At 64.5% G+C, this 57,671-nt stretch carries 39 protein-coding genes, 1 tRNA gene, 1 pseudogene and 1 riboswitch (1 of these 42 running past the window's edge); of the genes and pseudogenes, 10 read left to right on the top strand and 31 right to left on the bottom strand.

Going from position 1 to position 57,671, the window contains the following annotated elements; translation table 11 throughout:
* From DUGA2_RS26335 to DUGA2_RS34860, 12 genes and pseudogenes are all read right to left on the bottom strand, one after another.
* Positions 1–425, bottom strand: the 5' portion of a protein-coding gene (locus tag DUGA2_RS26335; RefSeq protein WP_070272366.1) for a chemotaxis protein CheW. 112 nt of this gene lie to the left of the window's left edge; only the first 425 of its 537 coding nucleotides appear in the window; the start codon lies at positions 423–425; its stop codon lies off the left edge, out of view.
* A gap of 11 nt (positions 426–436) precedes the next feature.
* Entirely contained in the window at positions 437–2,098 is a 1,662-nt protein-coding gene (locus tag DUGA2_RS26330; protein ID WP_070272365.1) for a methyl-accepting chemotaxis protein, read from the bottom strand.
* A 17-nt stretch (positions 2,099–2,115) separates the two neighbouring features.
* Positions 2,116–3,816: a methyl-accepting chemotaxis protein gene (locus DUGA2_RS26325; protein ID WP_070272364.1), complete on the bottom strand. Its 1,701-nt coding sequence runs from the start codon at positions 3,814–3,816 to the stop codon at positions 2,116–2,118.
* A 43-nt stretch (positions 3,817–3,859) separates the two neighbouring features.
* A complete protein-coding gene (locus DUGA2_RS26320; RefSeq protein ID WP_083296483.1) occupies positions 3,860–5,146 on the bottom strand; it encodes an EAL domain-containing protein in 1,287 nt (428 codons plus the stop codon).
* Between the two features lie 8 nt (positions 5,147–5,154).
* Positions 5,155–6,193: pseudogene (locus tag DUGA2_RS26315) on the bottom strand (chemotaxis response regulator protein-glutamate methylesterase).
* Position 6,194: 1 nt separating this feature from the next.
* Positions 6,195–6,725, bottom strand: a complete 531-nt coding sequence (locus DUGA2_RS26310) for a chemotaxis protein CheD (RefSeq protein ID WP_083296482.1) — start codon at positions 6,723–6,725, stop codon at positions 6,195–6,197.
* Complete coding sequence (locus DUGA2_RS26305) at positions 6,722–7,528, bottom strand: protein-glutamate O-methyltransferase CheR (protein ID WP_070272363.1); 807 nt, start codon at positions 7,526–7,528, stop codon at positions 6,722–6,724. The genes DUGA2_RS26310 and DUGA2_RS26305 overlap by 4 nt, the downstream gene beginning before the upstream one ends.
* Before the next feature lie 13 nt (positions 7,529–7,541).
* Entirely contained in the window at positions 7,542–8,099 is a 558-nt protein-coding gene (locus tag DUGA2_RS26300; protein WP_070272362.1) for a chemotaxis protein CheW, read from the bottom strand.
* A 16-nt stretch (positions 8,100–8,115) separates the two neighbouring features.
* Entirely contained in the window at positions 8,116–10,293 is a 2,178-nt protein-coding gene (locus DUGA2_RS26295) for a chemotaxis protein CheA (protein ID WP_070272361.1), read from the bottom strand.
* 37 nt (positions 10,294–10,330) lie between these two features.
* Positions 10,331–10,639, bottom strand: a complete 309-nt coding sequence (locus tag DUGA2_RS26290) for a lipid asymmetry maintenance protein MlaB (protein ID WP_070272360.1) — start codon at positions 10,637–10,639, stop codon at positions 10,331–10,333.
* A 16-nt stretch (positions 10,640–10,655) separates the two neighbouring features.
* Positions 10,656–11,024, bottom strand: coding sequence for a response regulator (locus DUGA2_RS26285; protein WP_008444158.1), 369 nt, complete (start codon positions 11,022–11,024; stop codon positions 10,656–10,658).
* Between the two features lie 21 nt (positions 11,025–11,045).
* Positions 11,046–12,212 carry a methyl-accepting chemotaxis protein gene (locus tag DUGA2_RS34860; RefSeq protein WP_070272359.1) on the bottom strand — a complete coding sequence of 389 codons (1,167 nt, stop codon included), beginning with the start codon at positions 12,210–12,212 and terminating at the stop codon, positions 11,046–11,048.
* 274 nt (positions 12,213–12,486) lie between these two features.
* Between DUGA2_RS34860 and DUGA2_RS26275 the strand changes: the two genes are divergently transcribed.
* Together DUGA2_RS26275 and aqpZ are read left to right on the top strand one after the other, a co-directional pair.
* Entirely contained in the window at positions 12,487–14,067 is a 1,581-nt protein-coding gene (locus tag DUGA2_RS26275) for a response regulator (RefSeq protein WP_070272358.1), read from the top strand.
* Positions 14,068–14,176: 109 nt separating this feature from the next.
* Positions 14,177–14,869, top strand: coding sequence for an aquaporin Z (gene aqpZ / locus DUGA2_RS26270; RefSeq protein WP_043479666.1), 693 nt, complete (start codon positions 14,177–14,179; stop codon positions 14,867–14,869).
* Between the two features lie 20 nt (positions 14,870–14,889).
* Here aqpZ and DUGA2_RS26265 read toward each other — a convergent pair whose 3' ends face one another.
* A complete protein-coding gene (locus tag DUGA2_RS26265) occupies positions 14,890–16,497 on the bottom strand; it encodes a methyl-accepting chemotaxis protein (RefSeq protein ID WP_070272357.1) in 1,608 nt (535 codons plus the stop codon).
* 337 nt (positions 16,498–16,834) lie between these two features.
* On the opposite strand from DUGA2_RS26265, the gene DUGA2_RS26260 reads away from it, so the two are divergent.
* Positions 16,835–17,380: a Crp/Fnr family transcriptional regulator gene (locus tag DUGA2_RS26260; protein WP_070272356.1), complete on the top strand. Its 546-nt coding sequence runs from the start codon at positions 16,835–16,837 to the stop codon at positions 17,378–17,380.
* A 100-nt stretch (positions 17,381–17,480) separates the two neighbouring features.
* On the opposite strand, the gene panD is transcribed toward DUGA2_RS26260, so the two are convergent.
* Positions 17,481–17,837: an aspartate 1-decarboxylase gene (panD, locus tag DUGA2_RS26255; RefSeq protein WP_026334859.1), complete on the bottom strand. Its 357-nt coding sequence runs from the start codon at positions 17,835–17,837 to the stop codon at positions 17,481–17,483.
* Positions 17,838–18,036: 199 nt separating this feature from the next.
* Here panD and DUGA2_RS26250 point away from each other — a divergent pair, with 199 nt between their 5' ends.
* Positions 18,037–19,755 (top strand): diguanylate cyclase, encoded by a 1,719-nt coding sequence (locus DUGA2_RS26250; RefSeq protein ID WP_070272355.1) that lies wholly within the window; start codon positions 18,037–18,039, stop codon positions 19,753–19,755.
* Between the two features lies 1 nt (position 19,756).
* Here DUGA2_RS26250 and DUGA2_RS26245 read toward each other — a convergent pair whose 3' ends face one another.
* Positions 19,757–21,355 (bottom strand): serine hydrolase, encoded by a 1,599-nt coding sequence (locus tag DUGA2_RS26245; RefSeq protein ID WP_070272354.1) that lies wholly within the window; start codon positions 21,353–21,355, stop codon positions 19,757–19,759.
* Entirely contained in the window at positions 21,355–23,199 is a 1,845-nt protein-coding gene (locus DUGA2_RS26240) for a M1 family metallopeptidase (protein WP_070272353.1), read from the bottom strand. Before DUGA2_RS26240 ends, DUGA2_RS26245 begins: the two co-directional genes overlap by 1 nt.
* A gap of 90 nt (positions 23,200–23,289) precedes the next feature.
* Positions 23,290–23,474: riboswitch (yybP-ykoY riboswitch) on the top strand.
* An 11-nt stretch (positions 23,475–23,485) separates the two neighbouring features.
* On the opposite strand from DUGA2_RS26240, the gene DUGA2_RS26235 reads away from it, so the two are divergent.
* Both DUGA2_RS26235 and DUGA2_RS26230 read left to right on the top strand, forming a co-directional pair.
* Positions 23,486–24,061 carry a TMEM165/GDT1 family protein gene (locus DUGA2_RS26235; protein WP_070272352.1) on the top strand — a complete coding sequence of 192 codons (576 nt, stop codon included), beginning with the start codon at positions 23,486–23,488 and terminating at the stop codon, positions 24,059–24,061.
* Positions 24,062–24,169: 108 nt separating this feature from the next.
* A complete protein-coding gene (locus DUGA2_RS26230) occupies positions 24,170–24,415 on the top strand; it encodes a hypothetical protein (RefSeq protein WP_229214777.1) in 246 nt (81 codons plus the stop codon).
* Between the two features lie 6 nt (positions 24,416–24,421).
* Here the strand turns inward: DUGA2_RS26230 and DUGA2_RS26225 are convergent, their stop codons facing one another.
* The 3 genes from DUGA2_RS26225 to DUGA2_RS26215 form a co-directional block, all read right to left on the bottom strand.
* Positions 24,422–26,575 (bottom strand): CehA/McbA family metallohydrolase, encoded by a 2,154-nt coding sequence (locus DUGA2_RS26225; protein ID WP_210402599.1) that lies wholly within the window; start codon positions 26,573–26,575, stop codon positions 24,422–24,424.
* Positions 26,576–26,725: 150 nt separating this feature from the next.
* Complete coding sequence (locus DUGA2_RS26220; protein WP_070272350.1) at positions 26,726–35,398, bottom strand: glycoside hydrolase family 94 protein; 8,673 nt, start codon at positions 35,396–35,398, stop codon at positions 26,726–26,728.
* Between the two features lie 185 nt (positions 35,399–35,583).
* Entirely contained in the window at positions 35,584–37,629 is a 2,046-nt protein-coding gene (locus DUGA2_RS26215; protein ID WP_070272349.1) for an aminotransferase class V-fold PLP-dependent enzyme, read from the bottom strand.
* A gap of 120 nt (positions 37,630–37,749) precedes the next feature.
* On the opposite strand from DUGA2_RS26215, the gene DUGA2_RS26210 reads away from it, so the two are divergent.
* The 3 genes from DUGA2_RS26210 (at position 37,750) to DUGA2_RS26200 (ending at position 41,547) form a co-directional block, all read left to right on the top strand.
* Positions 37,750–38,226: an Lrp/AsnC family transcriptional regulator gene (locus DUGA2_RS26210; protein WP_070272348.1), complete on the top strand. Its 477-nt coding sequence runs from the start codon at positions 37,750–37,752 to the stop codon at positions 38,224–38,226.
* Between the two features lie 62 nt (positions 38,227–38,288).
* Entirely contained in the window at positions 38,289–39,461 is a 1,173-nt protein-coding gene (locus DUGA2_RS26205; protein WP_070272347.1) for an HPP family protein, read from the top strand.
* 268 nt (positions 39,462–39,729) lie between these two features.
* Positions 39,730–41,547 (top strand): DUF885 family protein, encoded by a 1,818-nt coding sequence (locus DUGA2_RS26200; RefSeq protein WP_070272346.1) that lies wholly within the window; start codon positions 39,730–39,732, stop codon positions 41,545–41,547.
* Positions 41,548–41,587: 40 nt separating this feature from the next.
* Here the strand turns inward: DUGA2_RS26200 and DUGA2_RS26195 are convergent, their stop codons facing one another.
* Positions 41,588–42,046 carry a thioesterase family protein gene (locus tag DUGA2_RS26195; RefSeq protein ID WP_070272345.1) on the bottom strand — a complete coding sequence of 153 codons (459 nt, stop codon included), beginning with the start codon at positions 42,044–42,046 and terminating at the stop codon, positions 41,588–41,590.
* A gap of 197 nt (positions 42,047–42,243) precedes the next feature.
* Between DUGA2_RS26195 and DUGA2_RS26190 the strand changes: the two genes are divergently transcribed.
* Entirely contained in the window at positions 42,244–43,650 is a 1,407-nt protein-coding gene (locus DUGA2_RS26190; protein WP_070272344.1) for a sensor histidine kinase, read from the top strand.
* On the opposite strand, the gene DUGA2_RS26185 is transcribed toward DUGA2_RS26190, so the two are convergent.
* From DUGA2_RS26185 to DUGA2_RS26135, 11 genes are all read right to left on the bottom strand, one after another.
* Positions 43,647–44,255 (bottom strand): transcriptional regulator, encoded by a 609-nt coding sequence (locus DUGA2_RS26185; RefSeq protein ID WP_070272343.1) that lies wholly within the window; start codon positions 44,253–44,255, stop codon positions 43,647–43,649. The genes DUGA2_RS26190 and DUGA2_RS26185 overlap by 4 nt on opposite strands.
* 428 nt (positions 44,256–44,683) lie before the next feature.
* On the bottom strand, positions 44,684–48,916 hold the full coding sequence (gene rpoC, locus DUGA2_RS26180) for a DNA-directed RNA polymerase subunit beta' (RefSeq protein ID WP_008444130.1): 4,233 nt from the start codon (positions 48,914–48,916) through the stop codon (positions 44,684–44,686).
* A gap of 88 nt (positions 48,917–49,004) precedes the next feature.
* A complete protein-coding gene (gene rpoB / locus DUGA2_RS26175) occupies positions 49,005–53,111 on the bottom strand; it encodes a DNA-directed RNA polymerase subunit beta (protein ID WP_070272342.1) in 4,107 nt (1,368 codons plus the stop codon).
* A 270-nt stretch (positions 53,112–53,381) separates the two neighbouring features.
* Positions 53,382–53,753 carry a 50S ribosomal protein L7/L12 gene (gene rplL / locus DUGA2_RS26170; RefSeq protein ID WP_008444126.1) on the bottom strand — a complete coding sequence of 124 codons (372 nt, stop codon included), beginning with the start codon at positions 53,751–53,753 and terminating at the stop codon, positions 53,382–53,384.
* A 72-nt stretch (positions 53,754–53,825) separates the two neighbouring features.
* A complete protein-coding gene (gene rplJ / locus DUGA2_RS26165; protein ID WP_026334850.1) occupies positions 53,826–54,365 on the bottom strand; it encodes a 50S ribosomal protein L10 in 540 nt (179 codons plus the stop codon).
* Between the two features lie 258 nt (positions 54,366–54,623).
* Entirely contained in the window at positions 54,624–55,319 is a 696-nt protein-coding gene (rplA, locus tag DUGA2_RS26160) for a 50S ribosomal protein L1 (protein ID WP_070272341.1), read from the bottom strand.
* Positions 55,320–55,321: 2 nt separating this feature from the next.
* Entirely contained in the window at positions 55,322–55,753 is a 432-nt protein-coding gene (rplK, locus tag DUGA2_RS26155) for a 50S ribosomal protein L11 (protein ID WP_008444110.1), read from the bottom strand.
* A gap of 121 nt (positions 55,754–55,874) precedes the next feature.
* Entirely contained in the window at positions 55,875–56,489 is a 615-nt protein-coding gene (gene nusG, locus DUGA2_RS26150; protein WP_008444109.1) for a transcription termination/antitermination protein NusG, read from the bottom strand.
* The gene (gene secE / locus DUGA2_RS26145) at positions 56,489–56,872 is read right to left on the bottom strand and encodes a preprotein translocase subunit SecE (RefSeq protein ID WP_008444107.1); all 384 of its coding nucleotides are present in this window, start codon (positions 56,870–56,872) and stop codon (positions 56,489–56,491) included. The genes nusG and secE overlap by 1 nt, the downstream gene beginning before the upstream one ends.
* 36 nt (positions 56,873–56,908) lie before the next feature.
* A tRNA-Trp gene (locus DUGA2_RS26140) sits at positions 56,909–56,984 on the bottom strand.
* 66 nt (positions 56,985–57,050) lie between these two features.
* The coding region (locus DUGA2_RS26135) for an EF-Tu/IF-2/RF-3 family GTPase (RefSeq protein WP_286162325.1) at positions 57,051–57,671 on the bottom strand (621 nt) is incomplete at its 5' end.

Genomic DNA, 57,671 nt, shown 5'->3' with positions numbered 1-57,671 from the left:
CCCTGCAGCATTTCGGCGCGCACCTGGGCGCCGAAGCTGGGCGCCGGTTCGATATCGGCCGGCGGAATATCCAGCACCGCATTGACCGCGTCGACCAGGATGCCGATCACGAACGGGCCGTCGTCGCTGTCGACTTCGACCACGATGATGCAGGTGCGCTTGCCGATCGGCGAAGGCTCGCGCTCCAGCCTGCGCGCCAGGTCCAGCACCGGCACCGCCGTGCCGCGCAGGTTGATCACGCCGCTGATACAGGGCGGCATCTGCGGCACCGGCGTCACCCCGGCGTACTCCAGGATTTCACGCACCGCCAGGATGCCGATGGCGAACATGTCCTGTCCCAGCATAAAACTGAGAAATTGCGACGGGGCCGCGGCCGCGAGCTGCTTCTGTTCGGCCTTCGGGTCGGATCGGATCATGGTATTCATCGCCGCCTCTCTCAGAATTTGACGAAATGCGATTCGTCGGGTTCGCTCATTTCCGCCATGTGGCGATGGCCGCCCAGGCCGCCGCCCGGCCGCGCCGCCGGCAAGCCACGCTTGCCCGGCTTGCGCGCCACTGCCACCGCCGCTGTGCGGATGGGGCGCGACATGCCGGCCAGCTTGAAGAAGGCCATGGTCTGCTGCAGCTGTTCGGCCTGGGTGCTCATCTCTTCGGCGGTGGCGGCCAGTTGCTCCGAGCTGGAGGCGTTCTGCTGCGTGGCCTGGCTCAGCTGCGTGACGGCCGCGTTGATCTGGCCGACGCCGGCCGACTGCTCTTCCGACGCCGCCGTGATTTCCTGCACCAGGTTGGAGGTGCGGCGGATGTTCGGCACCATCGCGTCGAGCAGGCGGCCGGCCTTGTCCGCCAGGTCGACGCTGCCCGATGCCACCTGTTCGATTTCCTGCGCAGCCACCTGGCTGCGCTCGGCCAGCTTGCGCACCTCGGCCGCCACCACCGCGAAGCCCTTGCCGTGCTCGCCGGCGCGCGCCGCCTCGATCGCCGCGTTCAGCGCCAGCAGGTTGGTCTGGTAGGCGATGTCGTCGATGATGCTGATCTTCCTGGCGATCTGCTGCATCGCCGCCACCGTCGACTTGACCACCTCGCCGCCCTCGGCCGCCTCCAGCGCCGCCTTGCTGGCGATGCCGTCGGTGACTTTGGCGTTTTCCGTATTCTGCGAAATCGACGCCGTCATCTGCTCCACCGAGGCGCTGGTCTGCTCGGTGCCGGCGGCCTGCTCGCTGGCGGCCTGCGACAGCGCCTGCGCCGTCGCGCTCACCTCCTCGGAGGCGCTGGCCAGCGCTTCGGCGCCATTGTTCACCTCGTGCACCACCTGCGACAGTTTTTCGATCATGCCCTTCATCGCCGCCAGCAGGCTGGTGTTGTCGCTGGCGCGCAAGCGCACCTCGACGCCCAGATCGCCATCGGACACGGCGCGCACCACGTCGACCGCGTAGGCCGGCTCGCCGCCCAGCTGGCGCATCAGGCCACGCACGATCAGGAAGGCCAGCAGCGAGGCCATCACGGCGGCCACGGCGCCGGTGGCGATCAATTGCGTGCGCGCGCTGTCGTATTGCTCGTCGGTTTCCTTGTCGGCCACCGCCATCGCCTCGGCCTGGTAATCGTTCATCGCGTCGAGTGCGCCGAAATAAGCGCTCTGCGCCGGCCGCAGCTTTTCGATCAGGATGGGGCGGGCCTGGTCGGCATGGCCGGCGCGCACCAGGGCGATGAACTCGGCGCGCACCGCCAGGTACTGGCTCTCGGCGGCCAGCGTCTTGCTCAGCAAGTCCTTGCCCTTCTGATTGCGGACGATTTCCTTGAGCTTCTTGACGATGTCGGCGATGCGGCCATCGGCCGTGGCGATGCGGTCCAGTTCCTGGTTGACGGTCTTGGGGTCGCTGAAGATGATGGCGTTGCGCAGCGAGCGCGCGATCAGGTTGACGTCGCCTATCCATTTATAGGTCAGCACGACTTTCGGATAACGGTCCTGGATGACGACATTGTTCAGGTCATTGATCGCCCCCAGCTTGGAGATGCCCAGCATGATGCCGCCGATCAGCAGCACGACGATAAACCCGAACGACAAGCCCAGATAAGTGCTGATCTTCAGTTGGCGCAGCATAGTGCCTCCCTTGTCGTTCAGAATTTAACGAAGTGCGATTCATCGGGCTCGCTCATTTCCGTCATGCGGCGGTTGCCGCCAACGCCGGTCGGCGCCATGCGGCCGCCGGCGCGCGCGCTCGGCTTGCCCGGCTTGCGCGGCGCGGCCGCCGTGCGGATGGGGCGCGACACGCCGGCCAGCTTGAAGAAGGACATGGTTTGCTGCAGCTGCTCGGCCTGCCCGCTCATCTCCTCGGCGGTGGCGGCCAGCTCCTCGGAACTGGAGGCGTTCTGCTGCGTGGTCTGGCTCAGCTGCGTGACGGCGGAATTGATCTGGCCGACGCCGGCCGACTGCTCTTCCGACGCCGCCGTGATCTCCTGCACCAGGTTGGAGGTGCGGCGGATGTTCGGCACCATCTCGTCCAGCAGGCGGCCGGCCTTCTCCGCCAGTTCGACGCTGCTCGACGCCACCTGCTCGATTTCCTGCGCCGCCACCTGGCTGCGCTCGGCCAGCTTGCGCACCTCGGCCGCCACCACCGCGAAGCCCTTGCCATGCTCGCCGGCGCGCGCCGCCTCGATCGCCGCGTTCAAGGCCAGCAGGTTGGTCTGGTAGGCGATGTCGTCGATGATGCTGATCTTCTTGGCGATCTGCTGCATCGCCGCCACCGTCGACCTGACCGCGTCGCCGCCCTCGGCCGCCTCCAGCGCCGCCTTGCTGGCGATGCCGTCGGTGACTTTGGCGTTCTCCGTGTTCTGCGAAATCGACGCCGTCATCTGCTCCACCGAGGCGCTGGTCTGCTCGGTGCCTGCGGCCTGCTCGCTGGCGGCCTGCGACAGCGACTGCGCCGTCGCGCTCACTTCCTCGGAGGCGCTGGCCAGCGCCTCGGCGCCGTTGTTCACTTCCTGCACCACGTGCGACAGCTTTTCTATCATGCTCTTCATCGCCGCCAGCAGGCTGCTGGTGTCGCCGTTCTTCAGCGCGACGTCGGCGCTGAGGTCGCCGTCCGCCACCTGGCGCACGATCTTCGACGCATACGACGGGTCGCCGCCCAGCTGCTTCATGATGCCGTTCAGGATCACCAGGCCGAGCGACACCAGCAGCGCCAGCGCCACGCCGGCCGTGGTGTACATCAGGTTGAGCGCGCGCGCGGACGCCTCCTCGGCGTTCTTGACGGCGGTTTCGCTGTAGCCGGCGTTGAGATCGACCAGCTTGTTCAGGCTTTCCTCGGCGTCGTGGAAGAAGGGACGGGCTTCCTTGATGGCCGTGTGCAGGGCGACGAACAGCTCCTTGCGCTTGCCGGCGTCGGCGCGCACGATCTGGCCGGCCAGATCGGTGAGGATGGCGTCGCGCGCCTTCCACGCATCCCACTGCTTGACGAAGGTCTTCCACAGCGCCGCCTCCTCGGGCTCCTGCGGCAGCGCGTCGTAGATCTTCCACGCCTTGTCGATCTCGCCCCAGATCTGTGCCTTGCGCTTGATCTCATGGGCGACGCTGTCCACCTCGTCCGGATAGGCGGCCACCGTATCGATGGAGCGGTTGGCCGAGCGCATCGCGGTCTGGCCTTCGCTGACCGCCTGCAGCGCCTGGATCGACGGCAGCCGGTTCCTGCCGATCTCCATCAGCATCGCGCCTTCCTGCTTGAGGCCGAGGAAGCCGATCGTCACCACCACCACCAGCGCAAGCACCGCCACTCCCAGCAAGATGAGTATCTTGGTCCTGACCATTAACGTCGACAACATGATGATTCCCCCCAGAGATGCTACTGATCGGATATTGTTTTAACTACGCTTGCTCCGCCAGCGCGCGCAGCCTGCGCCGGTCCTGCCTGATCCATCCCACCAACTCTTCGGCCGGCATCGGCCTGGCCAGCAGATAGCCCTGCGCCAGGTCGCAGCCCAGCTCGCGCAACAGCTGCCAGTCCTCCAGCGTCTCCACGCCCTCGGCCACGGTCGCCACGCCCAGGCTTTGCCCCAGGTCCAATGCGCTCTTCAGCACCACATGCCGGTTCGGCCACTGCGACGCGCCGTTGACGAAGGCGCGGTCTATCTTCAATTCGGTGAACGGGCAGCGGGCGAACTGCTGCATCGACGAATAGCCGATGCCGAAATCGTCCATCGCCAGGCCGAAGCCCATCAGCCGCAGTCGCCCCATATTGGTCAGCGCCTGCGACAGCTGGCGCATCACGCTGGTCTCGGTCACTTCCCACACCAGCGACGACGGCGCCACGCCCGATGCCATCACCAGCGCGGTCAGGCGGTCGATGAAGCCGCGTTCGGCCAGGTTGTCGGCCGACAGGTTGACCGACACCGTCAGCGGCGGCAGGCCGGACTGGGTCCATTCCTGCAGGCGCTCCAGCACCTGGCGCACCATGCTCAGCGTGAACTCCGCCATCAGCGGCGTGCCCTCCATCGCATCGATGAAGTGCGCCGGCGACAGCAGGCCGCGCGTCGGATGGCGCCAGCGCGCCAGCGCCTCCAGGCCCTTCAGCTGGCCGCTGCGGATCGCCACCTTGGGCTGGAAATGGGGGATGAACTCCTGCTGCGCCACCGCCCGCGCCAGCTCGTCCGGGTTCGGCAGGTCCGGCGGCGCGCAGGCCGGCTTGATGACCGCCTTGCGGCCGGCGCGCGCCAGCAGCTGCGCCAGCGCATCGAGCTGCACCGGCTTGAGCAGGGTGCCCAGCAGGTCCAGGCAGGCATCGTCGAAATCCATGCTCTCGATGATCTCCAGCAGCCGCGGATCGCGCGCGCTGACCACGATCAGGTTCTGCGCCAGCCGCCGCTCGCGCAGCTGGCAGGTCAGCTCGATGCCGTCCATGCCCGGCATCTCCAGGTCGGTCAGCACCAGGAAGATCGCATCGCCGCCCAGGCGCTCCAGCAGCTGCAGGGCTTCGTTGCCGTCGGCCGCCTCCAGCACCTCGCCGAAGGCCAGCTCGCGCAGCAGGCCGGCCAGGTAGCCGCGCTGCACCGCGCTGTCCTCCACCACCAGCACGCGCTGCCCGGCCCATGCGCGGGCCGGCGCCGGCACGGCGGCGGCAGTGGCGGCGGCGTCGGTGAGCGTGTCGGTGGCCATGGCGGCGCCTAGTAGGACAGCTGTTGCAGGATTTCGCGGTAGATCGCGTTCAGCGGCAGCGACTTCTCCACCCCGCCGCGCTTGACCGCTTCCTTGGGCATGCCGTACACCACGCAGCTGGCCTCGTCCTGCGCCACGGTGCGGGCCCCGGCCTTGTGCATCTCCAGCATGCCGGCGGCGCCGTCGTCGCCCATGCCGGTCATGATGACGCCCAGCGCATTGGCGCCGGCCGCCCGCGCGGCGGAGCGGAACAGCACGTCGACCGACGGCCGGTGGCGGTTGACCAGCGGGCCGTCCACCACCTCGACGAAGTACTGGGCGCCGGTCCGGCGCAGCAGCATGTGCTTGCCGCCGGGCGCGATCAGCACCACGCCCTGCAGCACGCGGTCGTTATTGGCCGCCTCCTTGACGCGTACCTCGCACACGCTGTCCAGGCGGGCGGCAAAGGCGGCGGTGAATTTTTCCGGCATGTGCTGCACCACCACGATGCCGGGCGATACCCGGGGCAGCGCGGTCAGCACTTCTTCCAGCGCCTGGGTGCCGCCGGTGGACGTGCCGATCGCCACCACGCGCTCGGTGGTGGCGGTCATCGGCCGGACGTCGGTCGGCGGCAGCACCGCGTCCGCATTCAGCTTGGCCGTCACCGGCGGCGCCGGCCGCCGCCCGCACGGCCGACACCAGCTCGTCGGCGGAATCGTGCAGGAACTGCTTGAGGTCCAGGCGCGGCTTGGTGATGATGGCCACCGCGCCGGCGGACAGCGCCTCCACCGAGGTCTGCGCGCCCTTCTCGGTCAGCGTCGAGCAGATCACCACCGGTGTCGGCCGCTCGCTCATGATCTTGCGCAGGAAGGTGATGCCGTCCATCTTGGGCATCTCGACATCGAGCACGATCACGTCGGGCCACTGCACCTTCATGCGCTCGATCGCCAGCAGCGGGTTGGCCACCGCGTGGCCGACGACGATGCCGGGCGCCGCGTTGAGCAGGCTGCTCAGCACCTGGCGCACCACGGCCGAGTCATCGACGATCATGACGTTGATTGCGCTCATGCTATTCCTTGTTGTGTGCTGCCAGACCTCTGGCCGCCGTCTCGGGCGGCACCTGGCGGCTCAGCACTTCGCCGCTGCGGATGGTGAAGATCAGTTGACGGTGGCCTTCGCCGAACAGGCTCTCGGACACCACGTGTATGCCGTGCTGTTGCAGCGTGCTGCGCGCGTAGTCGCCGTTCTGCATGCCGATGTCGCGCACCTTGGCGTTGCGCGGGAACATGGCGCCGCCGCCGAAGATCTTGCCCTGGCACTGGATCAGCGGCACGCCGTGCTGCGCCAGGCCGTCCAGCAGCAGCTTCATGGCGTCGGCGCCGTAGATGCCGGGCTTGTCGTGGGCCTTGCGGCGGCCGTGCCCCGGCAGCAGGAAGTGCGACATGGCGCCGATGCGCATGGCCGGATGCCACAGCGTCACCGACACGCAAGACCCCAGCAGCGTGCGCACCCGATACCGCTCGTCGCCGACGAAGTAATCGCCGGGCATCAGGAAGATATCGATGAGTTTTGCGTCTGGCATGGTCAGGGTGACGATCATGGCTTGCGGTAGATCGAGGGCGCCACCGCGGTCACGGTGTCGTTGATGTCGTTCAGCGTTTCCGAATGGCCGATCAGGAAGTAGCCGCCCGGCCGCAGCTGCGCCAGCAGCCGCGCCACCACCTGGCGCTTGGTCTCCAGGTTGAAGTAGATCATCACATTGCGCAGGAAGATCACGTCGAAGCTGCCCAGCTTGGGCAGGGGTTCGTTCAAATTCAGGTGGCGGAACTGCACGCGCTGGCGCAGCGAGCGCTCGATCAGCATGGTGCCGGCCTCGCTGCCCTGGCCCTTGAGGCAGTAGCGCTTCAGGTAGGCCTGCGGCATCTGGTTGGCGCGCTCCATCGGATAGTGGCCGCAGCGGGCGCGCTCCAGCACGCGGGTGCTGATGTCGCTGCCCAGCACCTCCCACGCGGCGTCGCCCAGCACGTCGGCCATCACCATGGCGATGCTGTAGGTCTCCTCGCCGCTGGAACTGGCGGCGCTCCACACGCGCATGGTCTGGCGGCGCTCGCGCGCCTCAATGGCCAGGTCGCGCAGCAGCGCGAAGTGCTTGGGCTCGCGGAAGAAATAGGTTTCGTTGGTGGTCAGCAGGTCGACCGCCACCTGCAGCTCGGCCGGCTGGGCGCGGCTTTCCAGCAGCCGCAGGTAGTCGCCATAGCTCTCCAGCTGGTAGTGCGCCAGGCGCTTGGCCAGGCGCCCGCTGACCAGCGCCTGCTTGCCGTTGGCCATGAAGATCCCCGCCGCCTCGTAGATGAAGCGCTGGAACTGCGTGAACTCGCGCTCGGTGATGGTGACGACTGGCATGGCGGCCGCCGCTTCAGTTGTGGTGGGTGGCGACGGTGCCGCGCGCCATCTCGACGATCTCCTCGCTCGACAGCACGTGCTCGATGTCGAGCAGGATCACGAACTTGCCGTTGACCTTGCCGATGCCGGCGATGAAGTCGGGCCGGATGCGGGTGCCGAACGACGGCGCCGCCTCGATGTCGCCGGCGGCGATCTCCACCACCGCGTTGACCGAATCGACCAGCATGCCCAGCACCTGCTTGCCGTCGCCTTCGCCGTTGTCGACCTCGACGATGACGATGCAGCTGCGCTTGCCGATCACGCTGGGCGCGCGGTCGAAGCGGGCCGACAGGTCCATCACCGGCACCACCGCGCCGCGCAGGTTGATCACGCCGCGCACGCAGGCCGGCATCATCGGCACCGTGGCCAGGCTGCCGTACTCGATGATCTCCTTGATGTGCAGGATGCCGACCGCGTACTGGTCCTCGCCCAGCATGAAGGTCAGGAACTGGCTGGGCAGGGCGGCGCCGCTTTGCAGCGCGACGATGGCGCTGCTCCCGTACGTCACCACATTGGCTGCGGCAGTATTCATGTTGTCCTCTCCGAGGTTAGGCGGCCAGCGCCACGACGCCCTTGCCGCTGACGGCCTGCATCAGCGCGGCCACGTCCAGGATCAGCGCCACCTCGCCGCTGCCCAGGATGGTCGAGCCGCTGATGCATTTGACTTCGCTGAACATGGGGCTGAGCGGCTTGATGACGGTCTGGAACTCGCCCAGCAGGGTGTCGACCGCCAGCCCGGCGCGGTGGTTGCCCAGCTTGAGCACGACGATGCTCTCGCGCCGCGTGGCCGCGCCGTCGATGCGGAACAGCTCGCGCAGCCGCACGAAGGGCAGCACCTGGCCGCGCAGGTTGCAGTAGTCCTGGCCCGGCTCGGTGGCGTATTCGATGCACTCTTCGATCATGTCCAGCGGGATGACGAACACCGAGCTGCCCACCTGCACCAGGAAGCCGTCGATGATGGCCAAGGTCAGCGGCAGGCGCACGGTGACGGTGGTGCCGGCGCCCTCCTTGCTGGAGACGTCGACGCTGCCGCGCAGCGCCGTGATGTTGCGCTTGACCACGTCCATGCCGACGCCGCGCCCGGACAGGTTGGTGATCTTCTCGGCGGTCGAGAAGCCGGCCTCGAAGATCAGGTTGTAGATTTCGCTGTCGGTCAGCTTGCGGTCGGCGTCGACCAGGCCGCGTTCGACCGCCTTGGCCAGGATTTTTTCCTTGCGCAGGCCGCCGCCGTCGTCGCTGACTTCGATGACGATGCTGCCCGATTCATGGAAGGCGTTGAGCTTGATCATGCCCTTGGCCGGCTTGCCGTTGGCGACGCGCACATCGCCCGGCTCGATGCCGTGGTCCATGGCGTTGCGCACCAGGTGCATCAGCGGATCGCCGATCTTCTCGACCACGGTCTTGTCGAGCTCCGAATCCTCGCCGTCGACGATCAGGCCGATGTCCTTGCCCAGCTCGCGCGCGACATCGTGCACCACGCGCTGGAAGCGGTTGAAGGTGGCGCCTATCTTCACCATGCGCAGTTCCAGCGCGGCGTCGCGCACTTCCTCCACCAGGCCGGACAGCGTCGAGGTGCATTCCTGCAGTTCGGTGTTCTGGATGTGCTGGCCTATCATGTTGGCGCGCGCGCCGGCGATGATCAGTTCGCCGACCAGGTCGATCAGGCGGTCGAGCTTGTCGGAATCGACACGGATGGACCGGCTTTCCTGCGCCTTCTGCTCGCTGACCTGCTTCTGCTTGGCCAGCGCGGCCTCCACCACCACCGGCGGCACGCTGCCGGCGCCGACCAGGATGCTGCCCAGCTGCTGCGGCACGACCTCGTCCTGCGGGTTGTCGGGATGGGACTGCTGGTGCAGCGCGCCCTCCAGCTCGTGCGAGGTGACGCTGCCGCAGCGCACCAGGATCTCGCCCAGCCGCGCGGCCTGCTCCGGCAGCGCGCGGATCAGGTCGACGTAGTGCGACACCTTGCTGTGCGGCGGGATGATGCGGATCTCGCAATCGTCCTGCACGAACTCGAACACGCCGGCGATGGCGTCGCGGTCGGCCGTGCTGTCGAAGGCGATCTCGAAGCCCAGGTAGCACAGCTCGGCGTCCATTTCCTCGGCCGGCGGCATGGCGTCCGGTACGGTGGCGATGCCGACGATCTTGCCCAGCTTGGCCAAATAGCGCAGGAAGGCGATCGGGTCCATGCCGTTCTGCAGCACGCCGCGGCCGAAGCGCAGCGAGATGTGCCAGTAGTCGCTGTCGCCGCGCTCCTGGTCGATGCGTTCGACGCCCGGCTCGGCGTGCACCGCCAGCGGCGCAGCGGCCGCCTGGACTTCCCCGGCGTGGCCGCCCTCCATGTGGCGGCGCAGCTGTTGCAGCAGCATCTCGCCTTCCGGCGCGGTGTCGGGGTCGGCGTCGAGGCGGCCGGCGGCCAGCGCGTCCGTCATGCCGGACAGGTAGTCGCAACAGGATAGCAGCAGCACGATCATCTCGTCGTTGAGCACCACGCGGCCGTCGCGCACCTCGTCGAGCAGGCTCTCGACCACGTGGGTGAAGGCGACGATGTGGTCCAGGCTGAACAGTCCGGCCGAGCCCTTGATGGTGTGGGCCGCCCGGAAGATGGCGTTGATCGCCTCGCTCTGGTCGCCCGCGATGTCGACGTTGAGCAGCGCGTTTTCCATCTCTTCCAGCAGCTCGCGGCTTTCGGTGATGAAGGTCTGTAGTGCTTCGTCCAGGTTCATGGCATGCCCTCGGAACAGAAAGAAACAGATGAGTGATTCAGGCGTGTATCAGCAGGGCGTCGCCGAAGAAGGCGCCCATGTCCAGCATGTCGAAGATCTCCACCACGGCGGGGCTGTGCTGCAGCAGCCGCAGTTCGCGCTGGTCGGCGTTGGCGGTCAGCTTGGCCAGCATCAGCACCTGCAGGCCGGCCGTATCGAGCTCGGTGATGCCGGACAGGTCGATCTCCAGCACCTGGGTCTTGCGCAGCGCTTCGAGCACCGTGGTCTTCAGGTCGGCGGCGCGATAAATGGTCATCTCGCCGTCGAGGGCGATGCGGGCGACCGCTGCTCCAGTTTGATCGGACATGACGTCCTCCGTGGGGTTATGGCATGACGAGTTTGGCGACGGCGCCCAGCAGCACTTCCGGCTTGAAGGGCTTGACCACCCAGGCCTTGGCGCCGGCCGCCTTGCCCTCTTCCTTCTTGCTTTCCTGCGACTCGGTGGTCAGCATGATGACGGGCGTGAACTTGTACAGCGGCAGCTGCTTGAACTGCTTGACGAAGGTGATGCCGTCCATATTGGGCATGTTGACGTCGCACACCACCAGGTGGATTTTCTGGCCGGTGCATTTGGACAGCGCATCGACGCCGTCGCGGCCTTCGATCACCTCGTAGCCCGCGCCCTTGAGCGCGATGCCGACCACTTGACGCAGGGAGGCCGAATCGTCGACCACCATGATGGTTTTTGCCATGTTCTCTACCTCGTTAGCACGTCAGAAAAAAGTGATCTCGTCGGCCGCCGCGGCCACCGGCGCCGCGTGGCTGTCGCCGCCGTGCACCGCGTGCTCCTCGGCCATGGCGTAGGTTTTTTGCAGTTCGTGCAACAGCGGCTGCGGGTCCAGCGCTTCCAGCACGCGGTCGGCGTTGTAGCGGTCGCGGTTGTCGCGCAGCAGCGCCGGCAGCAGCTCCATGTTCTCGCGCACGTGCGCCATCACCTGGCTGACGCGGTCCTGGAACTGCAGCTGCACCAGCGCCTCGCCCACCTCGCCCTGGATGCCGATGCTGTCCTGCTTGAGCTTTTCGGACGATTGCACCAGCGCGTCGGTCATCGTGCGGAAGTCGCCCAGCACCGACTCGATCATGCCTTCGGCCGACTGCATCGACTTGTCTTCCTGTTCGCTCGATTGTTCGGCGGCCTGGCTGGCGGCCAGGATGGCGGTACTGATCAGGCCGACGCGGTTGGAGATGTTGCGGCCGGTCTCGGCCGAGCGGCTCGACAGGTTGCGCACTTCCTGCGCCACCACGGCGAAGCCGCGGCCGGCCGGGCCGGCGCGCGCCGCCTCGATGGCGGCGTTCAGCGCCAGCAGATTGGTCTGGGCGGCGATGCTGGCCACGCCTTCGGCCATGTCGCGCAGTTCGCGGGTGAAGCGCTCCAGGTCCTTGATCTGCGCCAGCATCGCGTGCTTGGACGACATCGCCGACTTCATCGACGTCACCACCGAACCGAGCTGGGTTTCGCTGCGCGAGAAGATTTCGGTCATCGCGTTGCCGCCGCCCTTGCCGCTGTCGTGGCTGGACACGTGGACCGCGTCGTCGAGCTTGTCGACGATGCTGGAGAAGCGCCCGGCCAGGTCGGCCACGGCTTCCTCCATCTGGTTGCGGGAATTTTCTATGTGGCGGCACCAGATCGGCAGCACGGCGTCGCCGAAGCGTTCGCGCGCGGCCAAGTAGTCGTCGATCATGGCTTGCTCGCCGCCGCCCAGCGCGGCGGCGCCGGCGCCGCGCGCGCACCACGCGGCAGCCGCCAGCAGCAGGGCCGACCACAGGACTGTGTACCAGCCCCAGGCGCTCCAACCCGCGACCATCGTGCCCAACGCTCCCCCGCCGGCCAGGCCGAAGGGGACCAGAATTTTGCTGTCGAAGCCGCTATTGTTCTTCACTGGACGCCACCCCACTGTAGTCTCCCGGCACTCTCGATAGGGATGCCGTGGAGTCCAACTGTATCTCAGAAACTTGGCCCGCGCCACAATGTAGGTGGCGTATCGATTGTATCTGTGTTTTCCGCGACAACACTTTAAATAGCTTCCGACGGGAAATAATTTACGTTTAAGATGGTGGCTGGTGCGCCCGCTGCTCGCGCACCTGTTGCACCCGCGCAACCGCGCCCCGGGGCGTGCCGCCGGCAGCGCCCGACTATCACGCTGGAACCTGCCTATGCCCGCCTTGAATATCGACCTGTCGCTACCGCTGCTGGTGGTGGACGACAACCAGCAGATGCGCTCCGTGGTCAAGGGCATACTGGCCGACCTCGGCTTCGTCAACGTGTTCCTGGCCGGCAGCGGCGAGGAAGCCTGCCGCATCCTCAACGAGCGGCCGATCGCCGCCGTCATTTCCGATCTCGACATGCCGGGCATGAGCGGCTTGCAGCTGCTGCAATGGGTGCGCGCCAACCTGGCCGACGCCGAGCTGCCTTTCATGCTGCTGCCCAGCGAGGCCAACCGCGACGGCTTGCGCGCGGCGACGCAGGCCGGCGTGACCGACTGCCTGATCAAGCCCTTCACGCTGGCGACCTTCCACAGCAAGCTGCAGGCGATGTTCCAGTCGCGCGGCGACGCCGCCGTCAAGCGCGCCGCCGTGCGCCGCGCCGCCATGCCGGCCGCCTCGGCCGCCTCGGCCGTATCGGCGCCACCGGCCCCGGCGGCGGCGCCGCTGATCGGCCTGGAGCGTCCGCTGGAAGAGCGCCTGCGCGAAGCGACGGTGCTGGTGGTGGACGACATCGCCACCAACATCAAGGTGATCGCCGGCATGCTGGCCGAGGACGGCTACGGCGTGAAGGTGGCGATCTCCGGCAGGAAGGCGCTGGAGATCATCCCCGTGCACCGGCCCGACATCATCCTGCTCGACGTGATGATGCCGGAGATGGACGGCTTCGAAGTATGCCGCCGGCTCAAGGCCGATCCCGCCACGGCCGACATCCCGGTGATCTTCCTGTCCGCCAAGGACCAAGCCGAGGACATCGTCGGCGGGCTGGAACTGGGCGCGGTGGATTATGTGACCAAGCCGGTCGATCCGGCCATCCTCAAGGCCCGCCTGCGCACCCACCTGCGGCTGGCCGGCATGATGGCCGAGCTGCGGCGGCAGAACGCCGCCGTGGCGGACAACGCCCATCTGCGCGAGGAAGTCGAGCGCCTGAGCCGCTACGACCTGGCGGCGCCGCTGGCCGAGGTGCTGGACGCCAGCGCGCGGCTGCTGGCCGATCCCGCGCTGGCGCCGCCGCAGCGCGAGCGCATGGCCGCGCTGGACGAGGCGGCGCGGCGCGCGCTGCGTCTGACCAGCCTGTCGCTGGAACTGTGCCGCATCGAACAGGGCGCCAGCCGGCCGCACGCCGAGCAGGTGGCGCTCCATCCGCTGCTGGCGCGCGCCACCATGGCCGTCGCCGCCAGCCATCCGGTGATGCTGCCGGCGCAGCCGGCCACGCTGCTGGCCAACGGCACGCTGTGCCACATGCTGTTCGAACACCTGGCGCTGAACGCGGCCGCGCACACGCCCGCCGGCACCTCCATCGTGCTGGGGGCGACGCTGGACGGCGGCCACTGGGCGCTGACGCTGGAATACGCCGGCGTGCTGCCGGCCGCGCAGCGCGCCTGCCTGCAGGGCCAGGCCGGACGGCCCGACGACGAGCAGGCGCTGCCCATGTACGCGGCCCGCCTGCTGGCGCAGGTCCAGGGCGGCACGCTGGCCGCGCTGGACGACAGCGCGCGCAGCCGATTGCTGCTGCGCTTGCCGGCCGGCTGAAAACTCTGCACTCGACATTTGCGCCCATCCCGGGTAGATTGCCAACGTTGCATAGAAACCATGCAAAATTGACTATCAAGAAACATCAGTAAACTCAGGGGAAAACAATATGAAACAATATGGTGCGGAATTTTTTGGAACGTTTTGGCTGGTACTGGGCGGCTGCGGCAGCGCGGTGCTGGCGGCGGCCTTCCCGGGCGTCGGCATCGGCCTGCTGGGCGTGTCGCTGGCCTTCGGCCTGACGGTGCTGACCATGGCCTACGCCATCGGCCACATCTCGGGCTGCCACCTGAACCCGGCGGTATCGATCGGCCTGTGGGCCGGCGGCCGCTTCCCGGCCAATAAGCTGCTGCCCTACATCGTCGCCCAGGTGCTGGGCGCCATCGTCGCCGGCGGCGTGCTGTACACCATCGCCAGCGGCAAGGCCGGCTTCGACGTCATGGGCGGCTTCGCCTCCAACGGCTACGGCGCCCATTCGCCGGGCGGCTACTCGCTGCTGGCCGCGCTGGTGACGGAAGTGGTCATGACCATGATGTTCCTGCTGATCATCCTGGGCGCCACCGACGAGCGCGCACCGAAAGGCTTCGCGCCGCTGCCGATCGGCCTGGGCCTGACGCTGATCCACCTGATCAGCATCCCTGTCACCAACACCTCGGTCAACCCGGCGCGCAGCACCGGCGTGGCGCTGTACGTGGGCGACTGGGCCACCAGCCAGCTGTGGCTGTTCTGGGTCGCGCCCATCGTCGGCGCACTGCTGGGCGCGGCGATCTACCGCTTCATCGGCTCGCCGGAAAAAGCGTAAACCGTTTAGTCCGTTCGGTCCTAGGCCAGCATGGGGCGCGCGCGCCCCTGCATGGCCGGCCGCCGTGGCGCGGCGTCGCCCAGCTTGAAGATGCTGACGGCGTCGGCCAGCTTGGCGGCCTGTTCCTGCATCGCATCGGCCGCCGCGGCGGCCTGCTCCACCAGCGCGGCGTTCTGCTGCGTCACATGATCCATCTGCGTGATTGAATTGTTGATCTGCTCGATGCCGTTGGTCTGCTCGCTGCTGGCGGTGCTGATCTCGGCCATGATGTCGGTCACGCGGCGGATGCTGGCCACCACCTCCTCCATCGTGCTGCCGGCCTGGCCCACCAGGCGCGTACCGGCCGCCACCTTGCCCACCGAATCGTCGATCAGCGCCTTGATCTCCTTGGCGGCGCTGGCCGAGCGCTGCGCCAGGTTGCGCACCTCCGACGCCACCACCGCGAAGCCGCGGCCCTGCTCGCCCGCGCGCGCCGCTTCGACGGCGGCGTTGAGCGCCAGGATATTGGTCTGGAAGGCGATGCCGTCGATGACGCCGATGATGTCGACGATCTTCTTCGACGACTCGTCGATCGAGGCCATGGTCTGCACCACGTCCGACACCACGGCGCCGCCGCGCTGCGCCACGTCCGAGGCCGACGCCGCCAACTGGTTGGCCTGGCGCGCGTTCTCGGCGTTCTGCTTGACGGTGGAAGTCAGCTCCTCCATCGACGAGGCGGTTTCCTCCAGCGAGCTGGCCTGCTCCTCGGTGCGCGAGGACAGGTCGAGGTTGCCGGCGGCGATCTGCGAGGACGCGGTGGCGATCGCGTCCGTGCCGTTGCGCACGTCGCTGACGATGCGCACCAGGCCGCCCGACATGCGGTGCAGCGCCTGCAGCAGCTTGCCCGGCTCGTCCTGGCTGTAGCCGGCGGCGGCGCGGTTGCCGTGGTCGACCAGGTCGCCGCCGGCCACGCATTCGGCCAGCGCCACCGCCTCGTTGATGGGGCGGGTGATGCCGGCCGTCAGCCACCACGCGAACGCCACGCTGAAGGCCACCACCAGCGCCGCCATCGCCACCAGCAGGTTGCGGCTGTCCTTGGCCACCTGGTCGATGCGGGCGGCGGCGGCGTCGATTTCCTTGCGCTGGTGGTCCAGCATTTTCTGCAGCATCGCCTCGTAGGTCTTGGCGGCCGGGATGTAGGCCTCGTCGAGCAGCCTGGTGGCGCCGTCGGCGTCGCCGGCGGCCTTGGCCTTCATGACGCCGTCGCGCGAGGCCACGTAGGCCTTGCGGGTGTTGACCAGGTCGGCCATCAGGGCCTTGTCGTCGTCGGTGGCCAGCTCCTCGATCTTCTTGATCAGGCCCTGGGCGTAGGCGGTGGAACTCTTGGCCTCCTCGGCGAAGAAGGTGGCCAGCACCGGATCGGCGCTCTTGGCCACGGCGGTGGTGCGGCGGATGCCGGCGAACACCACGCGGTACCAGTCGGCGATCAGGCGCTCCTTGGCCAGCGGCAGCTCCATCATGGCGCGGGTGGACTCGGCCACGCCCTGCAGGCGGTAGACGCCCAGCCCGGTGTTCAGTATCAGGATCGCGAGGATGACGGCAAAGCCCAGCGACAGGCGGCGTCCTATGCTGAGGTCGGTGATTTTCATGGCGGTCTCCCGTGGCTGGTTAGTCGTCTATGGTAACGCCGATTTCAGCCGCCATTCAACTGGTTTAAGTTTGAAATATATTTTCGATTTACATTCCAAATCACAACAAAAATTGCGTTAAGGACTGAGAAAACGTTTACACTTCCGGGACTTATGTACGGCCATTTACATGTTGGAATAAAAAACACAACGAAAAAATGGACCGGCATACTGAGATTTATCGACGGCCATTTACATGCCGGAACGAAAAACACCACGAAAAATGAACCAGGCATTCTTAGACCACAGAGCAAAGTACCGGGATATTGTTGCCCGGAGATACAAAGTCACGGCTGACATGTATGACGAGGTGACGCGCATGCTGGCGCCGCTGGCGGTGCCGGTCAGCATGCGCAAGGGCGAGTACCTGCAGCGCATCGGCGTCGTCGCCAACAGCGTGGTGTGGCTGCACAGCGGCGTGGCGCGCACCGGTTTCATCACCGAGACCGGCAACGAGGTGACGCTGCATTTCCTGACCGACGGCGAGCCGGCGGCGGCGCACGACGACCTGCTGCGCGCGCGCGAGGACGAGCCGGCGCTCAATTTCGTGGTGGCGGAGACGGCGGTGCATGGCTACCGGCTGGACTGGCTGGAGATCAGCAAGCTCACGATGAGCAACAGCCTGTTGCGGGATTACTATCTGAGGGTATCGGAGCGCGGCATCATCGACCAGAGCCGCAGGCTATACCTGAGCGCCTCGCCGGCGCAGGGGCGGCTGAGCGCCTTCCGGCGCGAGTATCCGGGGCTGGAGCAGCGCATCTCGCAGAAGGTGGTGGCATCGTTCCTGGGCATCACGCCGCAATACATGTCGCAGCTGCTGCGCAACGACGGCATGTCCAAATAAAATCGGGGTCAAGTCTGACATTCGGACACGAGCTCTGCCGTAATGCAGCATTACGGCAGAGCTCGTGTCCGAATGTCAGACTTGACCCCGATGTTAAGGCTTACTTCATGCCCTTGATCTTGTTCTTGTCATCGACAAAAACGACTTTCGGCTTGTAGTCGCGGGCCTGCTCTTCGGTCATCGGCGCGTAGGTGCAGATGATCAGCAGGTCGCCCAGCTGGGCGCGGCGCGCGGCGGCGCCGTTCAGCGAAATCTCGCCCGTGCCGCGCAGGCCGGGAATGGCGTAGGTGGCAAAGCGCTCGCCATTGTTCACGTTGTACAACTCGATCTTCTCGTTGACCCAGATATCGGCCGCATCCAGCAGATCCTGGTCGATACCGCAGGAACCTTCGTAATTCAGATCAGCCTGCGTGACCGTCACACGGTGCAGCTTGGAGCGCAGCATAACTCGTTGCATAGACATCTTCTTCATCCCTCAATTATTAATCATTCAAGCTTTGCATCAAAACAAACACCCCTGCCGTGACGCGCGGGCGCCATCGTACCATTAGCCGCCTGCCGGCGTCTCATTTCCCCCCGCCGCCGCCCCAACAACCACAGCCGCCCGGCTTTATGGCATATTGCTAGCTAGCAAATTGGAATGCAGACTGGCAGCAATGAGACTAACCCGACTATTCACCCTGGCCAGCGCCGTGCTGGCATTGCTGGTGTGCGGCATGCTGGGCCGCCTGCTGTGGGGCGAATGGGAGCACTACCGCGCCGCCGGCACCGGCCACCACACGCTGCAACTGATGCAGCGCGCCATGATCGCCGCTGAAAAACTCTCCTACGAACGAGGCCCGGTCAACGCCGTGCTGGGCGACCGCGCGCCGGCCGATCCGGCCCGCCGCGCCCGGCTGCTGCGGGCCCGCGCCGACACCGACCTGGCGCTGGCGCAGCTGCGCCAGGAGCTGGCCGCCGACTCCGGCCCGTCCGCCGGCGCGCTGGTGCCGCTGTACGACGCGCTGGGCGCGGCCCGGCTGGCGGTGGACCAGCTGGCCGCGCTGCCGCCGGCCGAGCGCACGCCGGAGCGGCTGACCGCCACCGTCGAACGCATGTTCCAGCTGGTGCCGCTGGCGCTGGACGCTGTGACCAGCTACACCCGCGCCTCGGAACAGGTATATCCGCGCATCGCCCGCATCCTGATGAAGGCCCGCCTGACCGTCGAGCTGCGCGAGTTCGCCGGCCGGCTCGGCTCGGCGCTGACGGTGCCGCTGGCCGCGCCCCGGCCGCTGACCGAGGCCGACCACCAGCGCCTGCAGTTCCTGCGCGGCCGCATCGAGCAGCTGCGCCAGCTGATCAAGATCCCCACCAGCGACATCGACAGCGAGCCGCGCGTGCTGGCGGCGGTGGCGCGCATGGACGAGGTGTATTTTGCCGCCGGCCAGCAACTGGTCGCCGAGGTCGAGCAGACCAGCCGCGCCGGCCGCCCCTACGGCATGGACACCGGCCAGTTCGCGCAACGCTACGTGCCCAGCATGGCGCCCATCCTGGCGCTGCGCGACGTGCTGCTGCAGGAGGCGCAGGCGCAAGCCCTGCACGACTACGAGGTGGCGCGGCGCGAGCTGGTGCTGGCCCTGCTGGTGGGCGCCGCCATCCTGCTGGCGCTGACGCTGCTGCTGGCGATCGTGCGGCGGCGGGTGGTGGTGCCGCTGCTGCGCGCCACGCGCGCCGTGGTCCGGCTGGGCAACGGCGATTTCTCGATGCCGCCCAGCGGCGCCCGGCGCGACGACGAAATCGGCGACATGCTGCGCGCGCTGGCGACGCTGCGCGCCAACAGCATGGACCGGCAGCGGCTGGAGCAGGAGCGCGTGCGCCTGATCGAGGAACTGCGGCTGCGCGCCGACACCGACTACCTGACCGGCATCCTGAACCGGCGGGCCTTCACGGCGGCCGGCAACCTGCGCCTGCGCGGCGCGCGCGAGCGGGGCGAATCGCTGGCGGTGATTTTGTTCGACGTCGACCACTTCAAGTCGGTCAACGACTCCTACGGCCACGACGCCGGCGACCAGGTGTTGATACGCATCGCCGAGGTGGTGCGCGACAGCCTGCGCGGCGGCGAGATCGTGGCGCGCTACGGCGGCGAGGAATTCGTGGTGATGCCCACCTACTGCGGGCTGGAGGCGGCGCACGCGCTGGCCGAGCGGCTGCGGGCGGCGATCTCGCGCGAGCCGCTGACGCTGGCCGACGGCCACATCCTGCGCGTGACGGCCAGCTTCGGCGTGGCGGTGGCGCACGGCCCGCACGCCGCGCTCGACGACCTGTTCCACGCCGCCGACCTGGCGCTGTACCGCGCCAAGCGCAACGGCCGCAACCGGGTCGAGCAGCAGGCCTAGCCTACTTCGCCTTGTCGGCCTTGGGCGGCTGGACCGGCGTGAAGTTCAGGTCGCGGAAGTCGTAGCTGAAGTCCGTCTCCATCGACACCGGCGCCATCTTCATGCGCTCGATGCTGGCGTCCGGATTCAGCGCGAAGCTCACGTAGGCGTCGGCGTTGAAGTTGCGCTCCTTCCAGCGGACGATGAAGGTGTCGTGCTGGAAGTGTTCCAGCTCGCCCGTCAGGTCCGGCGTGCGGGTGAAGCTCATGATGTGCTTCTTGCCCTCGGCGCGTATCGTCACCTTGCCGTACCACGGGTCTTCGTACTCGCCGTCGTAGGCAGCCAGCGGCAGCGACGGCGTCGACTTCGCGGTGCGCGCGCCGGACTCCTTGCCCTGGCGTTCCAGCTCCTCCCGGTGCGAGGCCGCTTCCTGGTCGGCGTACAGCTGTATCCAGTCGCTGGCCGGCACGTTCAGATACTGGTCGAGGATGCGCCAGTACAGCGACGCCATCGCCGGGCTGTTCTCGGCGTTGGTCAGGATGGCGATGCCCAGCTTCTCTTCCGGCACCATCAGCACGGTCGAATAAAACCCCTGCAGCGCGCCGCCGTGCATGGCGATCTTGCGGCCCTTGTAGTCGCGCAGGCTGAAGCCCAGGCCATAGGCCGAGAAGTTAGGCTTGGTCGCGGCCAGCGCCGGCTTGGGTTCGCGGATGCGCATCGGCGTCTGCTCGGACCACATCTCGGCCAGCTGCCTGGCGCTGATCAGCTGCGTGCCGTTTTCCAGCTTGCCGCCGCCCAGCAGCATGTTCATCCAGCGCGCGATATCCTCGGCGCTGGTGTTGATGCCCACCGCGCCCACCGCGTTCTCCACCGGCATGGGCTTGACCACGGCGGCCTTGTCGTTGATCTTGCTGTGCGGCGCGGAGTAGTCGCCGCTGGCGAGCATCGCGGCCACGCTGGTGGTGGTGCCGTTCATGCCCAGCGGCGCCAGGATGCGCTCCTGCACGGCCGCGCCCCACGGCTTGCCGGCCTTGGCGGCGATGATCTTGCCGGCCACGATGTAGAGCAGGTTGTCGTAGGCGTAGCTGTTGCGGAAGCTGGTGGCCGGCTTCACGTAGCGCAGCCGCGCGATGATTTCATCGGTGCTGAAACTGGTGGTCGGCCACCACAGCAGGTCGCCCGCGCCCAGACCGAGGCCGCTGCGGTGCGTCAGCAGGTCGCGCACCGTCATCGCGCCGGTGACGTAGGCGTCGAACATCTGGAAGTCCGGCAGGTGCTTGGTGACGGGATCGTCCCAGGCGATCTTGCCTTCGTCGACCAGCATCGCCAGCGCGGCGGCGGTGAAGGCCTTGGAGTTGGAGGCCACTTCGAACAGCGTCTTGCCGTCCACCGGCGCCGGGTCGCCCAGCTTGCGCACGCCGTAGCCGTTGGCGGAGATGACCTTGCCATCCTTGACGATGGCGATCGCCATGCCGGGCACGTCGAAGGTCTTCAGCGCCAGCTTGACGTCGGCGTCGAGGTTGTAGGCCGGCGCGGCGGCCAGCGCCGGCACGGATACCGCCAGCACCAGCAGCGCCGTAGCGGAAGCGCGGCAAACATTGCGGGAGAATTTCATCATCATTATTTTTTGAATTGTTTATCGACCGAGCCTTGCGTGACCGGATGATAGTGTTCGCGCGCCTTGGCGTAAACCGATTTTGCCCATTCCTTTTCGGCCGGGTTTTTCAGCAGCGCGGTGTACAGCGGCACCACGAACTTCTGGCGGCCCACGCTCATCAGGAAGGTGTTGAGCGGCTCGCGCACGCTGTAGCCGGCCTTGATGGCAGCCAGGTAGAAGCGGTAGGCGATTTCATTGTTGCCGCTCTTGCCGAGCGCGAAAGCCTGGTCCAGCTCCTGCATCTGCGCGGCGCCGGCCTTGCCGTCGATATCGTTCAGGAAGTGCATCCACTCCAGCGCGATCCAGTTCTTGCCGTTCAAGTCCTTGGTCGGCAGCTCGCCCTTGAGCCACGCGTTGCGCTGCGCGTCCAGCGCGGCCAGGCGCGGCGAGGCGGCATGTTTGGCGCTGGCCGGAATGCCGGCGCCGTACAGCCACTCGTCCAGCTCCGCCTGCGACATCACTTCCGGCCGCGCATCGAGCAGGTTCTTCTTCAGGTAGGCCACGAATTCGTCGGTGGTGGCCGACTTGAACGCGTGCTGGTCGAACCAGCCGCGCAGGAAGGGATCGAAGGTTTCTCGGCCGGCGCGCTGCTCCAGTGTGCGCAGCAGCCATGCGCCTTTCGGATAGACCAGGCCACTGTCGGTATAGCCGGCGGCGCTGGTGTCGGCGTCGCGCGTCACCAAGGCCTGCTTGGCCGCGGGGATGGACGGCAGCGAAGCCAGCGCCTCTTCCTGCTCGACCTGCAGGTTCATCTCCGCCACTTCCTCGCCGTACAGCTTCTCGACGATGCGGGTGGTGACGTAGGTGGTGAAGCCTTCGTTGAGCCAGAAGTGCTTCCACGAGGCGTTCGTCACCAGGTTGCCGGACCACGAGTGCGCCAGTTCATGCGCGATCAGGTCGACCAGGCTGCGGTCGCCGGCGATCATGGTCGGCGTGAGGAAGGTCAGGCGCGGGTTCTCCATGCCGCCGATCGGGAACGACGGCGGCAGCACGATCATGTCGTAACGCTCCCACCGGTATGGGCCGTACAGGCCTTCGGCGGCGCTGATCATTTTCTCGGTGTCGGCCAGCTCGTAGGCGGCGGCCTCGATGCGCGCCGGCTCGGCGTAGACGGCGGAGCGCGGGCCGAGGTTGCGCACGTCGATCTCGCCGATGGCGATCGCCAGCAGGTAGGACGGAATCGGCTGCGCCATCTTGAATTTCCAGCCGCCGGCGCCGGTCGATTGCTGGTCGTTCTCGGCGCTCATCACCACGCGCATGCCGGCCGGCGCTTCGATGCGGGCGCTGTAGGTGAAGCGCACGGCCGGCGTGTCCTGCACCGGCGCCCACGAGCGGGCGTTGATTTCCTCGGACTGGCTGAACATGAACGGACGCTTGCCGGACATGGTCTGCTGCGGCGACATCCATTGCAGCGCGGCGGCCGACGGCGCGGTGCGGTAGTACACGCGCACCTTCTGCGGCTGGAACGGCAGCGCGATGCGCAGCGCCCGGCCCTTCTCGGCGTCGAGCTTGTCGAGCATGAAGGAGGCGGCGCTCCAGCGGCCGTTCGGGTTCAGCACCTGCACCTTGGCGATATTGAGTTCGTTCGTGTCCAGCACCAGCGTGCGGGCCGACTTGTCGATCCAGTTCAGCGTCAGCTCGGCGTAGCCGGCCAGGGTCTTGTGGCCGAAGTCGGCCTTCAGGTCCAGATACAGGTCGCTGGTGCGCACCTGGTCGTAGCGGGCGTAGCTCAATGGGTCGGCATGGGCGGCGCCCAGCGCGGCCAGGGCGGACAGGACGAAGGCGGACAGGGTTTTCTTGATAGGCATGGCGGTCTTTTCAATGTTGACTGAAGCGCGAAGCAGAATAGCATAGCCATGTATCGAAGATGTGTACATGCGTGCGGCTATGCTATCATTCGCGTCGTAAGTGGGGAGTAGTCGGCTTGCGCCTTCCCGGTGCAAGAACCTGTGTCAACATAATCGGTCCGCAGACCGTGGTGCAGGTGGTTGAAAAACTTGACGAGACCATGATCGAGGTGCGGCCATGATGGGCCGGAGTCGCGCCTGGATCATTGGTTAATCGTTTCCGGCCCGCGTACTACATACACAACCCATGGAAGCATTCTTCGTCTCTACCGGCATCGTCGCCCTCGCTGAAATCGGCGACAAAACCCAGCTGCTCGCGTTCTGCCTGGCCGCCAAGTTCCGCCGCCCGCTGCCGATCGTCGCCGCGATTTTCGTCGCCACCATCGCCAACCACGCGTTTGCCGCCGCCGTCGGCACCTGGATCACCAGCCTGCTCGGGCCGGACATCCTGCGCTGGGTGCTGGGCGTGTCCTTCCTGGCGATGTCCGCGTGGACGCTGGTGCCGGACAAGATCGACGACGGCGACATGCCGCTGGCGAAGTATGGCGTGTTCCTGACCACGCTGATCGCCTTCTTCGCCGCCGAAATGGGCGACAAGACGCAGGTGGCCACGGTGGCGCTGGCGGCCCGCTACGACAGCCTGGTGGCCGTGGTCTGCGGCACCACCTTCGGCATGATGCTGGCCAACGTGCCGGCGGTCTACCTGGGCGACAGGATCGCCAACCGCGTCTCGCTCAAGCTGGTGCACGGCATCGCCGCGCTGGTGTTCGCCGTGCTGGGCGTGGCCACGCTGCTGGGTGCAGGTTCCAGCCTCGGCGTGTAAGGTCAACCACTTTATGTTCCGCTCCGTGTGTTAGCGCACGGATGCGGAAGAATTAACAATCTATTATACTTGTCACTTGAATATTGGCAGGGGCAAGGAATGCGATTGATGAGCAAGATAGCGGCGCTGTTGTTGAGCGCCTCCGCAGTGAGCGCACAGGTATATGCGGCCGACACGGCGCCCGCGACCGCACATGCGGCCAGCAGCGTGCACGCGGCCAAGCCGGCGGCCGGCAAAGCCAACATGGTGTCGGTGCCGGAACCGGTGAACTACAAGCTGATACTGATCGGTATCGGCGTGCTGCTGCTGTTCGCGCGCAAAGGCGGCAAGCGCGAACAGCCGTGGACCAAGTAAGCCGCCTTACTGCGCGATCAGGCTGACATCATCCACCAGGAAGGCGGTCGACACCATCGTGCCTTCCACACCCTCGAAGTATATCCTCACCGTCTGCCCTTTATAGGCCGACAGGTCGAAGCTCTTCTGCACATACGTGCTCCCCTTGTTCAGATTCGAATAGGTCGCCAGCGTCGCCAGCACGGCGTTGGCGCCGCTGCGCACCTGCACCTTGAGCGTGTCGTAGGCGTTGGTGGCGGTGGTCTCGCTGGACACCACTTTCAGCCAGAACGACAGCTTGGCGCTGGTGGCGGCGGCCGGTATCGCCACGCTCTGGTACAGCGTGTCGGTATGGGTGCTGCCGTAGCCATTCAGCTTGGCCTTGCCGCCGCCGCCGTGCGCGGCCTGCGCCGTGTCCGACGTGATCGCGGCGGCGCTGGCGGTCCATGAGGCGGCGCCGGATTCGAAGCCGCCGTTGACGATCAGCTCCGTCGGGCCGGGAGGCGTGCCGCCGCCGCTGCCCTGTGTGACCCACACCGGCGCCGACCACAGGATGTTGCCGTCGTTCTGGGTGATCTTGGCGTAGTAGAAGTGCTCGCCCACGGCCGGCGTGATGGTGGTGCTGGCGGTGGCCGACAGCTGCGTCACCGCGCCGTTGCGGCCCGGGACGCCCTCGTACATCTTCACCGACGATACCGTCTTGCCGCTGCTGCTGGCGAAGTTGGCGACCAGGTTGAGCGGACCGCTGTTGGCGAAGCGCTCGCCCATCACGTGGCCGTTGGCGGTCAGGATCAGCTGCGAGGTCTTGTCCATGGTGGCGAACACGCGGCGCGCCTTGATGGCGGCGATCATGCTGGCGGCGGTCAGCGGCGTGCCGTTCGGCAGCAGCACGCCGGTGCGGTTGGTGTAGGACGCGCCCCAGTTGGCGCAGTGGTTATCCTGGTCGGTGGAGAAGGCGATGTGGTAGCCCGCCTCCAGCGCCTTGTTGCAGGCGCCTTCGTAGGTGCTGCGGCCGGTCTCGGTCTCGCTGGTGTTGGTGGAGAAGGCCGAGGTGTTGAGCACCTCGCACAGCGCCATCGCCTGGTCGCCGTCGGCGGTGTAGCCCAGCGCCGTGCCGTTGACCAGGAACTGGCCGGACGATTCCGGATGGTTGAACTGGCCGACATAGCCGCGCTGGCGCATCAGCGTGTACAGGCCCGCGTAGTCGCCCTTGGCGGTCAGCGTGTCGGCGATCAGCTGGCCGCCGCCATTGCTCTCCCAGCCCAGCAGCTCGGTGGTGTTGAAGATGTTCATATGGCCGCCGTTGTTGATGACGCCCCACTCCAGACCATACATGCCGAGGAAGCCCGCGTGCGCGCTGTTGAAGTTGGCGGCCGCAGCGAGGCCGGACTGGAACAGCGCCTTGGCGGCGGCCGGATCGGCGGAAGCGTTGGTGCCGTCGGAACCGTCGTACATATGATTGTGCTCGGACGCCATCAGGAAATCGAGGCCCTTGTTCATCGCGTACTGGTAGGCGTCGGCCGGCCCCAGCGCCGCGCTTTGCGGCGCCTGCGCGCCGGTGCAGCTGCCCAGCGCCCCGCCGCCATCGCTATGGTTGGTCTGGCTGTGCAGGTTGCCGAGGTAGACGGTGTATGGCAGCGAGCCCGTGGCGGCCACGGCGCCCTGCACCACGCGGCCGTTGGCGCCCGCAGGCTTGGCGGACGTCGCGGAGGTTGGCAAGGGCTTGAAGGCCGGCATGGCCTGGGCCGCAGCGCGGCCCACCGAGATTTCCCAGCTTTGTTCGACCGTGTCGTCGCCGGTGATGGCCTGCATGCGCGCCACGTAGACGCCGTCGGTCAGGATCAAGCCGTCGGCGCGGCCATCCCAGGCGATGCTGACATCGACCGGCTTGCCGGCGATGCGCTGCACGCCCTGCCACTGCTGCACCACCACGCCGTCCGGGCTGACCAGCTCCAGCCGCCACTTCACATCCTGTTCGCGTTCGAGCAGGGGAAAATCGAAACCAAGCTTGAAGGTACGCGCTTCCGGGCGATCCTGGTCGGCGCCGTCGGCGGCGAAGGGCGCATGCAGCGTGGCTTCGAATTCGTGGTGGTCGGCTTTGGATGCGTGGGCGGCGCCGATGACACCGGCGGACAGCAGCATGATGAAGGCAAGGCGGGACAGCGTCTGCGATTTGTTCACTAGGGACTCTCTTTGCGGTTGGTAATCCAAAAGTCTCGCAACTATGCATGACAGGAAGATGACGCACAAAGAGAACGCGGCGCATAAAGCGCCGCGTTGTGGTGTGGATGCCTAAAATGTCCAGAATGGGACACTCTGTTAAAAAACGAACTAGGCCGGCACGAACAATTCCACCTTGCGGATGCCCGGCGTATCGTGCAGATCGATCGCCATGCCCGGCTGGCGCACGCCGTCCACCGTCATCAGCGGCGCGGCTTCCGCCGACTTCACCACGCGGATCACATACGATGCCGCGCCGTAGCGGTAGGTCAGCGTGAAGTGCGGCCACTCGGCCGGCATGCGCGGCGCCAGCGTGAGCTGGGTCGGGGTGCGGGTCAGGCCGAGCAGCGACTCCAGTATCAGGCGGTACATCCATCCCGAGGAACCGGTGTACCAGCTCCAGCCGCCGCGCCCCACGTGCGGCGCCACGGCGTAGACGTCGGCCGTCACCACATAAGGCTCAACCTTGTAGCGCGCCATGCCTTCCGGCGTGCCGCCGTGCTGCACCGGATTGATCATGCGCGCCAGCTCCCAGGCCCGCTCGGTCTCGCCCAGGCGGGCGAAGGCCATCGCGGTCCAGATGGCGGCGTGGGTGTACTGGCCGCCGTTCTCGCGCACGCCGGGCACATAGCCACGGATATAGCCGGGGTTGGGGCCGGCCTTGTCGAACGGCGGATCGAGCAACTGGATGATACCGGAATCGCGCCGCACCAGCCGCTGGTTGACCTGCTCCATCGCGCCGCGCACGCGCACCGGATCGGCGGCGCCGGACAGCACGCCCCAGCTCTGCGAAATCGAATCGATCTGGCATTCCTCGTTGGTGTGCGAACCGAGCGGCGTGCCGTCGTCGAAATAGGCGCGGCGGTACCATTCACCGTCCCACGCATTCTTTTCGACGTTGACGGCCAGCTTTTTGGCCTCGCCGCGGCACTCGGCAGCGAAGTCCGCGTCCTGCATCAGGTCCGCCACTTCGGCGAAACGCTGCAGCACTTCGCACAGGAAGAAGGCCAGCCACACGCTCTCCCCTTTGCCATGTTCGCCGACCTTGTCCATGCCGTCGTTCCAGTCGCAGGAGCCGATCAGCGGCAGGCCGTGCACGCCGAAGCGCAGGCCGTTGCGAATGGCGCGCACGCAGTGCTCGTACAGCGTGCCGCTCTGGCTGGAGCGTCCTGGCAGATCGTAGTACGAATCCTCTTCCGGCTTGACGGCGCGGCCCTCCAGGTAAGGCGTGCTTTCGTTCAGCACGCCGACGTCGCCGGTGGCGATGACGTAGCGCCACGCGCCCAGCGGCAGCCACAGATAGTCGTCCGAACAGTGGGTGCGCACGCCGCGGTCCGACGGCGGATGCCACCAGTGCTGCACGTCGCCTTCCAGGAACTGGTGGGCGGCGCACAGCAGCAGCTGGTCGCGCAGCAGCTGCGGTTGCGTGTGGATGGTGGCCATCGCGTCCTGCAGCTGGTCGCGGAAGCCGAAGGCGCCGCCGGACTGGTAGTAGCCGCTGCGCGCCCACATGCGGCAGGCGATGGTCTGGTACATCAGCCAGCCGTTGGCCAGCAGGTCGAGCTGCGGCTCCGGCGTATCGATGCGCACCGCGCCCAGGGTTTGCTCCCAGTGCGCCTGCACCGCGGCCAGCGCCTCGTGCGCGGCGCCGGCGCTGCGGTGTTTTTGCACCATGCTGCTGGCGTCGGCGTTGCGGCGGCCGGCCACGCCCAGCACGAAGACGATCTCGCGCTCCTGGCCCGGCAGCAGGTCGAACGGCACCTGGATGGCGGCGCAGGCATCGAGGCCGGCGCCGGTCTTGCCGGACAGGCGGGAACGGCGCATCGCCACCGGCGACGCCAGCGAGCCGTTACGGCCCAGGAATTCGCCGCGGTCGGCGGTGACGGAGCGCAGCGTGGCGTCGCAATTGAAGAAGGCGACGCGGCCGGTGAACTCGGTGTTGTAGGCGTTCTTGGCGAACAGCGCGCCGCTGACCGGATCGGCCTCGGTGACGATGTGCATGCCGGACTTGGAGCGCATGTCGCCCAGCACCCACTCGACGTAGCCGGTGGCCGACAGGCGCCGCGCCACCAGCGAGTCGTTGCGCACCTTGAGCACCGTGTATTTGATCGGCGCGTCGATGGCGACGAAGGTGGTCATCTCGGTGGCGATGCCGGCCTCGCTGTGTTCGAACACGCTGTAGCCGAAGCCGTGGCGCGTGACGTAGCTGCCATTGCCGCGCGCCGGCAAGGCGGTCGGCGACCAGAACTGGCCGCTCTGCTCGTCGCGCAGATAGAAGGCCTCGCCGCTGGCGTCGCTGACGGGATCGTTGTGCCACGGCGTCAGGCGGAATTCATGGGCGTTCTCGTGCCAGGTGTAGGCCTGGCCGCTCTCCGAGACCACGCTGCCGAACTGCGGATTGGCCAGCACGTTGGACCACGGCGCCGGCGTGCGCTGCGCGGCGCTGGTTGTGATGACGTATTCGCGGCCGTCCGGCGTGAAGCCGCCGATGCCGTTTTCCAGCATCAGCTCGCGCGCCGGAGCGGGCGGCGGAACGGCGTCCGCGTAGTCGCCGCGATTGTCCGCCAGCAGCGGCGGCATGCGCATGGCCGGCGGGCCGGGACGCTTGATCTGTTCGGCCAGCGTGCCGCGGCTGTCGCTGAGGATGGCGCGCGCCACCGATTGCAGCAGGATGCGGTCCTCGTTGGCGATCTGGTCGGCCAGGCGCACGAAGATGCCGCCCGGCCGGTCGATGGCCTGGGCGTCGATGCCGGAGGCGATCAGGCCCATGATCTGCTCGTGCAGCAGCTGGCGGTAGCCCGACTGGTCTTCGTACCAGATCACCAGGTCGACCACCAGCCCTTTCAGGCGCCAGTAGGCGTGCGCCTGCACCATCTGGCGCGCCAGTTCGATGTTGGCCGGGTCCTTGATCTGCAGCAGCACGATCGGCAGGTCGCCGGAAATCGCATACGCCCACAGGCCGGACTGGCCGCGCTGGTTCTTGATCAGCGTGGCGGCGTCGGCGCGCAGCGCGGCGTTCGGATAGATGACCGAGTTGGCCAGGCGGCCGTACAGCTGGGCGTCGGCCTCGCTGGCGTTGAGCTGGCGCAGCACGACCTGGCTGTGGGTCCACGCCAGTTCGAACACGCGGTCGGCCAGGTGGCGGTCCTGGTATTTGTCGATCAGGTGCAGCGCGGCGTCGCGCTGCTCGGTCATGCCGGTGACGATGTCGACGATGGCCGTCTGGTCCGGCTTGAGGGTGATGGTGTAGCGGATCGCCACCACCGGATCGAGCACCGAGCCTTCGGCGCCGCTCAGGGCGTCGTCGCTCAGCATGGCCTGCGGCGCGGCGGCGGTGTTGCCGCGGCCGATGAAGCGCGAGCGGTCGGTTTCGAAGGAGACGCCGGCGACGGCGGCGTCGTGCACCATCATCGAGTGCATCAGCCAGGGCATGGCGTCGGCCGGCCCGCGCGGACGGCGCGTGCACAGGATGGCGTTTTCGTCGCGCAGGATTTCAGTCTGCACGAACAGTTTGCTGAAGGCCGGATGCGAGGCATCGGCGGCGGCGGGCGCCATCACCACCTCGGCAAAGCTGGTCACTTCGATGGTGCGCTCGCGGTCGGACTTGTTGGTGATGCGGGTGCGGCGCAGTTCGATGTCGTCTTCCGGCGATACGACGATTTCCGTGTACAGGTCGATGTTGCGGTCGGAGCGTCGGAACTCGGCGCGGCCTTCGGAAAAGATCACTTCGTGCTTGCGCGGTTCGACCAGCGCCGGCTGGTAGGTGGTCGACCAGAACTGGCCGTCGTCCATGTCGCGCACGTAGCAGAAGTTGCCCCAGTTGTCGCGCGTGCTGTCCTCGCGCCAGCGGGTGACGGCGAGATCCTTCCAGCGGCTGTAGCTGCCGCCGCCGTTCGTCACCATCACATGATAGCGGCCGTTGGACAACAGCTGGGTTTCCGGTACCGGTGTGCTGTGCTGGGTCAGCACGCGCATCGGCATGGCCTGCTCCGGCGCGGTGGAGCGCACGGCCGCCATCTCGGTGGTGTTGGAGTAGAAGGCGCCCGCCTGCGGGCTGCGTTCCTGCAGCACCAGCAACGTCGATTGCAGCAGCGGATCGGATTCGAAGCGGCGCTGCATCGGCCGGTCGTGCAGCAGGTAGCTCAGCGCCAGCAGGCCCATGCCCTGGTGGTGGACCATGAAGGAGCGGATCACGGCGGCGCTCTGGCCGCGCGGCAGGCGCGAGGCCGTGTAGTCGATCGCTTCGAAGAAACCGTAGCGGCCCATATAGCCCATGCCCGCCATCTTCTGCAGGTTGAGGCAGGCCGCTTCCGGCTGCACCATCAATCCCAGCATGGTGGCGTAGGGCGCGATCACCAGGTCGTCGGCCAGGCCGCGCTTCAGGCCCAGGCCGGGCACGCCGAAGGCGCGGTACTGGTAATTGAGGCTGGCGTCGACGGTGTTGTAGCCGGATTCGGATATCCCCCACGGCACGCTGCGGCGCTTGCCGTAGTCGATCTGGGCGTCGATCACCGCGTTGTAGGTCTGGTCGAGCAGCGTGCTCGGATAGTTGGGCATCACCAGCAAGGGCATCAGGTACTCGAACATCGAGCCGCTCCAGGACAGCAGCACCGGCTTGCCGGCGACGATGCACAACTGGCGGCCCAGCGCGAACCAGTGCTCCTGCGGCAGCTGGCCCTGGGCGATGGCGACGAAGCTGGCCAGCCGCACTTCCGACGCCAGCAGATCGTAGTAGCTGGCGTCCAGGCGGCGCTCGGTGACGTTGTAGCCGATGGCCAGCAGGCTGGTGGTGGTGTTGTACAGGAAGCCGTATTCCATCTGGGCGTAGGCGCCGCAGCGGCGCGCCAGCTCGGACAGTTCGCGCATGCGTTCGTGCGCGGCGGCGGCGCCCTGCGCGCACAGGCCGGCCAGCAGCAGCTGGCGACCGCGTTCGGCCGGGGCCAGGTCGTTAGCCAGGACGGCGGAGGAGCTGTCGATCATGGCGGCCAGTTCGCGCAGCGTCGGCACGCGGGTCAGGCTGGTGTCGAACACGGCGTCCGCCGGCAGGTTGACCCATGGCGCCAGCAGGGACAGTTCATCCAGCGCCGCCTGGCATTGCTGCACCAGCGAGGCGGACCACATGGCGGCTTCGCCGTGCGGGTCGGTCGGCGGCAGGCCGGCGGCTGCGGCGGCGACGCGCGCCAGCCAGGCGTGCAGTTGCTGCAGGTTGCCGCTTTCCGGTGCGGGCGTCAGCGCGGCCAGCAAGGCGTTCAGCTCGCGCTGGCCGGCGACGTCCGGCGCATCCGCTGCGGGCGCGGACGCCGCGCCGCCCAGCGACTCCTGCAGCACGCGGCAGGTGGCGACAATGCCGTCCACCGTCTGCGGGCCCAGCACCGGCTGGTCGTACAAGCCGGTCAGGCCGGCCTGCAGCGTGAGCAGGTGGCCGGCCAGGTTGCCGCTGTCGACGGTCGAGATGTAGATCGGGTGCAGCGGCTTGAGCGTCTGCGTGTCGTACCAGTTGTAGAAGTGGCCCTGGTGGCGTTCCAGCTGGTCCATCGTGGCCAGCGTGGCGGCGGTGCGCTGCATCATCTGGCCGATGCAGATGTAGCCGAAATCGCTGGCGCTCAGGTTGGCCAGCAGCGCCATGCCGATATTGGTCGGCGAGGTGCGGTGCGCCACCACGTGGGCCGGATGCTCCTGCATGTTATCGGGCGGCAGCCAGTTGTCCTCCGGGCCGACGTAGCGGTCGAAGTAGGCCCACGTGCGGCGGGCCAGCTGGTGCAGGAACTGCTGCTGGTCCGGCGTGAGCCTGGCCTGCCGGCGTTCGATCGGGCGGCTGATCCACTGCGCCACGGCCGGCGCCACCAGCCAGGCCAGCAGGAACAGCGCGGCCGGCGCCAGGCTGGCAGGACGCCATCCCAGCAGCGCGCCGCCGACGAACAGCGCCAGCGCCGGCGAGCACCACATGGTGCGCCAGACGCCGTCGGTGCGCGCCAGCGCCGAGGCGCGCCACTCCAGCAGGTGCTTGTGCGAGACCAGCATGCGCCAGGCGCTGCGCAGGATGGCGTCCAGACTGAACCAGGCTTCGTACGGCAGGAACACCAGCATCAGGATCGCATGCGAGAACTGCAGGCCGCTGCGGCGCAGCGAGGCGCGCAGGTGCTGGCTCCACAAGGTGTCTTCCGGACGGCGGCACAGGTCGTGCAGGGTGCTGACCAGCGACGGGATGAAGATCACGGCCAGCACGGCGCCGGTCCACAGCCAGGGATCGGGCAGCCAGCGCCAGGCGGCGATCAGCGACAGCACCAGCGCCGGCGCGGTCAGGCTGCGGCGCAGGTTGTCGAACAGCTTCCAGCGCGACAGCAGCGACAGCGGATTGCGCTCGCGCTTGCGGTTGGCGCCGGGCACGCGGCCGAACAGCCACGAGGCCAGCTGCCAGTCGCCGCGTATCCAGCGCTGGCGGCGGCTGACGTCGTCGGCGTAGCGGGCCGGATAGGCTTCGTACAACTGGGCGTCGCTCAGCAGGCCGGCGCGCAGGTAGCAGCCTTCCAGCAGGTCGTGGCTGAGGATGCGGTTTTCCGGCAGACGATGGCCCAGCACCTGCTCGAACACGTCGACATCGTAGATGCCCTTGCCGATGAAGGAGCCTTCGAAGAACACGTCCTGGTAGACGTCGGAGACGGTGCGGGTGTAGGGGTCGATGCCCGGTTCGCCGCCGCACAGCTTTTCGTAGCGCGAGGCGTTCTCGCTCGGCAGGCTGACCGTCACACGCGGCTGCAGGATGCCGTAGCCTTCGACCACGCGGCCGCGTGCGGTGTCGACGCGCGGCTGGTTCAGCGGATGCTGCATGGTGGCGACGAACTGCGCCGCGGCGTCGCGCGGCAACTGGGTGTCGGTGTCGAGCGTGATGACGTACTTGATGCTTTGCAGTTCGTGCGTTTCGCCCACCACCAGGCTGAATTGGTCGCGCGCGCCGCCGCGCAGGAAGCGGTTCAGCGCCTGCAGCTTGCCGCGCTTGCGTTCATAGCCCATCCACACGCCTTCGTGCGGATTCCACTGGCGCGGGCGGTGCAGCAGCAGGAAGGGCGCGGCCGGGTCGCCGTTCGGATGGGTGGCGTACTTGCGGTTCAAATGACCGACGCAGCGCTGCATCTGTTCGACCAGCGCCTCATCGGTGGGCAGCGTTTCGGCGGCGGCGTCGGCGAAGTCCGTCAACAGGCAGAACACCAGGTTGGGATCGCGGTTGGCGAGGAAGCGCACCTCCAGCTGTTCGCACAGTTCGGCGATGTTCTCCTTGCTGTAGACCAGCGTCGGCACCACCACGATGGCGCGGGCGTTGGCCGGCACGCCGTCCTTGAAGTCCATGCGCGGCAGCGGGTTCGGACGCGTCACCAGCGTGGCGACCCAGTTCACCAGGCCCAATGCCAGCTGGCTGCTGCCCAGCAGCGCCAGCACGCCGAGCATGACGATGACGGGGCCGCTCACGCCGTTGTGCGCGGCGCGCTCCAGCAGCAGCGCGGTCGACACCAATGCGATGGCGGCGATGGCGCCCAGGTAGGAAGTCAGCGGCGAGGCGCGCGACGTCTGCTGCAGGGCTTCCAGCCACGGCCGGCGCATGCCGGTCTGTTTTTCCAGCGCGGCCAGGCCGCCGCCGATCAGGTAGAAGCCGACGTGGCCATGGCGCGCGTCGCCGCCCTCGTAGTGCGCCTGCGCCAGCTGCAAGGCTTGCTGCGCCACTTCGATTTCCGAGTAGCGCGAGCGCTTGGCGATCTTCTCGATCGCGTGGCGGTACTGGTCGCGCGTGGCGAACTCCATGCGGCCATAGATGGCGGCGGGATCCTGGCGCAAGGTCTGCTCGACCACGCTCATGGTCTCGACGAACTCCTGCCAGTCCATGGTGCCGAGGAAGCGCAGGCTGCCGATGCTGTTGGCGATGGAGACCTGCTCGGCCGCCTGCTGCTGGATCTCGGCCTGGATCTGCTGCTCGATGGTCTGGCCCGATTCGGCCAGGCGGTGCGTGATCCACGACAGCGCCAGCGTCAGCGCCGGGCTTTGTCCCTGCAGGCGCCGCGCCAGTTCGGCCACGAAGGCGCTGGTGACGGGCGGATTGGAACGGGCCATGTCGGCCACCAGCAGTATCAGGCCGCTGGGATTCTTGTCGGCGACCTCGGTCATCTGGTCGGCCCAGGTGTTGGCCAGGTCGCGGTGGATGCGGTTGTCGGCCACGCGGGCGGCCACGCGGCGCAGGTTTTCGATCAGCGCCAGGCGCAGCATGATGGGAATGGCCCACAGCTCGCCCAGCGTGAGGCTGGCCACTTCCTGGTAGGCGTCGACGAAGCGGCACAGCGATTCGGGATCGACGCGGCCGTCGCCGTGCGAAATGATTTCCAGCGCGATCTTGTAGACGCGCGGCGTGCCGTCCGGCGCCCCCTTGCCCAGGCGCGGCAATTGCCGGCTGTAGTTCTTCGGCAGGTGGCGGCGGGCGATGCGTATCTGTTCTTCGATCAGGTAGAAGTTGTCCAGCAACCACTCGGAAGCGGGCGTGATCTGGCGGCCGACCTTGGCGGCGGCGGCCAGCGCGTCGCAGGTGGCGTCGATGACGGCGGCGTTTTCCGCCAGCCGCGACAACAGGCGGTCGCGGCCGCTCCGCTTGCTGAGCTCGTGATGCGTGGCCAGCGTCTTGCCGTGCGCCGCCATCTGGGCAGCACTGAAGAGTTCGGCGCGCAACGGCAGGTCTTCGTCGTCCTCGGCGGACAACAGGGAGCCGGCGGGCGCTTCGCGGAAGCCCAGCGTAATCGCGGGCATGAGGGGGGCGGACTGTTTCAACTGATACCTCGCTTTGATTCTGCGCATAGGAAATTATGTGCCAAGGCATCCTACGGGGGCGCACGCCTCGCGACTGTGCGGTGGCGTACGCATGGAATTTCCACGAAAAAAAAGGCCGCTTGCGCGGCCTTATAAAGGAAGAAAGAGAGGGAACTGCCGGCGGCCTAGGCGGCCAGCGCCATCGGCGCCAGCGCGAGTCCGCCGCCGAGGCTGTATGCCTGGCGGTGGCCCAGGCGGCGCAGGCATTGCGCGGCCTTCAGGCTGCGGTTGCCGCTGCGGCAGAAGAACACCAGCGGCACGGACGTGTCCTGCAGCCAGCCGCTGGCGTGCTCGGCCAGGCGGCTCAAGGGCACGCTGCGGGCGCTGCGGCCGGCGGGACCGGGCGCGATGGCGGCCGCGAATTCATAGGGTTCGCGCACGTCGATCAAGCGGGCGTCGGGATGGGCTTGCAGGAAGGCGTCCAGCGCGGCGCTGTCGAGCTGCAGCGGCAGCTCGGCTTGCGCGCCGGCGGCGGCCGGCTCGGCCATGCCCAGGCAGAACTGGTTGTGCTCGTCGCGGGTCGGGCACAACAGCGTCTGCGCACAGGTCAGCGGGCGCAGCACGTCCAGCGCGGGCCGCGCGCAGAAGGCGAAGCGCATCGATTGCGGCGCCAGGCCGACCGCGCCCAGCAGGTAGTGGCGCGCCGCGCCGTCGGCCACGCTGGCCAGGGTTTGCGCGCCGATCCGGATGCCGTCGTCGGCGCTTGCAGGCCAGCCGTAGTCGTCGGTGGCGGCGTGGATGTCGAAGTGGCGGCCCAGCGCCGCGGCCAGTTGCGCGCGGTCGGCGCCGGGCAAGGTGCTGACGATGGCTTGCACCTGGTAGTTCTGGCAGCGCACATAGGATTCGATGCGGCCCGTCATGTCCGGCAAGGGATCGATGACGATGCAGCTGCGGCTGGCCGCGTCCAGCACCATCCAGCTGCAGGCGCCCTCCACGCCCAGTTGCAGCAGGCCGTCGTGCGGCACGGCGGTGCGCTCGGACGGGATCAGGCAGCTGGCGCGCAGCGCGGCGCCGCACCGTTCGATGCGGCGGCAGGCGTCGGCGATGGTGGCTTCGTCGGCCAGCGGGCCGAAGGACATGCGGATCGCGCCGGCGCTGCGCCACAGCGGCGCCTGCATGGCGTCCAGCACGTAGCTGGGCGCGGCCTTGGCGGCGGAGCAGGCGCTGCCGGAGCTGACGCGTACGTGGGCGGCGTCGAACACATCCATCAGTTCGCGGCTGGTCAGGCCGGGCACGGAAAAGTTCAGCGTGGTCGGCAGCGATTTGTCGAAGGGGTGGTTGAACACCACGCCGGGCAGGGCCGCGCGCAGGCTATCGGCCAGGCGGGCGCGGAAGCTGGCCAGCTCATGGTGGCTGCGGAAGGTGCCGCCCTGCTCCAGCGCGGCCAGCACGGCGCCCAGCGCGGCGATGCCGGCCATGTTCTCGGTGCCGGAGCGTTGGCCGCCCTCCTGGCCGCCGCCCATGATCAGCGGCGTGAACGGCGCGCCGGCGCGCACGTACAGCATGCCCACGCCTTTGGGCGCGTACAGCTTGTGGCCGGAGAACGGCGCGTAGTCGATGCGGGTGGCGGCCAGGTTCAGGTCCAGCTTGCCCAGCGCCTGCACGCAATCGACCAGCCAGTAGGCGGCGCTGCCGGTGTCGGTCAGCAGCGCGGAGATCGCCGCCAGATCGGTGATGATGCCGGTTTCATTGTTGGCGGCCATGGTGCACACCAGCGCGGCCTGCGGCGCCAGCGCGCGCAGCTGCGCCAGGTCGTGCGCGCCGTCGTGGTCGACCGGCAGCTTGTGCAGCGTCAGGTTCAGGCCCAGCAGGCGGTTCCAGTGCGCCAGGCTTTCCGGCACGGCCTTGTGCTCGGTCGCGCCGTAGACCAGCAGGCTGCCGATGGCTACGCCACGTTCGCGGCGTTCGCGCAGCGCGACCAGCGCCGACAGTACGGCGGTCTGGATGCCTTCGGTGGCGCCGCTGTTGAACATCAGGCGGCCGTCGCCCACGCCCAGCAGGCGCAGCGCGCAGGCGCGGGCCTGGTCGAGCATGGCTTTGGCCTTGAGGCCGGTGCCGTGGCTGCTGCTGGGATTGCCATAGCGCTGGCCCATGGCGTCGGCCGCGGCGGCGATGGCGGCCGGCAGTACGGCGGTCGTGGCGTTGCCATCGAGGTAGATTTCGGTCGTCATGAGAATGCCAGTGTCTTTGATATGTATAGCTTACTCAGTCGGCCCGAAATATATGTACTAAAATACTCTTGCCACGGACGATTTGCAGCATGTTCATGCCAATTTTAAGGAAAATGAAGAATGAATGAACTAGATCGCTACGACTATGCAATTTTGTCAGCATTGCAGGGCGACGGCACGCTGTCGATTGCCCAGCTCAGCGAGCGGGTCGGCCTGTCCACCACGCCATGCTGGAAGCGGGTGCGGCGGCTGGAGGAGGAAGGCTATATCGAGAGCCGCGTGGCCATCGTCAACCGCCGCAAGGTGGGCTTGCCGGTGACGGTGTTCGTCAGCGTGCGCACCAGCCAGCACGACGACAAATGGCTGGCGCGCTTTGCCGCCGCCGTCATCGCCTTGCCGGAAGTGCTGGAGTTCCACCGCATGAGCGGCGACATCGATTACCTGCTGAAGGTGGTGACGAGCGATATCGAAGGATATGACCGCTTTTACAAGAAGTTGATTAAGGTTGCGCAGCTGACCGGGGTGTCGTCGGCGTTTTCGATGGAGCAGATCAAGATCACCACGGCCTTGCCGCTGGAGCTGGTTTCGCACCAATAAAGTGCGGAGGCAGGCTGGGCGTGGGATAATAATTGTCCCATATCAAATACTTGATTAAGCCCATGCGTGCTTTCCTCGACCGCTGGCTGCCCAGCCCCATCACCGCCGGCCGCCGCGAACAGTTGCGCGCCGCCGCCGGCGCCCTGCTCGGCCTGTTCATCACCGCCCTGCTCAGCCACCTGCTGCTGGCCCCCGTCGGCACCGCGATTTTCATGGTGGCGCCGATCGGCGCCTCCGCCGTGCTGCTGTTCGCGCTGCCGGCCAGTCCGCTGGCCCAGCCCTGGTCCGCCATCGGCGGCAATGTCGTCAGCGGACTGGTCGGCGTGGCCTGCGTGCAATTGCTGGGCGACACCCTGTCGCTGCCGCTGCTGGGCGCGCTGGCCACGGGGCTGGCGATCGCCGCCATGTTCGCGCTGCGCTGCCTGCATCCGCCCGGCGGCGCCGTGGCGCTGACCACGGTGATCGGCGGCCCCGCCGTGCACGCGGCCGGCTTCGATTTCGTCATGCTGACGGTGCTGGCCGACACGGTGGTGCTGGTGCTCGTGGCCATGCTCTACAACAAGCTGACCGGCCGCCGCTATCCCCATGCGCAACAAAGCGCGCAACCGCATCCGCACGCCACCGCGGACGCCGTGCCGACGGTGCGGCTGGGCTTCAAGCCGGAAGACCTGGACGCCGTGCTCAAGCAATACAACCAGGTGCTGGACATCAGCCGCGACGACCTGGAATCGCTGTTCATGCAGACCGAGCAGCGCGCCTACCAGCGCCGCTTCGGCATCATCAGCTGCGCCGACATCATGTCGCGCGATGTCGTCAGCGCCGAGTTCGGCACCAGCCTGGAACAGGCCTGGCAGCAGATGCGCACGCACCGCGTGGCGGCGCTGCCGGTGCTCAACCGCGCGCGGCGGGTGATCGGCATCGTCACGCAGACGGACTTCCTGGAACACGGCGGTCTGGATGATTACCGCGGCATCCGCCAGCAACTGCAGCGATTTCTGCGCAAAAGCGGCGTCACCCACACGGAAAAAGCCGAGGTGGTCGGCCAGATCATGAGCCAGCACCCCACCACGGCGCAGCTCGACACGCCCATCGTCGACCTGGTGCCGCTGATGGCCGACTCCGGCTTCCACCACATTCCCATCGTCGACGCGGAGCAGCGCTTCGCCGGCATCGTCACGCAATCGGACCTGGTGGCGGCGCTGTACGAAAGCCGCTTCGCCGAAGCGGCGGCCTGAATAGAAAAGGCCGCCACCCGAGGGCAGCGGCCAGGCTGTACTGCTTTGTTATGGTTGAATTCTTGAGCAACCTTGCGGTGGTGTGGAAGCGCGCCACCGAGTCCTCAGGATACTACGGTTTCGATATCCTTCGAATAATTATGTTTGCAAATTCGAATCTGAAATTTCCAAAAAAGAACAATGTATCGCCGATACAAATTTTGTCCCAGCGACGCCCCGCAATGGCTTATGCTAGGCGCCAATTTTGTGACATTTTGAGGAAACCCGCATGACGCATCGCCGCAACACCTACGCCGCTTTCGCCCCTCTTGCCGCCGCCGTGATGCTGGCGTTGGCGCCGCTGGCCGGCCATGCCGCCGCGCCGGCCGCCGTCGCGCCGCAAGTCAGCGCCGCGCCCGCGCACAAGGCGCTGCTGGCCATCGCCGACCAGTACTATGACGCCGTCGCCCGTTTCGAGCCGATCGCCGCCACCGAAAACGGCGACAACCGATACGACGACCAGCTGGGCATGAGCATCGCCCCCGCCAAGCGCGCCCAGCAGTTCAAGCTGTATCGCCAGTTCGCCACCCGCCTGAAGACGGTGCAGCGCGCGCAGCTGAATAATACCGACCGCGTCAGCTACGACATCCTCGCCTATGAACTGCACGGCCTGCTGTCGATGGAGGCTTTCCCCGAGCACCTGCTGCCGATCAACCAGATGGACAGCGTGCCGGTCACGCTGGCCAACTACGCCGGCGGCGAAGCGTCGCAGCCCATCGGCACGGTCAAGGAATATGACGCTTACCTGAGCCGTATCACGCAATTGCCGGCATGGATAGACCAGGCCATCGCCAATATGCGCGCGGGCACGAAGCAAGGCATCACCGAGCCGAAAGCCATCATGGAATCGGGCTTGCCGCAGTTCCAGAAACTGGTCAGCGCCACGCCGGAAAGCAGCATCTTCTACACGCCGATCACCAGGCTGCCGGCCGCCTTCAGCGACGCCGACAAGCGCCGCCTGACCGCCGCCTACCGCAAGACCGTCGGCGAGAAACTGATGCCGGCGCTGGCCCGCCTGGCCACCTTCCTGGAAAAGGAATACGTGCCGGCGTGCCGCACCACGACCGGCCTCGGCGCGCTGCCGAACGGCGCCGCCTGGTTCCAGGCGCGCGTCGCCGAAGCCACCACCACCTCGCTGACGCCGGACGCCATCCACGCCATCGGCCTGAAGGAAGTGGCGCGCATCCAGGCGCAGTTTGAAGTGCTGGGCCCCAAGCTGGGCTACACCGGCCCGGCCGCCGGCTTGCCGGTCTGGGTGGCGGCGCAGCCGCAGTTCTATCCGTTCAAGACCGAGAACGAAGTCCAGGCCGTCTACCACAAGCTCAACGACGTGCTCGACACCAAGCTGCCGATGATGTTCACACTGCTGCCAAAGGCCAAGCTGGACCTGCGCCTGGAGCCTGAGCTGAGCCGCGCCACCGCGTCCGACCACTACACCTCGCCGGCCGGCGACGGCTCGCGCCCCGGCGTGTTCTGGTCGGTGGTCAACGATCCCGCGAAGTACGGCAACACCGGCATGACCACGCTGTTCCTGCACGAGGGCAAGCCCGGCCACCACTTCCACCTGGCCCTGGTGCAAGAGCTGAACCTGCCCAACTTCCGCAAATACGGCGGCAACAACGCCTTTATCGAAGGCTGGGCGCTGTATGCGGAAACGCTGGGCAAGGAGATGGGCCTGTTCGACGATCCGGCCCAGTACTTCGGCCACCTGAACGACGAGCTGCTGCGCGCCACCCGCCTGGTGGTCGACACCGGCATGCACGCGCAGGGCTGGACCCGCGAACAAAGCATCCAGTATATGCACGACACGCTGGGCTACGACAATTCGGCCAAGACCGAGACCGAGCGCTATATGGCCTGGCCGGGCCAGGCGCTGGGCTACAAGATAGGCGCGCTGAAGATCGTCGAGCTGCGCCAGCGCGCGGCCCAGGCGCTGGGCGACAAGTTCAGCCTGCCGAAGTTCCACGCCATCGTGCTGGGCGACGGCACGCTGCCGCTGGCGCTGCTGGAGGAAAAAGTCGACCGCTGGATCGCGGCGGAGAAATAAACGCCAGGGGGCGGGCCGCGGCGGCCCGCCCCTTTCCGCATTATCTGGCGTAGCGCTTGATGCGGGCGATTACCAGCTCGGGCAAGGCGGTGATCTGCTTGGCGTGGTTGGCAAAGACAATCTGCTGGCGCCCTACCGAGACCGGCTTGTCGTCGGCATAAAACCGGAACTCCAGCCAAAACGAGCACTTTTTGACGTCATATGCATTCAACTCGCAGCGAATCTCCTGGAATGGGAAAGTCTCCCGCAGGTAGTCCTGCTCGGCGTGCCTGGTGATGAACACGCCGTCGTTTTGCAGCATATCGCGCGAGATGCAATCGAAGAACCACTTTTCACGGCAGATTCCCTGCCACTCGAAGTAGCGGGCGAAGTAGGTGTTGCCGTAGGCGTTGGAATCCTTCAGATAGATCGTCAGGGCGTGGGTAAAAGTCTGCTTGGCGTTGACGGCGGTCGCAGTGGAGAGTGCGGACATTTCTACTTCGGTGGCGTGCAGCAGCATGAGAATTCCCCTATCAGTGAGTTGGACCGTCCCGGCCTGCGGCCGGGTACGTTTGCCCGCAAGCCGGGCAGAAACACTTAAAGCGGGTTTGTCCTGCGCTTGTTTGATTTAACGCAAATAGTTAATCGATAGCCAAGCGAGCTAGATCAACACACGCAATACTGCTGACTACCATCCAAAGTCCGTGGAAAAAGCGCATGCATTCCCTATTGCCCGCCGTGGTTTCCCTGCTGTTCCTGTGCTACGGCGCTTACGTGCTGCATTCGCGCGGGGTGAGCCGCATCAGCCTGACCTTCTTCCTGCTGTGCGCGACCACGTTTTGCTGGCAGTTCACCTGGGCCGTGCTATTCCAGATCAATAACGAGGACGAGGCGCTGGCGCTGGCCAAGCTGGGCTATCTGCTGATCCTGTTCGTGCCGACCACGCTGTACCATTTCATCGCCGAGCTGACGGCCCAGCGCAGCGAGCGCCGCTGGGTGAACCTGTCCTATGTAACGGCCGGCCTGCTGGGCGTCATCATGCTGAGCACGGACTGGGTGATCGCCGGGCTGTATCCGTATTTCTTCGGCTTTTATCCCAAGGCGGGGCCGCTGCACCCGCTGCACCTGGCGCAGACCGGCCTGGTCGTGGGGCGCGGCCTGTGGCTGCTGTACCAGCGGCAGCAGCTGGCCGTCTCGACCGAGAAGACCCGGCTGCGCTACTGCCTGGTCAGCCTGCTGATCTATTTCTTCGCCGCGGTCGACTACCTGTGCAACTACGGCGTGCAGTTCTACCCGCCCGGCGTGCTGTTCGTCGCGGCCGGCCTGGGGGTGATCGCCCAGGCCATGGTGCGGCACAACCTGCTGGCGGACCCGATGGAGGTGGCCGCCACCATCGCCCACGAGATGCGCACCCCGCTGGCGACCATCCGCAACCAGTCGCGGGTGCTGGCCAAGTGCCTGCCGGACTTGCTGGCCGGCTACCAGAGCGCGGTGGAGCACCGGCATATCGAGCCGCTGCTGCAGCCGGCGCAGCTGAATTACCTCAGCAAGCTGACCCAGCATATCGACGCTGAAATCAGCCGCTCCAATTTCATCGTCGACATGATGCTGGCCTCGGCCCGGGCGGGCACGCTGAACCGCAGCGATTTCGCCGACCATTCGATCAAGAAATGCGTCGAAGAAGCCCTGGCCTGCTATCCGTTTGAAAGTTCGATGCGCGACAAGGTCGTGGTGAAAGCCGCCGAAGACTTCACGTTCTTCGGGTCGGATGTATTGCTGGTCTACGTTTTATACAATCTGTTTAAAAACGCGCTGCATGCGATTAAATCGGCGGGGCGGGGAGATGTGGAAATTGCGTTCTTCACCAACGGCAATAGCAAGCAATTATTAATAACCGACACCGGCTCGGGCATACCGGACGATGTATTGCCGCACGTATTCGAGCCGTTTTACAGCACCCGGCATAATGGCGGCGGCACGGGAATGGGATTGGCTTTTTGCCAGAGGGTTATTACCGCATTTGGCGGCAAGATACATTGCGAATCCCGCGCCGGGCATTACACCAGATTTTCTTTATTTTTTCCGCAAAAACCAACCCTGGCGACCGGCCGGGATATGGATTAGCTGACGCCGACTTCCTCGCCGCTGATTTTCTCCAGATCAGTTTCATCGCCTAAAACATAAATCTTTTGTTCCCGCAGCACCTGGAGAATAAACGGCTGCTGCTCGCGCAGGCGGCGTTTAAAGTCCGGGATCGAATACAGATTGGGATTGATTTTACGGCGCAGCAGCCGTTCGGCGACCGGCAGGCGGGATAATAATTCGCCATAGCTGGTGTTATCGCCGATGAGCATTAATTCCACCGGCGTATCCATGCCCTCATGTTCCTTGGCCGTCGCGCCATAAACAAACGCCACATTCAGCACATGTTGCAGCGGCGCCAGTGCCGAATTCAAGACGCTGACCAGGCCGAAAGTTTTCTTGACCAGGTTGCTTAATTCCCCGAATACGATGCATTCCTTGTTGGGTTTAAAACGACGCACGTTGCCGATCCGCTCGGACACGATGACGCCCGACTCATGCAGGCGCTTGAGCTCGCGCTGGGCCGAGGCGCTGCCCAAACCGGTCAGGCGCATGATCTCATTCAAGTGGAATCCTTGATTGACACGTACAAATAGCAAGCCCAGCAGCTTTTGCTGGGCAGGGGTGAAGAGTGCTTGAGCGATCATGAGCCAAATCTTAGCATGAACACACCACTGACTGGCATGTTTAACGTAGGGTTTTCAGATCGGCTTGCATCTGAGAAGTCATGAGCCCGGCTTCACGCCGGCCAGCGAGCGATATGAGCGAATCGGTGCCGGGGATGCCGCCGGCCATGCGCCAGACGGCGCCATCGCCGCTGTTGCGACGAGCGGGCATGCCATGACTTACCAGACCAGGACAAGGCGATAGATTAACCCCGTCCGCCATTATTTAAAGCAGCGAGCAGACGCCGATAAATTATTCTGTTCCTGGCGCTCTATTCACCGTCCCTGGTCTTTTTAAATATATCAAGGTCGGCGCAGATTAATACGGCGAATCGAATTAATAAACGGCGGCGGAAATAAAAAAACGGCACCCGAAGGTGCCGTTTTTATTTTGCGGGACTAAAGCTGAATTACGCTTCGCCGTCGTGTGGAATAACCGTTTCGGTCACTTCCACATCGCCGCTGGACATCGAGGCTTTCTCGGCCAGCAGCAGAGCTTGACGCTCTTCCACTTCCCACTGCTCTTTCTCTTTACGAGCGCGGTGGAATGCCAGACCGGTGCCGCCTGGAATCAGACGACCAACGATGACGTTTTCTTTCAGACCACGCAGACCATCGCGTTTGCCCATAATCGCGGCTTCGGTCAGAACGCGGGTGGTTTCCTGGAACGATGCGGCCGAGATAAACGAATCGGTCGACAGCGATGCCTTGGTAATACCCAGCAGAACGTTTTCATAAGTCGCAGGGATCTTATTCTCTGCGGTGACGCGATCGTTCTCGTCCAGCAGTTCCGAACGCTCAACCTGCTCGCCAACGATGTAGTTGGTGTCGCCGGCATTGACGATCTGTACGCGACGCAGCATCTGACGCACGATCACTTCGATGTGCTTGTCGTTAATCTTCACGCCCTGCAGACGGTACACGTCCTGCACTTCGTCAACGATGTAACGCGCCAGCGCTTCGATACCCAGCAGACGCAGAATGTCTTGCGGATCGGCTGGGCCGTCCACGATCATCTCGCCCTTGTTCACTACCTGGCCGTCGTGTACCAGCACTTGCTTGTCCTTGGTGATCAGGAACTCATGCTTGTTGCCGTCCATGTCCGTGATTTCCAGACGCTGCTTGCCTTTGGTTTCTTTACCGAATGCAACAGTACCGGTCACTTCCGCCAGCATACCCGCATCTTTCGGCGAGCGAGCTTCGAACAGTTCGGCAACGCGCGGCAGACCACCGGTAATATCGCGAGTCTTCTGCGATTCGGTCGGGATACGTGCCAGCACTTCACCGACGGACACTGCCTGGCCATCTTTCACCATGATCAGCGCGCCGACCTGGAAACCGATCGCCACAGCGTGTTCGGTACCGGCGATCTTCACTTCGTGGCCATCTTCGTTCAACAGTTTGACCTGTGGACGCAGGGTTTTGGTCAGCGAACCGCGACGCTTGGCATCGATTACCACCAGGGTCGACAGACCGGTCACTTCGTCCACCTGACGGGCAACGGTCACGCCTTCTTCGACGTTCTCGAAACGCACCGTACCGGCGTACTCGGTAATGATCGGACGGGTCAGCGGATCCCAGGTTGCCAGGGCCGTACCGGCCTTGATCACCATGCCGTCTTTGACGATCAGGGTCGCGCCGTACGGCACTTTGTGACGCTCGCGCTCACGGCCGTGGTCGTCGGTAATCAGCACTTCGCCCGAACGGGAAATGACGATTTGCGCGCCCTTGCCGTTGGTAACGTAACGCATGGTCGAGGTGAAGCGGATGGTACCGTTCGACTTCGCTTCCACCGACGATGCCACTGCCGCACGCGACGCCGCACCACCGATGTGGAAGGTACGCATGGTCAGCTGGGTACCTGGTTCACCGATCGACTGCGCAGCGACCACACCGACGGCTTCGCCGGCGTTGACCAGCATGCCGCGGCCCAGATCGCGACCGTAGCACTTGGCGCACAGGCCGAAGCGCGTGTCGCAAGTCAGCGGGGTACGGACCTTGACTTCATCGATCGACAGACGCTCGATCTCTTCCACCATGTCTTCGTCCATCAGGGTGCCAGCTTCGTACAGCGTAGCCTGGGTTTCCGGATTGACGACGTCGTTGACCACCACGCGGCCGAGGATACGGTCGCGCAGGGCTTCGATCACTTCACCACCTTCGACCATCGCCTTCATCAGCGTGCCGTTCGAGGTGCCGCAATCGTCTTCGATGACGACCAGATCCTGGGTCACGTCGACCAGACGACGGGTCAAGTAACCCGAGTTCGCGGTTTTCAGTGCCGTATCCGCCAGACCTTTACGAGCGCCGTGGGTCGAGATGAAGTACTGCAACACGTTCAGGCCTTCGCGGAAGTTCGCGGTAATCGGCGTTTCGATAATCGAACCGTCCGGTTTCGCCATCAGACCACGCATACCTGCCAGCTGGCGAATCTGCGCTGCGGAACCGCGGGCGCCCGAGTCGGCCATCATGTAAATCGCGTTGAAGGATTCCTGGGTGGACTTGGTGCCGTCACGCTTGATGACGTCTTCCACTTTCAGCTGGTCCATCATGGCCTTGCCGACTTCATCGGAGGTCTTGCCCCAGATGTCGACCACTTTGTTGTAACGCTCGCCAGCCGTCACCAGACCCGAAGCGTACTGCTGCTCGATCTGTTTGACTTCGGACTCTGCGGCCGAAATCAGGGTGACTTTTTGAGGCGGTACCAGCATGTCGTCCACGCAGATCGAAATACCGGCGCGGGTCGCCAGGCGGAAGCCCGACTGCATCAGCTGGTCAGCAAACACCACCGTCGCGCGCAGGCCGCACTTACGGAAGGACGTGTTGATCAGCTTGGAAATCTCTTTCTTCTTCAGCGCGCGGTTCAGCACGGAGAATGGCAGGCCTTTCGGCAGGATTTCCGACAGGATGGCGCGGCCGACCGTGGTCTCGTAACGGGTCACGGTGCGAACGAATTCGCCCGTCGCTGGATCTTTTGGATTCTCAACGATACGTACGGTGATACGGGTGGTCAGTTCCACTTCCTTGTTGTCGTAGGCACGGATGACTTCCGACACGTCGGGGAACAGCATGCCTTCGTTTTTCGCATTGATCGCTTCGCGGGTCGCGTAGTACAGACCCAGCACGATATCCTGCGAAGGAACGATCGATGGTTCGCCGTTCGACGGGAACAGGATGTTGTTCGAAGCCAGCATCAGCGTGCGGGCTTCCATCTGTGCCTCGATCGACAGCGGAACGTGGACTGCCATCTGGTCGCCGTCGAAGTCGGCGTTGAATGCCGCGCAGACCAGCGGGTGCAGCTGGATCGCCTTGCCTTCAATCAGGACCGGCTCGAAAGCCTGGATACCCAGACGGTGCAGCGTAGGCGCACGGTTCAGCATGATCGGGTGTTCGCGGATCACGTCTTCCAGGATGTCCCAGACGACCGGTTCCTGGATCTCGACCAGCTTCTTGGCGGCCTTGATCGTGGTAGCCAGGCCCATCAGTTCCAGCTTGTTGAAGATGAACGGCTTGAACAGTTCCAGCGCCATCAGCTTCGGCAGACCGCACTGGTGCAGTTTCAGCTGCGGACCCACCACGATGACCGAACGGCCCGAGTAGTCGACGCGCTTACCCAGCAAGTTCTGACGGAAGCGGCCGCCCTTACCCTTGATCATCTCGGCCAGCGATTTCAGCGGACGCTTGTTGGCGCCGGTCATCGCTTTGCCGCGACGGCCGTTGTCCAGCAGCGAATCGACCGCTTCTTGCAGCATGCGCTTTTCGTTGCGCGTGATGATCTCTGGAGCGCGCAGCTCCATCAGGCGTTTCAGACGGTTGTTACGGTTGATGACGCGGCGATACAGATCGTTCAGATCCGAGGTCGCGAAGCGGCCACCGTCCAGCGGTACCAGCGGACGCAGTTCCGGCGGCAGCACCGGCAGCACTTCCATGATCATCCACTCAGGCTTGATGCCCGAACGTTGGAACGCTTCCAGCACTTTCAGGCGCTTGGCGTATTTCTTGATCTTGGCTTCGGACTTCGATTCCTTCAGTTCCACGCGCAGGGTTTCGGCATCGCGGTGGATGTCGATCGAGCGCAGCAGTTCGCGGATACCTTCAGCGCCCATGAAGGCGGTGAAGTCGTCGCCGTACTCTTCGTACTTGGCGGCGTAGTCGTCTTCCGACATGATCTGGCACTTCTTCAGCGGGGTCATGCCTGGATCGGTCACGACGTATGCTTCGAAATACAGCACGCGTTCGATGTCCCGCAGGGTCATGTCCAGCACCATGCCCAGACGGGATGGCAGCGACTTCAGGAACCAGATGTGGGCGGTAGGCGAAGCGAGCTCGATGTGGCCCATGCGCTCGCGGCGCACCTTGGCCAGCGTGACTTCGACGCCGCACTTTTCGCAGATCACGCCGCGGTGTTTCAGACGCTTGTACTTGCCGCACAGGCATTCGTAGTCCTTGATCGGGCCAAAGATCTTGGCGCAGAACAGACCGTCGCGCTCAGGCTTGAAGGTACGATAGTTGATGGTTTCCGGCTTTTTAACTTCGCCGTAGGACCACGAACGGATTTTTTCAGGCGAAGCGAGACCGATCTTGATCGCGTCAAAAGTCTCGTTCGTCTGTACTTGCTTGAATAAATCGAGCAGTGCTTTCATGTATCACTCCAGGTAGTGATGAATTCTTTAAACTGCCCCGCCGGCAACGACCGGCGGGGCCCGTGCTTGTGAAGGTAAAGCCGAAGCCTTAGTTGCGTTCCAGGTCGATATCGATACCCAGGGAACGGATCTCTTTCACCAGCACGTTGAACGATTCAGGCATACCGGCGTCGATCACGTGGTCGCCTTTGACCAGGTTTTCGTACACTTTGGTACGGCCGTTCACGTCATCCGACTTAACGGTCAACATCTCTTGCAGCACATACGATGCGCCGTATGCTTCCAGTGCCCACACCTCCATCTCACCGAAGCGCTGGCCGCCGAACTGGGCTTTACCGCCCAGTGGCTGCTGCGTTACCAGCGAGTATGGACCGGTCGAACGCGCGTGCATCTTGTCGTCGACCAAGTGGTGCAGTTTCAGCATGTGCATCACGCCGACAGTGACCTTGCGCTCGAACGCTTCGCCGGTGCGGCCGTCGTACATCGTGACCTGATTCTTCGACGGCGTCATGCCCAGCTTGTGAGCGATGTCGTCCGGGTAGGCCAGGTCCAGCATGCGGCGGATTTCCGATTCGTGCGCGCCGTCGAACACCGGCGTGGCGAACGGAACACCCTTCTTCAGGTTGTTCGCCAGCTTCATGATCTCTTCGTCGTCGAACTGGTCCAGATCTTCCGGACGGCCGTTTTCGTTGTAGATCACGGTCAGATACTTGCGCATCTCTTCGGCTTTGGTGTGCACGGCCAGCATTTCGCCGATACGGATACCCAGGCCCTTGGCTGCCCAACCCAGGTGGGTCTCGAGAATCTGACCCACGTTCATACGGGAAGGAACACCCAGCGGGTTCAGCACCACGTCGGCCGGCGTACCGTCGGCCATGTATGGCATGTCTTCCACCGGCACGATACGGGAAACCACACCCTTGTTACCGTGGCGACCCGCCATCTTGTCGCCCGACTGCAGGCGGCGCTTGACGGCCAGATACACTTTGACCATCTTCTGCACGCCAGGTTGCAGTTCATCGCCCTGGGTCAGCTTCTTGCGCTTCTCTTCGAAGGCCAGGTCGAACTGGTGGCGCTTCTCGTTGATCGATTCCTTGATCGCTTCCAGCGCGGTAGCCGATGCGTCTTCCGCAGGGCGGATGTCGAACCAGTGGTACTTGTCCAGATCCGCCAGGTATTCCTTGGTGATCTTGGCGCCCTTGGCCAGCTTCTTCGGACCGCCGTTGACGACTTGGCCGATCAGCATTTTTTCCAGACGCTGGAAGGCATCGCCTTCAACGATACGCATCTGGTCGTTCAAATCCAGGCGGAAACGCTTCAGTTCATCGTCGATGATCTGTTGCGCGCGCTTGTCGCGAACGATGCCTTCACGGGTGAAGACCTGGACGTCGATCACGGTGCCGATCATGCCCGACGGCACGCGCAGCGAGGTGTCTTTGACGTCCGATGCTTTTTCGCCGAAGATCGCGCGCAGCAGCTTCTCTTCCGGAGTCAGCTGGGTTTCGCCTTTAGGCGTTACCTTGCCGACCAGGGTGTCGCCTGCCTGCACTTCCGCGCCGATGTAGACGATACCGGACTCATCCAGACGAGCCAGCTGGTTCTCAGCCAGGTTCGAGATGTCGCGGGTGATTTCTTCCGCGCCCAGCTTGGTATCGCGTGCGACGACGGACAGCTCTTCGATGTGAATCGAGGTGTAGCGGTCGTCTTTAACAACGTTTTCCGAGATCAGGATCGAATCTTCGAAGTTCAGACCATTCCATGGCATGAAGGCCACGGTCATGTTCTGGCCCAGAGCCAGCTCGCCCAGGTCGGTCGATGCGCCGTCGGCGATCACGTCGCGCTTGGCCACACGGTCGCCCACCTTGACGATAGGACGCTGGTTGATGTTGGTGTTCTGGTTCGAACGGGTGTACTTGATCAGGTTGTAGATGTCGACACCGACTTCGCCGGCGGTTGCTTCGTCATCGTTCACGCGAATCACGACACGGCCCGCATCGATGTAGTCGACGATACCGCCGCGCAGCGCCTGCACGGTGGTGCCCGAGTCGACTGCCACGGTGCGTTCGATGCCGGTACCGACCAGTGCCTTCTCCGGGCGCAGGCAAGGTACGGCCTGACGCTGCATGTTGGCACCCATCAATGCGCGGTTCGCATCATCGTGTTCGAGGAATGGGATCAGCGACGCTGCGACGGAAACGATCTGGCCCGGCGCCACGTCCATGTACTGGATGCGCTCCGGGGATACCAGGATGGTTTCGCCGGCTTCACGGGCCGATACCAGCTCATCGCTCAGCATGCCTTCGTTGTTGATGGTCGCATTCGCCTGGGCGATGATGTAGCGGCCTTCTTCGATGGCGGACAGGTAGTCGATCTGGTCGGTGATCTTGGAGCCTTCGACCTTGCGGTACGGGGTTTCCAGGAAGCCGTATTCGTTCAGGCGGGCGTACAGCGCCAGCGAGTTGATCAGGCCGATGTTCGGGCCTTCAGGCGTTTCGATCGGGCACACGCGGCCGTAGTGGGTCGGGTGCACGTCTCGTACTTCAAAGCCTGCGCGTTCGCGGGTCAGACCGCCAGGGCCCAGGGCGGAAACACGGCGTTTGTGCGTGATTTCCGACAGCGGGTTGGTCTGGTCCATAAACTGCGACAGCTGGGACGAACCGAAGAACTCGCGGATTGCGGCCGAGATCGGCTTCGAGTTGATCAGGTCGTGCGGCATCAGGTTGTCCGCTTCGGCCTGGCCGAGGCGTTCCTTGACGGCGCGCTCAACGCGCACCAGGCCGGCGCGGAACTGGTTCTCGGCCAGTTCGCCGACGCAACGTACGCGACGGTTGCCCAGGTGATCGATATCGTCGACTTCGCCGCGGCCATTGCGCAGTTCCACCAGGATCTTGATCACGGCCAGCACGTCTTCGTTCGACAGCGTCATGGCGCCGGTCAGTTCATCGCGGCCGATGCGGCGGTTGAACTTCATGCGGCCCACGGCCGACAGGTCGTAACGGTCGGCGCTGTAGAACAGGCCGTTGAACAGCGCTTCGACGGAATCTTCCGTTGGCGGTTCGCCAGGACGCATCATGCGGTAGATCGCGACACGGGCGGCCATCTGGTCGGCGGTGTCGTCGATGCGCAGGGTTTGCGAAATGTAGGCGCCCTGGTCCAGATCGTTGGTGTACAGGGTCTGGATTTCGGAGATGTTGGCTTCGCGCAGGCGGCCCAACACGTCTTCGGTCAGCTCATCGTTGGCGGACGCGACAACTTCGCCGGTCTCGGGATCGACGATGTTCTTGGCCAGCACGCGGCCCAGCAGGTAGTCTTCCGGCACCGAGATGTGCTTGATGCCGTTCGATTCGATATCGCGCACGTGCTTGGCGTTGATACGCTTGTCCTTCAGGACCAGCGTCTTGCCTTCCTTGTTGACGATGTCGAAACGCGCGACTTCGCCACGCAGGCGTTCGGCGACGAATTCCATTTCCGCGCCTTCGGAGCGCAGGTTGAAATTGTCGAACACGAAGAAGTTCGCCAGGATCTGCTCGTGCGACATGCCGATCGCTTTCAGCAGTATCGTCACTGGCATCTTGCGGCGGCGGTCGACGCGGAAGAACAGGATGTCTTTCGGGTCGAACTCGAAGTCCAGCCACGAACCGCGGTAAGGAATGATACGCGCGGAGAACAGCAGTTTGCCCGAGGAGTGGGTCTTGCCGCGGTCGTGCTCGAAGAACACGCCAGGCGAGCGATGCAGCTGCGAAACGATAACGCGCTCGGTACCATTGATGACGAACGAACCGGTGGTGGTCATCAGGGGCAGTTCGCCCATGTAGACTTCCTGTTCCTTCATCTCTTTGACGACCGGCTTGGTCGGCGATTCCTTGTCCAGGATCACCAGACGGACCTTGGCGCGCAGCGGCGACGCGAAGGTCAGGCCACGCAGTTGGCATTCCTTGACGTCAAAGGCAGGATCGCCCAGGACGTACGACAGGAATTCGAGACGCGCAAAGCCATTGTGCGAAACGATAGGGAAAATCGAGGTAAAGGCCGACTGCAGGCCGTCGTTCTTGCGTGTCGACGGTGCTACGTCTTCTTGCAAGAAACTATGGTAGGACTCGAGCTGGGTAGCCAGCAGGAACGGAACGTGGTGAACGTTGGCGCGCTTCGCGAATGATTTGCGAATGCGTTTCTTCTCAGTAAATGAGTAGTGCATGGACACTCCGTGAGTGACAGAAAGGATAAAAAATTCAGGTTTTGCCAGTGCGTTTTTAGCCACTTCAGCAACAAGATCGGCTGCATGTCACACAGACGAAACCTGAAACTTCTACCATTTCCAGCTGATTCGATAAAACTGCGGCGTCGGACAAAACGCTACAAATACGACGAGGACGACAAAGGAGCCAAAGCCGGATTTCCTCCCTTTCGGGAGGAAATCCGCAGCTTTGGCTCGAGGCGCTAACTAACTAGCCGCCGTACAACTTGATTACTTCAGGTCGGCCTTGGCGCCAGCTTCTTCCAGCTTCTTCTTAGCGGCTTCAGCGTCAGCTTTCGACAGGGCTTCTTTAACGGTCTTAGGAGCGCCGTCAACCACGTCTTTGGCTTCTTTCAGGCCCAGACCGGTGATTTCGCGAACTGCTTTAATTACGCCAACTTTGTTCGCGCCGACTTCGGTCAGAACAACGTTGAATTCGGTCTGCTCTTCAGCAGCAGCAACAGCTGCGCCGCCAGCTGCTGGAGCAGCCATTGCAGCGGCCGAAACGCCGAATTTTTCTTCGAAAGCTTTGACCAGTTCGTTCAGGTCCATTACGGACATTTCGCTAACTGCGTTCAGGATGTCGTCTTTGCTAATTGCCATTTGAAACTCCAATAATTTTTTGATTCGTTAATACATCAGATTGGTACTTGAGAAAAAAACCGGCTGCAGCGATTAGGCTGCTGCTGGTGCTTCTTCTGCGGCCACTTCGGCAACAGCTGGAGCACCTTCGGATTTTTTCGCTGCCAGAGCAGCCAGACCACGTGCAAAGCCCGACACCGGAGCCAGCATAACGCCCAACAGCTGCGAAATGAGAACTTCACGGGAAGGAATGCTCGCCAACGCTGCAACAGCTGCTTTATCCAGCTGCTTGCCTGCGTAGTTACCTGCGGTGATGACCAGTTTGTCGTTGGTTTTAGCGAAGTCAGCGATGACTTTAGCTGCTGCAACGGCATCGTCCGAGATCGAGTAGATCAACGGACCGGTCATGCTGTCTGCCAGGCTGGCGAACTGCGTGCCTTCGACGGAGCGACGTGCGAGGGTGTTTTTCAACACTCGCAGGTACACGCCTTGAGCGCGCGCTTTAGCACGAAGTTGCGTCAAGTGAGCAACCTGGATGCCACGATATTCGGCCACGACGATAGTTTGCGCAGTTGCTACTTTTGCGGAAACTTCGGCGACGACGGCCTTTTTGTCATTCAGATTGAGACCCACGGTCAACCTCCTTAAATGATGACGGGCAAACTGCCTGCCATCGGTTCGAACAACGGCGTCCGAGGTTTAGGAGTCCAATGGACTACGAAACTTGATCGGGTACACCATCTGCGTTGGGTGAAAAATTCAATTAACTAGTTGCCTACCTGATGCGCCCGGCCCAACGGTCTTTGATTGCCTGGCCGTTTCCGAAGAAACGACCAGCCCAAAGAACTGCCCCATACCGCTCAAAGGCGATACAAGGACTTAAACTGGTACTTAAGCAGCCAGGGTAGCCTGGTCAACACGGACGCCAGCGCCCATGGTCGACGACAGCGATACCTTGCGCAGGTAGACACCCTTGCTGGTAGCTGGCTTAGCTTTGTTCAGTGCGTCGATCAGGGCAACCAGGTTGCTCTTCAGATCTGCGTCAGCGAACGATTTGCGGCCGATGGTCGCGTGGATGATACCGGCTTTGTCGGTACGGTACTGAACTTGACCGGCTTTCGCGTTTTTCACGGCGGTAGCGACGTCAGGGGTTACGGTGCCGACTTTCGGGTTAGGCATCAGGCCGCGTGGGCCCAGGATCTGGCCCAGGGTACCAACGATACGCATGGTGTCTGGCGAAGCGATGACGATATCGAAAGGCATGTCGCCGGCTTTGACGCGCTCGGCCAGGTCTTCCATACCAACAACGTCAGCGCCTGCAGCTTTAGCGGCTTCGGCTTTGTCGCCCGAAGCGAACACAGCAACGCGAACGGTCTTGCCGGTGCCAGCTGGCAGCACGACGGAACCGCGAACGACCTGGTCCGACTTCTTAGGGTCTACGCCCAGTTGTACAGACACGTCGATCGATTCATTGAACTTGGCGGTAGCCAGTTCTTTGATCAGAGCGACTGCGTTGTCGAATGCGTAGGACTTGGTGCTATCGACTTTAGCTTTGATAGCTTTTGCGCGTTTGGACAGTTTTGCCATGATTACAGACCTTCCACCGTGATGCCCATCGAACGTGCGGAACCAGCGATGGTGCGTACAGCAGCATCCAGGTCGGCAGCGGTCAGATCAGGGGTTTTCAATTTAGCGATTTCTTCAGCTTGAGCGCGGGTCAGCTTACCGACTTTGTCGGTATGTGGCTTCGGCGAACCTTTGACAACGCCCGAGTGTTTCTTGATCAGGAAGGTTGCTGGAGGCGTCTTCATCACGAAGGTGAAGGACTTGTCAGCGAACGCGGTGATCACGACCGGGATAGGCATGCCTGGTTCCATACCTTGGGTCTGCGCGTTGAACGCTTTGCAGAATTCCATGATGTTCAGACCGCGTTGACCCAGAGCTGGACCGATCGGTGGGGATGGGTTTGCTTTACCAGCTGGCACTTGCAGCTTGATAAAACCAATGATTTTCTTTGCCATGATGGCTCCTATCTTGGATATGAGTAGTAGCGCCCCACCATGCGCATTTGCAGGGCGGGGCTCCTCTTTGCCAGATTTGTCAGGTTTTTACACCGTCGCCCGTTCTGGCGAACGGTGCTGCTTATACTTTTTCGACCTGGCCGAACTCAAGTTCCACCGGAGTAGCGCGGCCGAAGATCGTGACCGAGACGCGTACCTTGGATTTCTCGTAATTGACTTCTTCGACATTGCCGTTGAAATCGGTGAACGGGCCATCCTTGATGCGGACTTGCTCGCCCACTTCGTACAGCACTTTCGGCCGTGGCTTCTCGACACCCTCTTGCATCTGCTGCATGATCTTGTCGATCTCGCGCGCTGGAATCGGGGTCGGCTTGTTCGATTTGCCGCCGATGAAGCCGGTCACTTTATTGGTGTTTTTCACCAAGTGCCACGTTTCGTCGGTCATTTCCATCTCAACCAGGACATAACCTGGGAAGAAACGACGTTCGGTAACGGACTTTTGACCGTTCTTGACTTCGACAACTTCTTCGGTCGGCACCAGGATCTGGCCGAACTGGTCCTGCATGCCGGCGCGTTCGACGCGTTCCGTCAATGCACGCTGGACGCTTTTCTCCATGCCGGAATACGCATGCACAACGTACCAGCGCTTGTTGCTGACTGGGACGCTGATAGGCGCTGCGCCAGCATCTTGTGCCGGAACTTCGCCCGGCACGTCGTCTTGCACATTTTCGCTCATTATTTTCGTATACCCAGAATGACGTCGTACAACAGGAACTCGAGTGTCTTATCCGTGCCCCACAGGAACAGCGCCATCACCAGCACGAAGGCAAACACGATGCCCGTGATCTGGGTAGCTTCGCGACGAGTAGGCCAGACGACCTTTTTCGTTTCGCGTACGGCTTCTTTGGCGAAATTCAGGAATTCACGGCCAGTCGTCGAGGTCCACAAGAGCAGAACGGCAAAAGCCAAACCAGCTACAAGTGCGCCTGCGCGTACGAGAGCTGGTTTGTCTGACAGGTAATAAAACCCGACCACACCTGCGATTGCAACGGCTATTGCCAGAGCAACCTTAATCTTGTCATTCGACGTGCTGACGGTCTGCACGGATTGATTTGACATTTATATTTACTTTCGGTGCCCTGCACCTGAAAACGGTGGCAGGGACGGAGGGCATCGAACCCCCAACCTTCGGTTTTGGAGACCGACGCTCTGCCAATTGAGCTACGTCCCTACGTAAAACTACAAAGGATATCGATTATACCACCAGAGACGCCCCTGGTGGTAAGACCAGTATTCCTTAAGCGATGATCTTCGCTACAACACCTGCACCAACGGTACGGCCGCCTTCGCGGATAGCGAAGCGCAGACCTTCTTCCATCGCGATCGGGTTGATCAGCTTGACGGTGATCGACACGTTATCGCCTGGCATAACCATTTCTTTGTCCGCTGGCAGTTCGATCGAACCGGTCACGTCAGTCGTACGGAAGTAGAACTGTGGACGATAGTTGTTGAAGAACGGAGTGTGACGGCCGCCTTCGTCTTTCGACAGAACATAGATCTCGCCGGTGAAGTGGTTGTGCGGCTTGATCGAGCCTGGCTTCGCCAGAACCTGACCACGCTGTACGTCTTCACGCTTGGTGCCGCGCAGCAGCAGACCAACGTTGTCGCCGGCTTGACCCTGGTCCAGCAGCTTGCGGAACATTTCCACGCCGGTGCAAGTGGTCTTGACGGTGTCGGTGATACCAACGATTTCGATCTCTTCGCCGACCTTGATGATGCCGCGCTCGATACGACCGGTAACAACGGTACCGCGACCCGAGATCGAGAACACGTCTTCAACTGGCATCAGGAAGGCGCCGTCCACTGCGCGCTCTGGCGTAGGGATGTAGGTGTCCAGTGCTTCAGCCAGGGCCATGAT

Origin of the sequence: Duganella sp. HH101 (assembly GCF_001758795.1) — a bacterium.
Taxonomy (GTDB): domain Bacteria; phylum Pseudomonadota; class Gammaproteobacteria; order Burkholderiales; family Burkholderiaceae_D; genus Rugamonas; species Rugamonas rivuli.
The sequence above is the reverse complement of the archived record's forward strand: the minus strand, read 5'-3'. Positions and strand labels throughout refer to the sequence as shown.

Bases quoted from the DNA above. Each gene is read 5' to 3' on its own strand.
- DUGA2_RS26330 (WP_070272365.1), bottom strand. From the start codon at position 2,098: ATGCTGCGCCAACTGAAGATCAGCACTTATCTGGGCTTGTCGTTCGGG.
- DUGA2_RS26325 (WP_070272364.1), bottom strand. From the start codon at position 3,816: ATGTTGTCGACGTTAATGGTCAGGACCAAGATACTCATCTTGCTGGGA.
- DUGA2_RS26320 (WP_083296483.1), bottom strand. From the start codon at position 5,146: ATGGCCACCGACACGCTCACCGACGCCGCCGCCACTGCCGCCGCCGTG.
- DUGA2_RS26310 (WP_083296482.1), bottom strand. From the start codon at position 6,725: ATGATCGTCACCCTGACCATGCCAGACGCAAAACTCATCGATATCTTC.
- DUGA2_RS26305 (WP_070272363.1), bottom strand. From the start codon at position 7,528: ATGCCAGTCGTCACCATCACCGAGCGCGAGTTCACGCAGTTCCAGCGC.
- DUGA2_RS26300 (WP_070272362.1), bottom strand. From the start codon at position 8,099: ATGAATACTGCCGCAGCCAATGTGGTGACGTACGGGAGCAGCGCCATC.
- DUGA2_RS26295 (WP_070272361.1), bottom strand. From the start codon at position 10,293: ATGAACCTGGACGAAGCACTACAGACCTTCATCACCGAAAGCCGCGAG.
- DUGA2_RS26290 (WP_070272360.1), bottom strand. From the start codon at position 10,639: ATGTCCGATCAAACTGGAGCAGCGGTCGCCCGCATCGCCCTCGACGGC.
- DUGA2_RS26285 (WP_008444158.1), bottom strand. From the start codon at position 11,024: ATGGCAAAAACCATCATGGTGGTCGACGATTCGGCCTCCCTGCGTCAA.
- DUGA2_RS26275 (WP_070272358.1), top strand. From the start codon at position 12,487: ATGCCCGCCTTGAATATCGACCTGTCGCTACCGCTGCTGGTGGTGGAC.
- aqpZ (WP_043479666.1), top strand. From the start codon at position 14,177: ATGAAACAATATGGTGCGGAATTTTTTGGAACGTTTTGGCTGGTACTG.
- DUGA2_RS26265 (WP_070272357.1), bottom strand. From the start codon at position 16,497: ATGAAAATCACCGACCTCAGCATAGGACGCCGCCTGTCGCTGGGCTTT.
- DUGA2_RS26260 (WP_070272356.1), top strand. From the start codon at position 16,835: ATGTATGACGAGGTGACGCGCATGCTGGCGCCGCTGGCGGTGCCGGTC.
- panD (WP_026334859.1), bottom strand. From the start codon at position 17,837: ATGCAACGAGTTATGCTGCGCTCCAAGCTGCACCGTGTGACGGTCACG.
- DUGA2_RS26250 (WP_070272355.1), top strand. From the start codon at position 18,037: ATGAGACTAACCCGACTATTCACCCTGGCCAGCGCCGTGCTGGCATTG.
- DUGA2_RS26245 (WP_070272354.1), bottom strand. From the start codon at position 21,355: ATGATGATGAAATTCTCCCGCAATGTTTGCCGCGCTTCCGCTACGGCG.
- DUGA2_RS26240 (WP_070272353.1), bottom strand. From the start codon at position 23,199: ATGCCTATCAAGAAAACCCTGTCCGCCTTCGTCCTGTCCGCCCTGGCC.
- DUGA2_RS26235 (WP_070272352.1), top strand. From the start codon at position 23,486: ATGGAAGCATTCTTCGTCTCTACCGGCATCGTCGCCCTCGCTGAAATC.
- DUGA2_RS26230 (WP_229214777.1), top strand. From the start codon at position 24,170: ATGAGCAAGATAGCGGCGCTGTTGTTGAGCGCCTCCGCAGTGAGCGCA.
- DUGA2_RS26220 (WP_070272350.1), bottom strand. From the start codon at position 35,398: ATGCCCGCGATTACGCTGGGCTTCCGCGAAGCGCCCGCCGGCTCCCTG.
- DUGA2_RS26215 (WP_070272349.1), bottom strand. From the start codon at position 37,629: ATGACGACCGAAATCTACCTCGATGGCAACGCCACGACCGCCGTACTG.
- DUGA2_RS26210 (WP_070272348.1), top strand. From the start codon at position 37,750: ATGAATGAACTAGATCGCTACGACTATGCAATTTTGTCAGCATTGCAG.
- DUGA2_RS26205 (WP_070272347.1), top strand. From the start codon at position 38,289: ATGCGTGCTTTCCTCGACCGCTGGCTGCCCAGCCCCATCACCGCCGGC.
- DUGA2_RS26200 (WP_070272346.1), top strand. From the start codon at position 39,730: ATGACGCATCGCCGCAACACCTACGCCGCTTTCGCCCCTCTTGCCGCC.
- DUGA2_RS26195 (WP_070272345.1), bottom strand. From the start codon at position 42,046: ATGCTGCTGCACGCCACCGAAGTAGAAATGTCCGCACTCTCCACTGCG.
- DUGA2_RS26190 (WP_070272344.1), top strand. From the start codon at position 42,244: ATGCATTCCCTATTGCCCGCCGTGGTTTCCCTGCTGTTCCTGTGCTAC.
- DUGA2_RS26185 (WP_070272343.1), bottom strand. From the start codon at position 44,255: ATGATCGCTCAAGCACTCTTCACCCCTGCCCAGCAAAAGCTGCTGGGC.
- rpoC (WP_008444130.1), bottom strand. From the start codon at position 48,916: ATGAAAGCACTGCTCGATTTATTCAAGCAAGTACAGACGAACGAGACT.
- rpoB (WP_070272342.1), bottom strand. From the start codon at position 53,111: ATGCACTACTCATTTACTGAGAAGAAACGCATTCGCAAATCATTCGCG.
- rplL (WP_008444126.1), bottom strand. From the start codon at position 53,753: ATGGCAATTAGCAAAGACGACATCCTGAACGCAGTTAGCGAAATGTCC.
- rplA (WP_070272341.1), bottom strand. From the start codon at position 55,319: ATGGCAAAACTGTCCAAACGCGCAAAAGCTATCAAAGCTAAAGTCGAT.
- rplK (WP_008444110.1), bottom strand. From the start codon at position 55,753: ATGGCAAAGAAAATCATTGGTTTTATCAAGCTGCAAGTGCCAGCTGGT.
- nusG (WP_008444109.1), bottom strand. From the start codon at position 56,489: ATGAGCGAAAATGTGCAAGACGACGTGCCGGGCGAAGTTCCGGCACAA.
- secE (WP_008444107.1), bottom strand. From the start codon at position 56,872: ATGTCAAATCAATCCGTGCAGACCGTCAGCACGTCGAATGACAAGATT.